Annotated in this window: 51 protein-coding genes and 1 riboswitch (1 of these 52 running past the window's edge); of the genes, 40 read left to right on the forward strand and 11 right to left on the reverse strand. The window is 54.7% G+C overall.

The window, feature by feature from the left end; all coding sequences use genetic code 11:
* Window positions 1–115: 115 nt before the first annotated feature.
* The 13 genes from ACTHO6_RS11310 (at window position 116) to ACTHO6_RS11370 (ending at window position 14,529) form a co-directional block, all read left to right on the forward strand.
* Window positions 116–397 carry a hypothetical protein gene (locus ACTHO6_RS11310; RefSeq protein WP_440241651.1) on the forward strand — a complete coding sequence of 94 codons (282 nt, stop codon included), beginning with the start codon at window positions 116–118 and terminating at the stop codon, window positions 395–397.
* 81 nt (window positions 398–478) lie between these two features.
* On the forward strand, window positions 479–871 hold the full coding sequence (panD, locus tag ACTHO6_RS11315; protein WP_440241652.1) for an aspartate 1-decarboxylase: 393 nt from the start codon (window positions 479–481) through the stop codon (window positions 869–871).
* A gap of 409 nt (window positions 872–1,280) precedes the next feature.
* Window positions 1,281–2,606, forward strand: a complete 1,326-nt coding sequence (gene brnQ, locus ACTHO6_RS11320; protein ID WP_440241653.1) for a branched-chain amino acid transport system II carrier protein — start codon at window positions 1,281–1,283, stop codon at window positions 2,604–2,606.
* Between the two features lie 166 nt (window positions 2,607–2,772).
* The gene (locus ACTHO6_RS11325; RefSeq protein ID WP_440241654.1) at window positions 2,773–4,026 is read left to right on the forward strand and encodes a helix-turn-helix domain-containing protein; all 1,254 of its coding nucleotides are present in this window, start codon (window positions 2,773–2,775) and stop codon (window positions 4,024–4,026) included.
* A gap of 435 nt (window positions 4,027–4,461) precedes the next feature.
* On the forward strand, window positions 4,462–6,024 hold the full coding sequence (locus ACTHO6_RS11330; protein ID WP_440241655.1) for a spore germination protein: 1,563 nt from the start codon (window positions 4,462–4,464) through the stop codon (window positions 6,022–6,024).
* Complete coding sequence (locus tag ACTHO6_RS11335; protein ID WP_440241656.1) at window positions 6,021–6,239, forward strand: hypothetical protein; 219 nt, start codon at window positions 6,021–6,023, stop codon at window positions 6,237–6,239. Before ACTHO6_RS11330 ends, ACTHO6_RS11335 begins: the two co-directional genes overlap by 4 nt.
* Window positions 6,240–6,245: 6 nt before the next feature.
* Window positions 6,246–7,403 (forward strand): GerAB/ArcD/ProY family transporter, encoded by a 1,158-nt coding sequence (locus ACTHO6_RS11340; protein ID WP_440241657.1) that lies wholly within the window; start codon window positions 6,246–6,248, stop codon window positions 7,401–7,403.
* 6 nt (window positions 7,404–7,409) lie between these two features.
* Window positions 7,410–8,516, forward strand: coding sequence for a GerAB/ArcD/ProY family transporter (locus ACTHO6_RS11345; protein ID WP_440241658.1), 1,107 nt, complete (start codon window positions 7,410–7,412; stop codon window positions 8,514–8,516).
* Entirely contained in the window at window positions 8,513–9,700 is a 1,188-nt protein-coding gene (locus tag ACTHO6_RS11350) for a Ger(x)C family spore germination protein (protein ID WP_440241659.1), read from the forward strand. The genes ACTHO6_RS11345 and ACTHO6_RS11350 overlap by 4 nt, the downstream gene beginning before the upstream one ends.
* A 68-nt stretch (window positions 9,701–9,768) precedes the next feature.
* A complete protein-coding gene (locus tag ACTHO6_RS11355; protein ID WP_440241660.1) occupies window positions 9,769–11,181 on the forward strand; it encodes an FMN-binding glutamate synthase family protein in 1,413 nt (470 codons plus the stop codon).
* Between the two features lie 67 nt (window positions 11,182–11,248).
* Window positions 11,249–12,013 carry a YqjF family protein gene (locus ACTHO6_RS11360; RefSeq protein WP_440241661.1) on the forward strand — a complete coding sequence of 255 codons (765 nt, stop codon included), beginning with the start codon at window positions 11,249–11,251 and terminating at the stop codon, window positions 12,011–12,013.
* Complete coding sequence (locus ACTHO6_RS11365; protein ID WP_440241662.1) at window positions 12,010–13,170, forward strand: Ger(x)C family spore germination protein; 1,161 nt, start codon at window positions 12,010–12,012, stop codon at window positions 13,168–13,170. Before ACTHO6_RS11360 ends, ACTHO6_RS11365 begins: the two co-directional genes overlap by 4 nt.
* A gap of 177 nt (window positions 13,171–13,347) precedes the next feature.
* Window positions 13,348–14,529, forward strand: coding sequence for an acyltransferase (locus ACTHO6_RS11370; protein WP_440241663.1), 1,182 nt, complete (start codon window positions 13,348–13,350; stop codon window positions 14,527–14,529).
* A 161-nt stretch (window positions 14,530–14,690) separates the two neighbouring features.
* Here ACTHO6_RS11370 and ACTHO6_RS11375 read toward each other — a convergent pair whose 3' ends face one another.
* Complete coding sequence (locus ACTHO6_RS11375) at window positions 14,691–15,998, reverse strand: aminotransferase class I/II-fold pyridoxal phosphate-dependent enzyme (RefSeq protein ID WP_440241664.1); 1,308 nt, start codon at window positions 15,996–15,998, stop codon at window positions 14,691–14,693.
* Window positions 15,999–16,174: 176 nt separating this feature from the next.
* On the opposite strand from ACTHO6_RS11375, the gene def reads away from it, so the two are divergent.
* The 3 genes from def to ACTHO6_RS11390 all read left to right on the forward strand — a co-directional run bounded on the left by def (window position 16,175) and on the right by ACTHO6_RS11390 (window position 18,036).
* Window positions 16,175–16,705 carry a peptide deformylase gene (gene def, locus ACTHO6_RS11380; RefSeq protein ID WP_440241665.1) on the forward strand — a complete coding sequence of 177 codons (531 nt, stop codon included), beginning with the start codon at window positions 16,175–16,177 and terminating at the stop codon, window positions 16,703–16,705.
* Between the two features lie 31 nt (window positions 16,706–16,736).
* Window positions 16,737–17,747 (forward strand): homoserine dehydrogenase, encoded by a 1,011-nt coding sequence (locus ACTHO6_RS11385; RefSeq protein WP_440241666.1) that lies wholly within the window; start codon window positions 16,737–16,739, stop codon window positions 17,745–17,747.
* 130 nt (window positions 17,748–17,877) lie between these two features.
* Entirely contained in the window at window positions 17,878–18,036 is a 159-nt protein-coding gene (locus ACTHO6_RS11390) for a hypothetical protein (RefSeq protein WP_440241667.1), read from the forward strand.
* Between the two features lie 65 nt (window positions 18,037–18,101).
* On the opposite strand, the gene ACTHO6_RS11395 is transcribed toward ACTHO6_RS11390, so the two are convergent.
* Complete coding sequence (locus tag ACTHO6_RS11395; protein WP_440241668.1) at window positions 18,102–18,836, reverse strand: CAP domain-containing protein; 735 nt, start codon at window positions 18,834–18,836, stop codon at window positions 18,102–18,104.
* A 7-nt stretch (window positions 18,837–18,843) separates the two neighbouring features.
* Window positions 18,844–18,996, reverse strand: a riboswitch (cyclic di-AMP (ydaO/yuaA leader).
* Window positions 18,997–19,071: 75 nt separating this feature from the next.
* Window positions 19,072–19,425 (reverse strand): rhodanese-like domain-containing protein, encoded by a 354-nt coding sequence (locus ACTHO6_RS11400; RefSeq protein WP_440241669.1) that lies wholly within the window; start codon window positions 19,423–19,425, stop codon window positions 19,072–19,074.
* Between the two features lie 418 nt (window positions 19,426–19,843).
* Between ACTHO6_RS11400 and ACTHO6_RS11405 the strand changes: the two genes are divergently transcribed.
* Complete coding sequence (locus ACTHO6_RS11405; protein WP_440241670.1) at window positions 19,844–20,047, forward strand: cold-shock protein; 204 nt, start codon at window positions 19,844–19,846, stop codon at window positions 20,045–20,047.
* Window positions 20,048–20,414: 367 nt separating this feature from the next.
* On the opposite strand, the gene ACTHO6_RS11410 is transcribed toward ACTHO6_RS11405, so the two are convergent.
* Complete coding sequence (locus ACTHO6_RS11410; protein WP_440241671.1) at window positions 20,415–20,861, reverse strand: hypothetical protein; 447 nt, start codon at window positions 20,859–20,861, stop codon at window positions 20,415–20,417.
* A gap of 365 nt (window positions 20,862–21,226) precedes the next feature.
* Between ACTHO6_RS11410 and ACTHO6_RS11415 the strand changes: the two genes are divergently transcribed.
* Window positions 21,227–21,685: a GreA/GreB family elongation factor gene (locus ACTHO6_RS11415; RefSeq protein ID WP_440241672.1), complete on the forward strand. Its 459-nt coding sequence runs from the start codon at window positions 21,227–21,229 to the stop codon at window positions 21,683–21,685.
* A 133-nt stretch (window positions 21,686–21,818) separates the two neighbouring features.
* On the opposite strand, the gene ACTHO6_RS11420 is transcribed toward ACTHO6_RS11415, so the two are convergent.
* Both ACTHO6_RS11420 and ACTHO6_RS11425 read right to left on the reverse strand, forming a co-directional pair.
* Entirely contained in the window at window positions 21,819–22,247 is a 429-nt protein-coding gene (locus ACTHO6_RS11420; RefSeq protein ID WP_440241673.1) for a VOC family protein, read from the reverse strand.
* Between the two features lie 112 nt (window positions 22,248–22,359).
* Window positions 22,360–23,088 carry an EAL domain-containing protein gene (locus ACTHO6_RS11425; protein ID WP_440241674.1) on the reverse strand — a complete coding sequence of 243 codons (729 nt, stop codon included), beginning with the start codon at window positions 23,086–23,088 and terminating at the stop codon, window positions 22,360–22,362.
* A 407-nt stretch (window positions 23,089–23,495) separates the two neighbouring features.
* On the opposite strand from ACTHO6_RS11425, the gene ACTHO6_RS11430 reads away from it, so the two are divergent.
* The 12 genes from ACTHO6_RS11430 (at window position 23,496) to ACTHO6_RS11485 (ending at window position 39,617) form a co-directional block, all read left to right on the forward strand.
* On the forward strand, window positions 23,496–24,518 hold the full coding sequence (locus ACTHO6_RS11430) for a hypothetical protein (RefSeq protein WP_440241675.1): 1,023 nt from the start codon (window positions 23,496–23,498) through the stop codon (window positions 24,516–24,518).
* Window positions 24,519–24,741: 223 nt separating this feature from the next.
* The gene (locus ACTHO6_RS11435) at window positions 24,742–25,668 is read left to right on the forward strand and encodes a CsxC family protein (RefSeq protein WP_440241676.1); all 927 of its coding nucleotides are present in this window, start codon (window positions 24,742–24,744) and stop codon (window positions 25,666–25,668) included.
* 645 nt (window positions 25,669–26,313) lie between these two features.
* Window positions 26,314–27,276, forward strand: coding sequence for a 2,3-diaminopropionate biosynthesis protein SbnA (sbnA, locus tag ACTHO6_RS11440; protein ID WP_440241677.1), 963 nt, complete (start codon window positions 26,314–26,316; stop codon window positions 27,274–27,276).
* Window positions 27,277–27,297: 21 nt separating this feature from the next.
* The gene (sbnB, locus tag ACTHO6_RS11445) at window positions 27,298–28,311 is read left to right on the forward strand and encodes a 2,3-diaminopropionate biosynthesis protein SbnB (protein ID WP_440241678.1); all 1,014 of its coding nucleotides are present in this window, start codon (window positions 27,298–27,300) and stop codon (window positions 28,309–28,311) included.
* 24 nt (window positions 28,312–28,335) lie between these two features.
* Window positions 28,336–30,210 carry an IucA/IucC family protein gene (locus ACTHO6_RS11450; RefSeq protein WP_440241679.1) on the forward strand — a complete coding sequence of 625 codons (1,875 nt, stop codon included), beginning with the start codon at window positions 28,336–28,338 and terminating at the stop codon, window positions 30,208–30,210.
* Window positions 30,211–30,241: 31 nt separating this feature from the next.
* Window positions 30,242–31,447, forward strand: coding sequence for an MFS transporter (locus tag ACTHO6_RS11455; RefSeq protein WP_440241680.1), 1,206 nt, complete (start codon window positions 30,242–30,244; stop codon window positions 31,445–31,447).
* Window positions 31,444–33,285 (forward strand): IucA/IucC family protein, encoded by a 1,842-nt coding sequence (locus ACTHO6_RS11460; RefSeq protein ID WP_440241681.1) that lies wholly within the window; start codon window positions 31,444–31,446, stop codon window positions 33,283–33,285. Before ACTHO6_RS11455 ends, ACTHO6_RS11460 begins: the two co-directional genes overlap by 4 nt.
* Window positions 33,282–35,120 carry an IucA/IucC family protein gene (locus tag ACTHO6_RS11465; protein ID WP_440241682.1) on the forward strand — a complete coding sequence of 613 codons (1,839 nt, stop codon included), beginning with the start codon at window positions 33,282–33,284 and terminating at the stop codon, window positions 35,118–35,120. Before ACTHO6_RS11460 ends, ACTHO6_RS11465 begins: the two co-directional genes overlap by 4 nt.
* A 28-nt stretch (window positions 35,121–35,148) precedes the next feature.
* Window positions 35,149–35,961 carry an HpcH/HpaI aldolase family protein gene (locus tag ACTHO6_RS11470; RefSeq protein WP_440241683.1) on the forward strand — a complete coding sequence of 271 codons (813 nt, stop codon included), beginning with the start codon at window positions 35,149–35,151 and terminating at the stop codon, window positions 35,959–35,961.
* On the forward strand, window positions 35,945–37,150 hold the full coding sequence (locus tag ACTHO6_RS11475; protein WP_440241684.1) for a type III PLP-dependent enzyme: 1,206 nt from the start codon (window positions 35,945–35,947) through the stop codon (window positions 37,148–37,150). Before ACTHO6_RS11470 ends, ACTHO6_RS11475 begins: the two co-directional genes overlap by 17 nt.
* Before the next feature lie 14 nt (window positions 37,151–37,164).
* Complete coding sequence (locus ACTHO6_RS11480; protein ID WP_440241685.1) at window positions 37,165–37,965, forward strand: ParB N-terminal domain-containing protein; 801 nt, start codon at window positions 37,165–37,167, stop codon at window positions 37,963–37,965.
* A gap of 182 nt (window positions 37,966–38,147) precedes the next feature.
* The gene (locus ACTHO6_RS11485) at window positions 38,148–39,617 is read left to right on the forward strand and encodes a protein adenylyltransferase SelO (protein ID WP_440241686.1); all 1,470 of its coding nucleotides are present in this window, start codon (window positions 38,148–38,150) and stop codon (window positions 39,615–39,617) included.
* Between the two features lie 119 nt (window positions 39,618–39,736).
* Here the strand turns inward: ACTHO6_RS11485 and ACTHO6_RS11490 are convergent, their stop codons facing one another.
* Both ACTHO6_RS11490 and ACTHO6_RS11495 read right to left on the reverse strand, forming a co-directional pair.
* Entirely contained in the window at window positions 39,737–40,780 is a 1,044-nt protein-coding gene (locus tag ACTHO6_RS11490) for a YkvI family membrane protein (RefSeq protein ID WP_440241687.1), read from the reverse strand.
* 126 nt (window positions 40,781–40,906) lie between these two features.
* Complete coding sequence (locus ACTHO6_RS11495) at window positions 40,907–42,304, reverse strand: hypothetical protein (RefSeq protein WP_440241688.1); 1,398 nt, start codon at window positions 42,302–42,304, stop codon at window positions 40,907–40,909.
* Between the two features lie 236 nt (window positions 42,305–42,540).
* On the opposite strand from ACTHO6_RS11495, the gene ACTHO6_RS11500 reads away from it, so the two are divergent.
* Together ACTHO6_RS11500 and ACTHO6_RS11505 are read left to right on the forward strand one after the other, a co-directional pair.
* A complete protein-coding gene (locus ACTHO6_RS11500; protein WP_440241728.1) occupies window positions 42,541–43,842 on the forward strand; it encodes an AAA family ATPase in 1,302 nt (433 codons plus the stop codon).
* A gap of 12 nt (window positions 43,843–43,854) precedes the next feature.
* A complete protein-coding gene (locus ACTHO6_RS11505) occupies window positions 43,855–45,618 on the forward strand; it encodes a VWA domain-containing protein (RefSeq protein ID WP_440241689.1) in 1,764 nt (587 codons plus the stop codon).
* A 100-nt stretch (window positions 45,619–45,718) separates the two neighbouring features.
* Here the strand turns inward: ACTHO6_RS11505 and ACTHO6_RS11510 are convergent, their stop codons facing one another.
* Window positions 45,719–46,597 carry a 5'-3' exonuclease gene (locus ACTHO6_RS11510; RefSeq protein ID WP_440241690.1) on the reverse strand — a complete coding sequence of 293 codons (879 nt, stop codon included), beginning with the start codon at window positions 46,595–46,597 and terminating at the stop codon, window positions 45,719–45,721.
* Window positions 46,598–46,847: 250 nt separating this feature from the next.
* Between ACTHO6_RS11510 and ACTHO6_RS11515 the strand changes: the two genes are divergently transcribed.
* The 8 genes from ACTHO6_RS11515 (at window position 46,848) to ACTHO6_RS11550 (ending at window position 53,453) form a co-directional block, all read left to right on the forward strand.
* On the forward strand, window positions 46,848–47,048 hold the full coding sequence (locus tag ACTHO6_RS11515; RefSeq protein ID WP_440241691.1) for a small, acid-soluble spore protein, alpha/beta type: 201 nt from the start codon (window positions 46,848–46,850) through the stop codon (window positions 47,046–47,048).
* A gap of 189 nt (window positions 47,049–47,237) precedes the next feature.
* Window positions 47,238–47,495 (forward strand): hypothetical protein, encoded by a 258-nt coding sequence (locus ACTHO6_RS11520; RefSeq protein ID WP_440241692.1) that lies wholly within the window; start codon window positions 47,238–47,240, stop codon window positions 47,493–47,495.
* Between the two features lie 455 nt (window positions 47,496–47,950).
* Complete coding sequence (locus ACTHO6_RS11525; protein WP_440241693.1) at window positions 47,951–48,766, forward strand: GTP pyrophosphokinase; 816 nt, start codon at window positions 47,951–47,953, stop codon at window positions 48,764–48,766.
* A gap of 74 nt (window positions 48,767–48,840) precedes the next feature.
* Complete coding sequence (locus ACTHO6_RS11530) at window positions 48,841–50,067, forward strand: D-alanyl-D-alanine carboxypeptidase family protein (RefSeq protein WP_440241694.1); 1,227 nt, start codon at window positions 48,841–48,843, stop codon at window positions 50,065–50,067.
* A gap of 171 nt (window positions 50,068–50,238) precedes the next feature.
* On the forward strand, window positions 50,239–51,129 hold the full coding sequence (locus ACTHO6_RS11535) for a glycosyltransferase family 2 protein (protein WP_440241695.1): 891 nt from the start codon (window positions 50,239–50,241) through the stop codon (window positions 51,127–51,129).
* Entirely contained in the window at window positions 51,050–51,850 is an 801-nt protein-coding gene (locus ACTHO6_RS11540) for a glycosyltransferase (RefSeq protein ID WP_440241696.1), read from the forward strand. The genes ACTHO6_RS11535 and ACTHO6_RS11540 overlap by 80 nt, the downstream gene beginning before the upstream one ends.
* A gap of 121 nt (window positions 51,851–51,971) precedes the next feature.
* A complete protein-coding gene (gene deoD, locus ACTHO6_RS11545) occupies window positions 51,972–52,679 on the forward strand; it encodes a purine-nucleoside phosphorylase (RefSeq protein ID WP_440241697.1) in 708 nt (235 codons plus the stop codon).
* An 81-nt stretch (window positions 52,680–52,760) separates the two neighbouring features.
* Window positions 52,761–53,453, forward strand: a complete 693-nt coding sequence (locus tag ACTHO6_RS11550; protein WP_440241698.1) for a DUF4241 domain-containing protein — start codon at window positions 52,761–52,763, stop codon at window positions 53,451–53,453.
* A gap of 1,530 nt (window positions 53,454–54,983) precedes the next feature.
* On the opposite strand, the gene ACTHO6_RS11555 is transcribed toward ACTHO6_RS11550, so the two are convergent.
* Window positions 54,984–56,189 (reverse strand): MFS transporter, encoded by a 1,206-nt coding sequence (locus ACTHO6_RS11555; RefSeq protein ID WP_440241699.1) that lies wholly within the window; start codon window positions 56,187–56,189, stop codon window positions 54,984–54,986.
* A gap of 356 nt (window positions 56,190–56,545) precedes the next feature.
* On the reverse strand, window positions 56,546–57,671 hold the final stretch of the coding sequence (locus ACTHO6_RS11560; protein WP_440241700.1) for an ATP-binding cassette domain-containing protein. It continues 1,139 nt past the right edge of the window; 1,126 of the gene's 2,265 nt are visible here — the last part of the coding sequence; its start codon lies off the right edge, out of view; its stop codon occupies window positions 56,546–56,548.

The raw sequence follows: 57,671 nt of genomic DNA on the forward strand, positions 1-57,671 counted from the left end.
GCCGCCAAAAGCGCAAGGGGGCTTCTTTTTTTCATCTGCCGCCGCGTCGAAAGGACGCCCGCCCGGCTCCCCGCTCCCGGGTCAATGCCTGTGACGGTCGCTGAGACGCCGACATATGTATATGCAGATCAGATCGATCGCAATCGGCATTCCATCCGGCAAAGAGCCGCCGTACTTGCTTGACATGGCAACGAGTGTCGAATCCATTCGCCAAATCAAGCGCGTCCCGACCGCTTCCGGTGTAGCGGAAATTTTGATTCCGGGAGAGCTCGAGCAGCGGAACATGACGGCCCGCAAGCAGGACGGCATTCCTTTGGGGCAAACGGCAGCGGAGGAGCTTGCCAAGCTGTGTTCCGCCTATGGAGTCGATCTGGCACAGGCAATCTGTACGTCGTGAGTCCGCCAGGTTGTCCGTGGTTTCCCGGACATTCTCCTGCACATAGACTGATGGCAGCGGTTGGAAAAGGAGGAAGATCCGATGCAACGCCACATGTGCAAAGGCAAAATTCACAGGGCGACGGTGACACAGGCGGAGCTGGACTACGTCGGAAGCATTACGATTGACATGGCCCTGATGAAAGCGGCCGATATCAAGCCCTACGAGATTGTGCAAATTACCAGCCTGCGTAATGCCACGCGCTGGAAAACATACGCCCTGCCGGCAGCAGAAGGCAGCGGGAAAATCTGCCTGAACGGCCCGCCTGCCCATTTGTTTTCGCCCGGCGACATGGTCATTATTTTAAGCATGGGGATGTACGAGGAGAACGAATGCGACCAGCTGGTGCCCAAGGTCGTGTTCGTGGATGAGCAAAATCGCATTACGAAAATCGAGGAGCATCATCTCATTACGAATGGAGAGACATTGCCATAAAAGCGCCAAACGTAGGAAAATGGGGCAAGCATCAGCACATGGTTCAGGATGAGCTGTTGCGGGAGCACCTGCCCAAAACCCGGTTGTTTTCTCCGGAGGGATTGTGGGAGTACGCGGAAAACTACAAACGCGTGATCAGCAGCTGCACGATCAGACTTTTTACAGACGCATTCTGTCCATGCGAAAACGATAGCGGATCATCGGGTGGGGGCAGGGCAGAGGGCGATAGATGGGGATGCCATCGTCGCCTGCTTGACCTGCTTGAGGGGGACAAGCAGCGAGGCCGGAGCGGGTACATCGCGAGCTGTCGCAATCCACTTGCTATTTCGAAAAAACAAGAAGCACTGGCGCATTCCATCAAAAGTTGATAGAATCCCTCTCATTATAGAGGGAGGTAGTGGGTTCGACCATGACAACAATGTCTAAGAAAGAATGGATGCTCGTTAGCTTTATGCTCTTCTCCATGTTTTTTGGAGCAGGCAATCTTATTTTTCCGCCTTATCTCGGCCAGGAGGCAGGCTCGCTCGTCTGGTTCTCGTTGCTCGGCTTTGTGTTATCGGCCGTCGGCTTGCCGATTCTCGGAGTGGTGGCGGTCGCAAAAGCTGGCAGCTTCCACAGCCTTGCGAGTCGGGTCCATCCCGTTTTTGCTCTTATTTTTCCCTTTTTGATTTACGTCTCTATCGGGCCGGCGCTCGCGATTCCGCGCGCGGGTAGCCTCGCGTTCGAGATGGGAGTGGCACCGTTTCTGCCGGAACAACTGGTTGCCTCCAAGTTCAGCCTGCTTGTGTACACGCTCGTCTTTTTCCTGATCGTCTTCTGGCTGAGCTTGTCTCCGTCCAAGCTGGTCGATCGCTTTGGAAAGCTGCTGACCCCTGTCTTGCTGGCGCTGATCGCCCTGATTTACGTGAAAAGCCTGGTGACGCCGCTTGGACCGATGGGAACTCCCACCGGGAAATACGGTACCAATCCGATTGTCCAAGGCTTTTTGGACGGGTATTTGACGATGGATGCGCTGGCTGCGCTCGTGTTTGGCATTGTCATCGCCAATACGCTGCGCGCCAAAGGAATGACGGACACGAAGATGCTGTCGGCGAGCATGATCCGTGCCGGGATCGGCGCCGGACTGTTGCTGACCGTCATCTACGTGATGCTGGGGATCATGGGAGCTTCCGCCGCTTCCCTGGGGAAAGCGGAAAATGGCGCGCAGCTGTTGGCGAGCATGATGAATCAGTTGTTCGGTGCGAGCGGAACGTTGATTCTCGGCGTCATTTTCACTGTCGCCTGCTTATGCGTATCCATTGGACTCGTCACCTCGTGCAGCCAATATTTTCACGGGCTGTTTGGCGGTTTGTCGTACAAAGGATGGGTGACGGTTCTCAGCGTGCTGAGCATGATCGTGGCGAACATGGGGCTGACCCAGATTTTGACCGTATCCGTACCCGTGCTGGGCGCGATTTATCCGGTTGCGATCATTCTGATTTTGCTGGCGCTGGTGGAGCGGTTCATTCCGGCTACGTCGCTGGTCTATAGCACGACGGTGGGGATCGTCTCCCTGTTCGGACTGGTCGATCTGGTCAATGTCTTGTTCCTCGCCCGCGCGTGGGATGGCGCATTGGCGGTCTTGCCGTTTTACAAGGAGGGCGCTGGCTGGGTGCTCCCTGCCGTGATCGCGGCCGCGGTCGGCATGGTGCTGGAAACGGGGAGAAGACAGGCAAGTCAGGTAAGAAACAGCTAGAAAAACCTCTTGAGGGAGTGGTGCATGGGCGGTTTTCGTCCTGGCCCACTCCCTCCTGTTTTTTTTATGTTGGAGAGGAACTGACCATCGTTTACAAAAACTCGGTTTGATGGTAAAATTCGAAAAAATGTAAACGCTTGCAAAATTCTGTTGAGGGGGGGCTATCGTGCGTACGAATGTCGGGGACTTCCTATATGAATGGCGGAACAAAAACGGCTTTTCGTTGGAAGAAGTAGCGAAGCTGTCGGGGGTCAATAAGCATGTTCTCGCGATGATTGAAGAGGGCGACACGAAAAGACCTACCTATGCGACCGTGAAGAAAATGGCGCAGGTGCCTGGTTTTCCTTACCCCTCACTCATTGGCTGCCTCCTGGAAACGGTGCAGAGCGGGGATACGTTACGGTTCATCCTGGAAGATGTGGTGAATAAAAACTACGAAAGTCTCGTAAGCAGAGTGGCGTATAAGTTTTTAGATTCCCCGCGGACGGACCCCTTTCTATCTGTAGACTACCTGTTGCAGTACACAAGAAGTGTCGAGAATGGCAGAATGAAGATGGTATTATTTGACACGATTATTTCCTTCACCCGAACCAGAGGAATTCCTTTTTACCTTGCCAAAGCGTTGTTGGAACGTTATCTGGCGGAGAGAGATGATTTTTCACGCTTGCGCGAAACCTACCAGAGAGGCAGTGAACTCCTGTTTTATAGCGAACATCTGAATGCCAGTGAATCCATCACGTTCTTTTACCGGATTGGTATCCATGCGTATGCGCTTAGGGAGTACGACAAGTGTATCTACCTGTGTAAAAAGGCATTGGAGAAAGACAGCTTCGATCACCCGCTAAGAGCCGAAGCGCTTTCTTCCATCGTGGCCTCGTACCTGAATATGGGGGATTCCATTTTAGCCGACTTCTACCTGCAGGAATACACCAGGAGCCGATATTCCGATTATAAAAAAGACCACGCAAGGGCGCTTCTTTTCCGTAACAATGGCGAGTACGATGCGGCTATCGAGATCTATAAAAGCCTGCTGGAGTCGTTGGATCGTGAACGAAGAATTACCATTCTCGTTGATCTGATAGAAGTGTATTTATCCGTGGGGAGAAGGGACGCGATTCGAGAGCTGATAGCGTCAGAGAATGACTATCTGCCTTCCGACAACGTGAACAACCCCAGAAGGATCGAAAAGCTGGCGAAGTATTATTATCTGAAAGGGGTATTCATGATTTCGGTAGATAGGCTGGAGGAAGGGGTAGACCATTATCTGCAAAGTGCGGCTTACTACGGAAAAATCGGGCAGAGTCACGAAACGATGCAGATCATCAGTGAAATATTGAAATCGTATCGGGATTCCGGGCAAAATATACCCTTGTATATACTGGAAAAAATGATAGAAATATGCAATAATAGTAAGAAGTAAAGGGAAAGGGTGGTGATTGGATTGAAAAAAGTCATGATCGCTCTTTATTGCTTGGCGTTTTTCGCAGGTGTCATTCATGTACCGAGTTCCGCTCCATCTTCCTATGTCGTGACGTCGATAGACCCCGAGTGGTAGGAACTATCCTTTTCATCATAATCCCGTTCGCAGCCAGACTTGCTAGGTTCATGCCTGGCGTCGAGGTGTAGTCGTCCATGCGCTTTGACGCAATCACGACGATGGCTGAACGGCTTGTGCTGTGTTGCATTCCCAAACGTCCGGTTGATCCGGGCGTTTTTTCTTTTTTCGCGAGCGGCTGACCAGTAGCCCGCGGTACAGGATAAAAGTGCCATGAATGGGGCACAATTTCCCTAACTCATTTCACAGCTTGCCTCAGCCGGGGTGAAGCGTGACGGCTTGGAATCAGGGGGTGGAGGTGTGAGCCGCAACGCGCGAAAGTGGTGGAGATCACACAAACAAAAGGTCCAGCAGCAGGCAGTCCCTTCCCATACGCCTTTATCCAAACAGCTGGCTCATAACGAACAGGAGTTGCGGAAGCTTTATGCCAATTGCTCCGATGTGATTTTTCGTCCGTTTCGCATCGGCGGATCGATCCGGGCACTTGCGATCTACCTGGAAGGTTTGACGAACCATGAGGAGCTGGAGCGCACCGTCTTGTCCGTGCTGATGCGGACGAAGCTGCCGAAGGATTCGGCGATCCCCAAGCTGCTGGACAATGTGGTGGCGGTCTCGAAATCCCATGAGCTTGCTACCTTTGAAGACTGCCTGGAATCGGTGGCAAACGGTTGCCCGATCCTGTTGATCGATCAGCAGGACCATGCGCTGTCTTTTGGCTTGGCGAGATGGGAAAAAAGGCAAATCGAAGAGCCGGTGGCCGAAGGAGTCGTTCGGGGGCCGCGCGAGGGATTCACAGAATCGCTTCAGGTCAACAAGGCGCTGCTTCGACGACTAATCAAGACACCGGCCTTGAAGATGGAGCAAATGCAGATCGGCGGGTACACGAAGACACCAGTCGCGATTGCCTATATAGACGGAATCGTGGACGGGGATCTGGTCACAGAAGTCAAAACGAGGCTGAACCGGATCGACATTGATGGCGTATTGGAGAGCGGATATATCGAGGAGCTGATCGAAGACCACCCCGCTTCGCCTTTTCCGCAAATTTTGACGACCGAGCGTCCGGATGTCACGTGCGGCAACTTGCTGGAAGGGCGAATCGCGATCCTTGTGGACGGCACGCCGTTTGTCATGAGTGCGCCGACGACGCTGTTCTCCCTGCTGCAATCCAGCGAGGACTATTACCAACGGTCCATGGCGAGTACCACGATTCGTTGGCTTCGCTATCTGTTCACGATTATTTCGTTTTTGTTGCCTTCGCTGTACGTTGCCCTAATTACGTATCACCACGAAATGGTGCCGACCTCTCTGTTAATCAGCATGGCGGCATCCCGCGAGCCTGTGCCTTTTCCGGCCCTGGTCGAAGCGCTCTTGATGGAGGTTACGTTTGAAGCGCTGCGGGAGGCTGGCGTCCGATTGCCCAAGCAGGTAGGCGCAGCAGTCAGCATCGTGGGCGCGCTGGTGATCGGGCAGGCCGCTGTACAGGCAGGGCTTGTTTCGGCGCCGATGGTCATTGTGGTCGCCATTACCGGGATTGCTTCGTTTATGATCCCGCACTACATCGCGGGTATCGCCATTCGCCTCCTGCGCTTTCCGATGATGTTTTTGGCAGGCTCGCTCGGGCTTTTGGGGATTATGCTCGGGATTATCGTAACGGTCATTCACTTGAGTACGATCCGGTCTCTGGGGGTTCCTTATTTGACGCCAGCCGCGCCGATGAAGTTCTCGGAATGGAAAGACACCTTGATTCGCGCGCCGTGGTGGATGATGGACACACGACCTCACTTGACTGGCGATTATCAAAAAAGAAGAGAGGGGCCTGACCAAAAGCCAGGCCCGGAAAAAGGGGGAGATCCTGCTTGAGATGGGCCCAGATTGTCGCAATGAGCGCATTCGCTTGTATGTTGTTCGCGATCGAATGGCCGCGACTGGCGCGCTTGCCGAGGCGGGACAAGGCGGCTTTCGTCATCCTGCTTGTTGTGGGCTGGGTCCTGTCCTTGATGGATTTGCGGAACCTGCCGGGACCCACCACTTTCATCAATGCGATTTTCAAGCCGCTGGGTCAATATTTGGAGTAAAAAAGGGTGGGGCGTTTGCTAGAACAGGGAAAAATCTCTTCCGATCAGATGGGTAAAATGGTTTTCTTGGCGATCGTTGCCTCGGCTGTGACCGCGGTTCCGAGCTATTCCGGCAAATACGCGCAAAACGACTTGTGGCTGTCGCCTCTCTGGGCTTCGCTGGTCGGATTTCTTACGGTGTACATCGCCTTTTCGCTGAACAGGCTGTATCCGAACAAGACGATTATTCAGTACAGCACGGACATCCTCGGCAAGGTTCCGGGAAAACTGTTCGGCCTGCTGCTCCTGTTTTTTTACCTTCACATCACCGGCCTGATCGCCCGAGGATATGCCGAGTTCATCATCGGGAACTTTTTGCCGCAAACGCCGATCAGCGTAGTGACGGTGACGATGATCGCCGTGTGCGCGTACGCCGTAAAGGCAGGGGTGGAGGTGATTGGCAGGACCGCGCAGTGCTTCTTCTTTCTCTTCCTGTTCCCGTTGGTCCTGATGCCGTTTTTGCTTCGGGACATGCATATCGAGTTTCTGTTCCCTATGTTTGAGCACGGCTTGCTGCCGTCGATGAAAGGGGCGCTGATTCCCCAAGGCTACTTCAGCGAAGCGTTCCTGATGGCGTTTTTGCTCCCGTATGTGACCGACCGGCACAAAGGTCTGCGCGCAGGTATGCTCCTCATCCTCGGGATCGCCCTGGTGCTGACTTGTATCAATTTTTTTATCCTGCTCGTCTTCGGGAAACAGGCTGCGGATTACCTGTACCCAGTCATGGTAGCCTTTCGTTACATCAGCATCGCGGAATTCTTTGAAAATCTGGACTCGGTGGTCATGACCGTCTGGATATTGGGGATGTTCGTCAAAATCAGCGTGTTTTACTACGCGATTGTGCTGGGAACGAGTCAGTGGCTGGAGCTGGCGGATTATCGCCCGTTGGTATTTCCGATCGGGATGCTCATTGTAGCACTCAGCTTCTGGTCACTGCCCAATCTATACGAGTCAGGCCGCTTCGACATTGTCGCGTTTCCGTTTTACGGACCGCTCATGCAGACGATTTGCCCGCTGCTATTATTAGCGATCGCTCTCGTGCGCCAAAAAGGCAAAAGGCAAAGCGAAGCTCCGACAGCGCAGGCGGCGTCCGGCAGTGTCCATTCCGAAAAGCAAGAAGGATGAGGAACCATGCTCGAAACGGGAAAAATATCAGCCTTGCAAATGGGGATGATGACGTATCCAGTCGTCGTGTCTACGGCGATGCTCGGCGGCCCAAGCATCATGGCACAGCGCGCGCAAAACGACTTGTGGCTCACTCCGCTCTGGGCTTCTCTCATCGGTTTTTTCAGCGTATGGATCGCGGTCCAGCTCAACAAGCGCTTCCCCGGCATGTCGATCATCGAGCATGCGCGCGAAATCACCGGAAAAGCTCCGGCTGCGGTCCTGGGCTTCCTGTATTTGTTCTTTTTGCTGCAAGTAAACGGCATCATTGTGCGGGAGTATGCGGATTTTATCGCCTATTTCTTGCAGGAAACCCCGCTGAGCCTGATCTCGTCTGCCCTGATCGTCGTCTGCTCGTTGGCGGTAAAAGGGGGGATCGAGGTGCTGGGACGGACAGCGCAAGTATTTTTCCCGGTGTTCATTTTCCCGCTGCTCATCATGATCGGCCTTGTTTTTCCCGCCTTGGACCCTGGCAACCTTTTTCCCGTCCTGGACAACGGGCTGCTGCCGTCCGTCAAAGGAGCGGTAACGCCGCTAGGCTGGTTCAGCGAAGTGTTTTTGATTTCCTACCTGCTGCCGTTTCTGTCTAACCGCAGCCAAGGCGCCAAGTCCGCCCTTTTGGTTGTGGCCGGAGCGATGCTGACGATGACGATTGTGAATGTGGTCACGTTGTTTTTAATGGGGGACGTGCTCGGCAACATCTTGTTTCCGATCATGGATACGGCCAGGTATGTGAACGTTGCCGGTTTTTTTGAGAATATGGAATCTGCCGTCATGGCGATTTGGGTCATTGGCGCCTTCGTCAAGGTCTCGGTGTTTTACTACGCCACGGTGCTCGGCACCGCCCAATGGCTGAGGCTGTCTTCGTACCAGCCGCTTATTTTGCCGATCGGGATTTTGATTGTGCTATTCAGCTTTTGGGGAATTCCGAGCTTCCCTCAGATGGGAGAAGTGACAGCGATCACGATTCCGGTCTTGCAGTCGCTGTTCTTTTGCTTCATTCCGGCAGGGCTGTTGGTCTGGGCCATCGTGCGCGGGAAGCGCAGCAAGACAGAGGAGGCAGAGTCAGGGTGAGGACGTGGGGAAGGTTGTTGATGGTTTGCGCTTGCTCCGTGCTGCTCGGTGGCTGCTGGGATCGGACGGAGATCAACGACCTGGCGATTATTACGGCGGCGGCTATCGACAAGGCGGAAGCGGGCGAGATTATGTTGAGCATCCAGGTATTTATCCCAAGAGCAGTCGGGGGAGGCGGGGTGGGTGGGCCGACAGGGAGCGCGGATCGCGATCTGACGACGGTTCTGAGTGGAAAAGGGGTCAATCTTGCCGACGCGATGTCCAAAGTCCAGGCCAAGCTTCCCCGTAAAGTGTTCTGGGGACATTGCAAAATTTACTTGTTTGGAGAAGAGGCAGCAAAGGAAGGGATTGCCGATCATATCGACTTTCTCGTCCGCCATCCCGAGCCGCGCAACCGCGCCTATCTGTACATATCCCGGGGAACAGCCGCACAGATTCTCGGAATCGAAAGCCTGCTGGAGCGCTCCACAGCGGAGACGCTGCGGGAATACGCGAGCCTGCACATCGGCATGGCCGTGACTTTGGTCGATTTTCGGAACATGCTCAATGGAGAAGCGCAGGCGGTCGCTCTTCCGTATATTCAACAAGGAAGCGAGCTGGAGGAGCAAAAGCAAATCCAGGAAAACTCGCTCTTGATGGGAACCGCCATCTTCCAAAGGGATAAAATGATCGGCACGCTGACGACAAAAGCAACAAGAGGCTTGCTCTGGTTGCGAAACGAGATGACGCGCGCCTCCGTCAGCGTCCGTATCGCGCAGGGACAAGGAATGGTATCTGTCGTACCGATTCGGGCTACAACGAAGCTGATTCCGACGATCGCGAACGGGAAGTGGTCCATCCTGGTCCGCATTGATACGGAGGGAGACATCGTCGAAAACGGCACACTGTTGAACATGATGGAACCAGAGAGCATCGCGCTTGTGGAGAAGGCGGTCGAAAACGAAATCCGGGCGCGGATCGAGTTGGCGTTGTTTTCGCTGCAAAAGGAGTTGCATGCGGATGTGAGCAACTTTGCCGCCGCTTTTCACCGGAAGTACCCGCAAAAGTGGGATGCCGTCAAGGCGAACTGGGACAGCCTCTACCCGCAGGTACAAGTGAGCACGAAGATTCACGTCGCTGTCCGCCGGCCCGGACTGATCTCGGAGTCGGCAGGACATCCGACAAGCCCCGATCCAAAGGAATAGCGTACGACAAGCTGCGGTAGCAAGCGCCCAAAAGGCGGCGAACCGCAAGCTCGCAGGAGGCGGATGAAATGAACGGGAGATGGATGGATTTTTTAATAGGCTCCTTTGTGGGAACGCTTGTTGCAGGCACGCTGTTTGCGCTGCTGGCGTTTTTCGCGTTTCGTCCCGCGGTACAGTGGCTGCTCGGGCGGTTTATGAAACGCTTGATGTCGGACCGCTATCCGGAAAATATTTTCGAGATGGTGTCGGCTTTAACCAAGGTCAGTCCGCGCTATGTGGTGGAAAACAGCTTGCGGGCAACGACCGGGCAAGCGATTGAACGGCCGTTTGGCAGCCCCCGCAAATTTCTCAACTTCGACGGTCTGATCTTTTCCCCCGCCCAGCTGGCCGTGCTGCCGACGAACGAGGATGCCGAGGTAGACATGAAGATCACGATTGGTCCGCAGGCAAAACGGCCGTTGCGTCTTGATATCCCCATTATGCCCGGGGCAATGGGCTTCGGGATTGGCATTAGCGAAAGTGTCAAGATCGCGATTGCAAAAGGATCGGCGGCTGCGGGCACCTTGAGCAATACCGGAGAAGGTCCGCTGTTGCCGGAGGAGCGAAAATACGCCAAGCATCTCATCATTCAATACAATTCCGGAACGTGGTCCAAGGAACCGGAGACGCTGCGCCAGGCAGATGCCATTGAAATTCATTTCGGACAGGGCGCCACGGCGGCAGCGGCCAGCTTTATCCCGGCTGAATACATTGCGGGCAAGGCCAGCAAGCTGATGGGGGTAGAGGGCGAGGAAATGGTCGTCATTCCTTCGCGTCAGCCCGAGGTCAACAGCCCGGAAGACTTGCGCAAGCTGGTCGACAAGCTTCGCACGATGACCGACGGGATTCCGATTGGCGTGAAAATCTGTGCCAGCGCCATATTGGAGCAGGATTTGGAAATCGCGATCCAGGCCGGCGTTGATTTCATCAGCATCGACGGGGGACAGGCAGGGACGAAGGGCGGACCGCCCATTTTGGAGGATGACTTCGGCTTGCCGACGATTTACGCCCTGTGCCGCGCCGTCCATTACTTGAGGGAGAGAGGGGTCAAGGACCGGATTACGCTTTTGTCCGGCGGCGGCTATACGACTCCCGGCGAGTGTCTGAAGGCACTTGCATTGGGAGCGGATGGCATTTTTATGGGGACGGCCATGCTGTGGGCAATGACCCACGATCAGGTGACAAAGTCCATTCCGTGGGAGCCTCCGACGGAACTGACGAATTACCCAGGGAAGCTGAAAGACAAATTCGACGGCGAGAAGGCTAGCAAGAACCTGACGAATTTTTTCCTCTCGTTTGTAGACGAAATGGAAATTGCCATTCTTGCCTTGGGAAAAACTTCTTTGCGCGAGGTGACAGCAGACGACCTCGTGGCGCTCGATGAGCTGACGAGCAAAGTGACGAAAGTACCGCTTGCGTTCCATGCTTCTGCGGAAAAGTGATCGGAACGTCCAGACGTTTTTCGCAAAAAAACATGACGATAGCTGGCGACGTTGGGGAGGGACTCGAATGAACCAGGGAATCATCCCGATCAGGGAAAAGCGACAACAGAAGGGCTGGAAGATGACACAGACCTGGGAGCATTTGCTGTTCGCCCACTGGGCCGTTTCGCCCGAGGCCGTACGCGGTCTGATTCCGGCAGGTCTGGAACTGGATACGTATGAGGGGCGTGCCTGGATCAGCGTCATTCCGTTTCTGCTCACCGGAGTCCGTCTCCGCCGCCTGTTTCCGGTCCCGTACGTCACGACCTTCCCCGAAATCAATGTGCGCACCTATGTGCGGGCAGGCTCTCAACCAGGCGTCTACTTTTTGTCGTTGGATACCTCCCATTTGCTTGTGACGAAAATAGCCGAGTCCTGGTACCGACTGCCCTATTATCATACGAGGATGGATTTTCGCGCCAACGCTGACCGCATTGATTTTCAGTCGGAGCGACGGTCGGCAGGGGCGGAGGCGGCTGCGTTTCGCGGCAGTTACCGGCCTGTGTCCGAACCTGCCCTCGCCCGCCAAGGGACCCTGGAACACTGGCTGACGGAGCGCTATACGTTTTTTTGCCAGTGCAAGCAAACTAGCGGACTGTATTCTGCCAACGTCTACCACGAGCCGTGGATGCTGCAAAGGGCGGAGGCGGATATCCGCGAAAACTCCATGCTGACACCGCTTTCGCTGTCCATAAGCGAGAAGCCTGATCTGCTGGTGTACGCTCGCGGGGTAGAGAGCTTCATCTGGCCGCTGGAGAGACTCTTGCTGTTCGAAGGGGAAAAAGGCCGATGAAGCGGCTCGCTTTTCTTCTAAGCCTGTGCGCGGGCTTGCTGGGCGGGTGCTGGGACCGTGTCGAGATCAACGATATCGCGCTCGTGACTGCTGCGGCGATCGACTGGTCATCGCCTGACGGTATCGAGCTGTCCATTCAAGTATTCATTCCGCGTTCGCTCAGCGAGGGGAACGAAACCAGGGAAGCGATGACGCTGATCCGCACGGCCAAAGGCGTCAATATTGCCGATGCGATGTCAAAAGTCCAGTTGAAAGTCCCCCGAAAAGTATTCTGGGGACATTGCAAGGTGTATATTTACGGGGAGGAGCTTGCCCGGCACGGCTTGAAAGAGTACGTCGACTATTACGCCCGCCAACCCGAGCCGCGCAACCGGGCCTATATGTATGTGAGCAAGGGGACGGCCCGCGAGATTCTGGAGATGATGCCGCCGCTCGAACGCTATTCCGCGGAAGTGGTCCGCAAGCTGTCAGACATGGATATCGGAATGGCAGTCACGGTGCTGGATTTGCAAAAAATGTTTGCCGCACACACAGATGCGGCTGCTTTGCCGATGATTGACAGGATGAAACCTCCGAAGAAACAACGTCCCCAACAGACGAACCCGTATGTGTCTGGCGCGGCCGTCTTTCGGGGGGGCAAGATGATTGCTACCTTGTCCGACCGGGCGACGAAAGGGGTTCTGTGGCTGCGGGATGACATCGCTAACCCGACGCTGACGATCAAGCTCAAGCAGGAGCAGGGATTCGTGTCGTTAAGCCCGATTCGGGAAAAGACCACACTGGTGCCTAAGATCGAAAACGGAAAATGGAAGATGCTCGTGAAAATCGACGCGGAGGGAGACATCGTCCAAAACGGCACCAGCCTCAATCTGAACCAGCCCCATCAGATCGCCATAGCGGAAGAAAGCATGCGCGAGGATATCGAAGCGAGGGTGCGGTTTGCGCTGAAAGAATTGCAAGAAGAGCTTCAGGTGGATATCGTGAATTTCGCCCGGCAGTTTCATCGCGCCTACCCGAAAGAATTTGCGGCTGTGCGAGCGAACTGGAACCAGGTATTTTCCGAAATCGAAGTGGAAATGAAAGTGAATGCTTCGATCAGACGGCCCGGCCTCATTGCTGTTCCTGCCGGACTTCCCCCCTCTGAGGTGAAGCCATGAGGAGAGGACATCCAACCGCTCATGGGGTAACCGACAGAAAAGAAACCAGGCTGATGCCGCAACTTGCCGGCATCAGCCTGGTTTTTTTTGGCAGGAGGGGTTGCCCGCAGCGGAGCGGATCGGTAAGATAAGAGAATGACATGTGGTCAAGGAAACAGAGAGGATCTGGTAGGTTCTATGGGACGAAAAGAACGAATAGCAGAACTCGATCTCATTCGCGCCTTTGCTTTTCTCGCAGTCGTCTATCAGCATGTGATCGGCGTCTTTATCAGAGAGAAAGGCTTGAGCGAGCAAGCTGCTATCGTATACGGAATGTTGTTTCATCTGCTAAAATTCGCCGTTCCGGCGTTCGTGTTTATTACCGGACTGGTCTTGTTTTACAACTATTACGAAAAAGTCAACTATCTTGCTTTCCTGCGCAAGCGGATCACGGAAATTGTGGTTCCGTACGCGATCTGGTCGGCGATCTACCTGACGGTGGTGCAGACGAAGCTGCCTGAAGCGGGCGGCGCGTTTTTCTGGCTGCTTTTCAAAAAGCTCGTGACGGGAACGGCGTCCTATCACTTGTGGTTTGTCGCGATGATCTTCCAGTTTTATTTGCTCTATCCGCTGTGGCAAAAGGTATTTCGATGGTTGCAACGCCTGGCGGCTGGTCGCCTCCGGTTTTTCGCGGTCGGTGCGGTTGTCGCTTGCGTGTATGCAAGCTTGATGTGGTTTTCCGCCCGCTATATTCCGGCGCACCCGGGCGACTTTGACGGAGGTTGGCTGGAGACGTTTTTTATCAAGTATCGCGATCGCAACAGCTTCTACTATTTTGGCTACTTTTTGCTCGGCGGCGTGGCTGCCGTGGCCCTTCCGGCTTTCCGGGACAGTCTCCGCAAGCGCTGGCCGCTGATCCTGGGAGCATGCTGTCTGCTGTACGTCTGGATTGGCTACGAGCTGTTTCGCGACTCCGGCAGCGGCACCATCAATCTGAATGTAGCGACGTCCTTGAAGCCGTCCATGTTTTGGTACACGGTCGCTTCGCTCTTGATCGTCTACGGCCTGGCGCTCTGGATCGGGAAAAAGCAAGCGGCTTGGGTGCACTGGCTGGGGCTTGTCGGGAAATATTCGTACGGCGCGTATTTGATGCACGCCCTGATCCTGACCTACGTAATGAAGGGGCTGCGCGGCATCGGGCTGTTTCACACCGGGATCATCGGCAGCCTTGTCGTTTTTGCCGTTTGCGCCATCGGCTCGTTTTTGCTGTCGTACGGGTTGGGCAAACTGCCTTTTGGCGCCCTTTTCGTGGGGGCGGCCGAGAAAAAGCAAAAGCGGGCGAGCGAGCCTGTACCCCAAAAGCTGCAAAACGCCGGGTAGCGCGACAACGCAAGCGTTTTGGCCGTCCACAGGCAGGAAGCTGGTGGGTGAAAAGACAGCCCCGAGTCGCGTCGGAAAAATGGGCGCTTTGCAAAAAGCGACGCATCAAAAAAGCGTTTTGGCACTGTAGCCAAAACGCTTTTTGCTATCCAAGGAGATTGTTATTGGGTCAAGGCTTTCTCCAAATCTTTGACACCGCTGTAGATCAAATCGAACAAGTCGTCGATGTTGTCTTCCTCGATGCACGAAAAAGCGATGCGCAGATCGGTTTGGCCGAGAGCAATCGTACCTACGCCGTATTGCTCCAAGAGGTGCTGGCGGAGTGTCTCCGCATCGACCGTTTTCAGCTTCAGGCACATGAAGTAGCCGGAGTTGAATGGATAGTAGCTCCACGCGTCGTCGTATTTTCCGCTGTCGAGCAGTTGTTTGACACGGTTGGCGCGCCCTTTCATGATGGCGTATTTCTCCTGCTTCTGGGCCTTGAACTCCGGAGAGGTAAGGGCGTGCAGGACGAAGGTTTGCGACGGGTGCGCTCCGCTGGAGATGGTCGCGCGGATGATGCCCAACGTTTTTTGCTCCAATGCGCTCAAAAGGTCGCTGGAAGGAGCGGCATACGTGATGAAACCTACGCGGAAGCCCCAGACGTACTCTTCCTTGGTCGCCCCGTCTACCTTCACGGGGAGAATGCGCGGATGCACGTTGCAGAGGCTGGGGAACAGCGACTCGTGCATGGAGTCCTCGAAGAACAACCCGAAGTACGCGTCGTCTGTCACCGCTACGATGTTGATGCCGGCTTCTGCGCCTTCCTTGAGAGCGGCGACGATTTGACGGCCTTCTTCAGCGCCCGGTGTATAGCCTGTCGGGTTGTTCGGGAAGTTCAGGACGACGATCGCTTTCCCTTTATCTTTTTGCGCCAGGATTGCATCGCGCAATCCGGTGGCATTAAATTTCATCTCATCATTATACAATGGATAGTAGACCATTTCGGCGCCACGGCGAATGGAGAAGGTCAGCTCGTAGTTTTCCCAGTTTTTATCCGGGATCACCACGCTGTCGCCGTTGTCCGCGAACAGGTCGGCCACGATGCTGAGCCCGTGCGTCAAAGCGTTGGTGACGATCGGGTTGCTGAAGGAACAGTTTGCCAGAGCAGGTTGTTCCTCGATCATTTTTTGCCGCCACGCCGCGCGCAGCTCAGGCTTTCCGGCAGGAGGAGCGTACTCATACAAATCCTTTGGCTGGTAGGCTGACAGATGATCCTGAATCACCTTCAAATGCATGGGTTGTCCGTTTTCCAGCGCGATGCCGATGGTGGCATTGTATTTTTTCGCTTTGGCTTTCGCTTCAGCGGATTGGCTCAGGATGCCCTCTTTTGGAAAGTAAATCAGCTTGCCGATCTGGGACAGCATGTCAAAAACGTGTGGATTTTCCCGCTGAATCGTGTCATTCAGCTGTGATGCCAGTGAATGCATGGTAGCCTCCTTCTTCCTTTGGAACATCTGGTACTCATCATCAATAAAGATAGCGCATCTGCATGCATTTGTCATCTAGCAGGCGGGGATTTTTCAGATTTTTGCACAGATTCCTTTGACAAACAAGGAAAACCTTTGCTACGGTGATAGCACATAGAGGAGCAGGAGGGATGACGATGGCAGAACGGACGATCGTACGGCTGGGTGATCCGATGTTGCGCGAAAAGTCAAGGCGAATTTCATTCATGACTCCTCATACGGAAACGATTGCGGAAGACATGCGGCATACGCTTTACGCGAAGAAGGGACGGGCCGGATTGTCGGCCATACAGATCGGCATCCCGCTGCAATTGATTGTCCTGGACGGCGGCAAAGGTCTGATTGAGCTGATGAACCCCGAAATCGTGGAGACGAGCGGCGTGCAGGTGGGCCCGGAGGCTTGCCTGTCCATTCCCGGCGTAGTAGGGATTGTCAGCCGCTCGCGCTATGTAAAAGTGAAGGCGTACAATCGCAAGGGCCAGCCGTTCGAGCTGGAAGCGGAAGATTTTCTCGCACGCTGCGTGCAGCATGAAATGGACCACCTCGAAGGCATTCTGTTCATCGACCATGTCGAAGCGCTGTACTCTGCCAAAACAGGAAAGCCGCTCAAGCCCAAACAAGCCAATGCCATTCTGGCATACAGAAGAGACACGTACCGCCAAGCATAGAGCGTCCGACAGCCATAAGGAGAATGACGACATGAAGCGTTGGAACATCGTACTGACAGGATTCGGAACCGTAGGCAGGGAGATTGCGCGGCTCCTCGAACAACGCCGGGACAGATACCGTCAACTGTACCAGGCAGACGTCCGGCTGGTCGGGGCCGCCCGATCGACCTGTGCGCTCTACGATCCTGAGGGTCTGCCAAGAGAGCAGTTGGAAGCGTTTGCCCAGCGCAGACAGCCAGATCGTCCGGGGTGGGACGCAACGGAGTGGCTGTCGACCGTGGAAGCGGATGTACTGATGGAGGCGGGGCCGTCTGATGTTCAGACAGGAGGGCCGGGGTTACGCTATCTCCGTCAGGCGCTTGCCAGTGGCATGCATGCGATTGCCGTGTCGAAAGGCGCGCTCGTCGTCGACTACGCAGGCTTGTCAGCCCTGGCCAAAGCAAAGGGCGTACAGTTGAAGATCAGCGGAGCAACAGCGGCCGCCTTGCCGACGATCGACCTGTTCGCCTACAATCTGGCGGGCTGTGAAATCAAGCAGGTCGAAGGCATATTTACGGGAACGGCCAACTTTGTGTTGACCAGCGTCATGGAGGAAGGAATAACGAGCGAGGAAGCGATTCGCCGGGCGCAGCAAATGGGCATCGCCGAACCGGATCCCGCCTACGACATCGATGGCTGGGACACGGCAGCGAAAATCGCCATTTTGGCCAACGCCGTGTTCGGCGCAAAGATCAAGCTATCCGATATCCCGCGGGCAAGCATCCGCGACTTGTCCCCGGCACAAATGGCGGAGTGGAAACGCGCTGGTCGGATGCCAAAGCTGATCGGCACGATCAGACGGACACGAGCCGGGGTAGAGGCAGCCGTCGAGCTTGTTGCCGTCGAAGCGACACACCCTTTTGCTGGTGTCAGCAAAACGACAAAAGCCATCCGCGTGGAGACAGACGTCATGGGCGAGTTGATGGTGGTAGGAGGGAAGTCGGATCCGGTAGCAGCGGCTGCGGCAGCGCTGAAAGATCTCGAACATTTGCTAAGCGGATAAGCTTTTCCCCCAGGCGTTGGAGGGGCGCTGTCATGCGCGGCTTCCAGCGTTCGGCAGGAATGAATCGGCACTCTTTTCGCACATACTAGGTAGGCACCACGAATCAAATAGCAGCGAGGGGGCCATACGGATGAATCAATCGTCTGATATCAATGCCGAACTGCAGCAAGTTTCTGCCTATCCAACCAAGCAGAAGATGAACCAGAAAGAAGTCGCTCTGTTTGACGAGCAGAAAGGTTGCGGCTGCACCCCCGAAGCGAAAAACGCGGCAACGACGGAGCAAGGATAGCTCCACACGAAAAAAGCCGGGCCTCTTTGTCCAAAGAGAACCCGGCTTTCGTGTAAAAAAGTCGATTATCCCGTAAATTCCTGAACCCAGTAACCGTTGGCGTAGCCGACGCCAATTTTGGTGAAGGCTGGATTCAAGATGTTTTTGCGGTGGCCTTCGCTGTTCATCCACTGGGTCATCACTTCTTGCGGACTGCGCTGCCCCATGGCGATGTTTTCGCCGGCTGTCATGTAGGTAATGCCGAATTGCTTCATCATGTCAAACGGAGAACCGTACGTCGGGCTGGTGTGGTCAAAATAGTTGTTGCTCGACATGTCCACGGCTTTCGCCAGAGCGACGTTGGACAGGGCGGCATCCATCGTGACAGGGGCAAGTCCTGCTTTGGCGCGTTCCTGATTCACCAGATCAGCGACCTGCTTGGCGAAGGCGACAGCCTGTGCTTGATCGGCCTGCTTCGCCGGAGCGGTCGGCTTGGCAACGTTCTGAGCAGGCTTTGCCGGTGCTTGCGGCGCTGGTTGCGCAGGCTTTTGCGTCGGCTGTTTCTGCACAGGTTGCGCAGGCTTTTGTATTGGCTGTTCTTGCACAGGTGCAGGATACACAGGAACAATGGGTTGTGGTTGCAGAACGTTTGGCGCAAAAGGAAGCTGAACCACAGAAGGGATCCATTGAACATACATTTTGTATGGTGTTCCGGTCGGTACCGGGCAATTTGCCGAGGCAGAAGCGGATGGGGCAAAACCGGTCAAAGCCAAGCCCAATCCGAGAGTCATCGCGATGGTAGGAACTCCAAAACGTTTCATGCTCACATCGTCTCCTTTTTTTGGCCTACGAGGTTAGTTGTCGGATTCGGATTGAGGAAACAACCCTACGCTCCTGCGAGCGATTCACCCCTGAGCGGATGCTGGATCCACAAAAAAATCCCCCGCACTTCCAACAAGGAAGTTTCGGCTTATTGGTTTGGCATGACCTAGAATAGCAGACCCTTTCCCCGAAAAGAAAGGGGCAATATCTGCCAAACCGCGAAAAACGCCGGGGTTATCGGGCTGAATCGTTCTCTTCTTCCGGCTGGTTCCATGCCGTCAATCCCCCGCGCAGCGCCTTTGCTTCATATCCATGCGCACGCAGCAGAGCAGCCGCTTTTTTCGCTTTGTTGCCCGTTGTACAAATCGTGATAATCTGGGCCTTTCGTGCGATGGATTCGATTTCTTCCGGAACGGGCTTGTCTTGTTCGCGCATACGTACATACGGAACGTTTTTGATTGCAGCGAATTCGCTTGTGAGAGTGCCCGCCTGGAATTTTGCCTCGTCGCGGACGTCAAGAATGAGTACAGGAGTGCGTTTTTTCCACAGCTCGATGACCTCCTGTTTCGTCCATGTGTCTGTTTGCATTCGCAATCCCTCCCGCGTTTATTGTAACAGATGCCTTCTTACGCAGGGTAGGAAAGAATGGTTGATTTTTACGAGTGGGTTATGGTAAAATGAAAATGCTACTTGAATACTGGAGCCTAATTCTTCGAGGTGCATGCTGATGGATAATGTTTTTGAATTCCCGATTCACACTGGCGCGGTCATCGGAGCCGCAAGGATGGAAGAGAGGAAGGGCTTTCGTCGTTTTCGGTTTTCAAAAGGCTTTAACATGGCAGTTCCGTCCTGTAACACTTTCATGTTATCGAAGTAGATCGAATTCACGTATCATGAAGGCGTATCGCAAGTCTCGCTGTGGGGTATTTCTTCATGATATGTGAGCTTTATTTGCTTCGGTAAATATGACTAGCATATTCAAAAATTAACTTTTGGAGGTTTTCTCATGCAAGCAAACGGAACGGTAAAATGGTTTAACGCAGAAAAAGGGTACGGCTTCATTCAAGTAGAAGGCGGAGACGATGTATTCGTACATTACAGCGCTATCCAAGGTGACGGCTTCAAAACTTTGGAAGAAGGCCAACGCGTTGGGTTCAACATCGTGACAGGCAACCGCGGCCCTCAAGCGGAGAACGTAGAAAAAGTGTAAGTCTCCTTGACCTGAAGAAAAAACTGTCCGTCAGCGGGCAGTTTTTTTTTCGCCACTCCATACACGGATTGTTCTCTTGCGGCGCTTTGGCCCGCCTGGGACCGGATGACATCCTGTATGCTGGTCTGTATCTCGGTTCGGATGAAGCAAGCGTTGTGTGCGTATGGAACGGTTGTTGACGACGGCATGGGCCGCTCGGCGACACGCGGTAGACGTCGGAAATGTTTTCTTTCCGGCGTCTTTTTTTTTGCCCGTTTTTGAAACGATTCAGCTGTTTCGGGTCCCACATCGTGTCAGGCATGAATCAAGCCAAGAAAAAAGAACTATGGGAGAAAGCCATAGTTCTTTTTACACGGGAGAGCGCGAATTACAGGCAGCCATCGACTTCTACCGTGAGCAGTTGGCTAGGCAGCACAGACAGACCGTTGACTTGACCGCCACCGATCGAAGTACGGCCATACGTGGTCAAAAGTACGTTTTCACGGTTGCCGTTGCGGCCTACAGTCAGGCGCACTTCGTAGTGGTTGGTGGCAGCGACAGTCGCATTCAGCGCAACCCGTGTGTTTGCTGCCAGGGTTTGTGTGACGTCGAGCAGCGAACCTACCGGATTGGTTTGCGTGACCGCTGTGCCCCAGTCCAGAACCTGCACGCGCACCTCGACTGGCTCGTTGTTGAGGTTGACCAAATCGATGTGGGCGGTAAGCGCTGTGTTCAGGTTGTTTTGCAGAATGCCAGTTGTTTGTGCGAGTGTTCGTCTTGGTCTTGGTCTTCCACCCCCTCGGTCGCTGGTGCTTTCAAACTCCATTTCAGACATCCCTCATCACTCCATTTCTTGTTGTTTTAACTAGTGGGACAATACTACAATATGAGGTCTTGTCTCCTGATGGAACGGCGAACGTAAGGGGACGAGTAACCATTTCTGATAGAAAGCGATGGAGGGAGAAGGGAAGCTTCCAGATGAAAACAACGAGACGATGCGGTGCGGCAGGCTCGCAAACGTCATCTCCCTGTCGTTGCCAGCGACAGCCACATGCTACCTGGAATGGAATCATTTTGTCATTCCTGCTACAATAGAGAGAGTCCCTTCGGGGGCTATTTTTCTAAGGAGGTTTTGTTCGATGAAACGATGGGCCTGCATCAAACTCGTCTATGAAAAGCAACTGGGGGGTGACATCTATTATGAACCCTAGTATTTTGCAAGGCACGAGAAAGCATCTGATTCACCAGCTTGTCTTTTTCGATGAGCAATATTCGCTTTTTTTCGATCAGTATGTCCGGGATTACGGCAGAGAGAAACAAATGGTTGACGATTGCATCCAGCGCTACAAACAGACGCTGGAACAACTGCTCGCCAAAGACGACAGCGCGCTGTATGAATCGCTGAAGGCAGTGGCTTTGCTTGGCAGCAGCGTGAGGGTGTTATTTGAAGAGGATGGCTTTGAGGAATCATTCACGGTGGTGTTTCCTACCGATAGTGATCCGGATCACAACAGAATTTCATTCTTGTCGCCCATCGGCAGACAGCTGTTGCTGACCGCTCCGCACAATCGTATTGTTCTGGAGAGTCCGGTTGGCAGGCAGCAGGTGCTGGTGCGGGAGATAAGCTTTACATATATGGGCGGTTTTTCAGTCCAGTAGACAAAGCGGAAGAGAAAGGCGCTAACGGTTCGGTTAGCGCCTTTTCTTTTTCCGGCTGGCTGGATGCGGAAGACGCGAGCGAAAACGCCAAAAAGAAAGACAGAGGATGATCCGATCCTCTGTCTACAGCTGTCTACAGCGAAGCTTGCCCGTCTTCGTAATTGAACTGCCACTCAATGCCGAACTTGTCGACGATGCTGCCGTAGGCTTTGCTCCAGAACGTCTCTTGCAGCTCCATGCGAACCGTTCCGCCGTCTTTTAATTTCTCGAAGCTGCTTCTCAGCACGTCGAGATTGTTGGTGACGACCGCCAAGCTGAAATTCGTTCCCGCCGCATACGGCATCCCTGGGAACGAGTCGGAAAACATCACAGGGCTGCCACAGATGAGAAGCCGCGTGTGCATGACGAGCTGTTTGGCTTCTTCCGGCAGCGGATAATTCGGGTCTTGCGGGGCATCGCCATAGGTCATGATTTGCGGTGCTTCCGTTTGGAAGACCTGGGCGTAAAATTGGACGGCTTCCCGACAATTTCCGTCGAAGGTGAGGTAGGCGTGGACAGGCATCTGTTTTCCTCCTTGTAGGTGTGCTTTCCCATTCCATTCTAGGATGGAAGCATTTTCAAGCAAATATACATGAGGCGTTCCCCCGGAACAGCCCACGTCCAACTCCTCATGCTCACCGCGAATAAACCGCCTGGTTCAGCGAGCTTGGCCGACCGAGCAAAAATCCTTGGCCGATGGGAACGCCCAATGCGGTCGCGACCGCCAGATCGTCGGGTTCCTCCAATCCTTCCAGTACCAGATGGGAGTGGCCCAGGCAGAAATCGACGAACAGGGAGACGATCTTCTGCTTGCTCGGACTGAGCGCCAACTGATTGCCAAAGTAGCGGTCCAGCTTCACAATGTCCGGCTCGTAATCTACGATCTTTCGCAAAGACGCCGCACCCGAGCCGACATCATCGAGCGCGATCAAATAGCCGTACGCACGAAGGTCGCGAATTTTTTGCCCGAGAAGCCGAATATCCCACATCTTCTCTTCCTCTGTCGCCTCGTTGATTTCCAACACGATTCGCTGGTAGCAGGCGGGATGCGCGTCCGCCATATCCGCCAGGAACGCGCAGAAGCCCGGGTGCAGCAAGGTAGAAGGAAACACGTTGAGAAACAAATAGGGCGTGTGCTGCGTTTTAGACGCATCGGCAAAATAGGAGGAAACAGCTCCGCGCATCGCGATCGTGTCCAAATCGTACAGGTAGCCGCTTTGGCGGGCCGTCTGAAAAAGCCGCTCAGGCGAAGCACCCGAAGAGCAGCGTAGCAGAGCTTCGTATCCGAAGCATTTTCCGTTCGTCAGCTCGACGAGTGGTTGAAAAACGGAATAATGCGCCGTTGGCTGGATGGAGTCGGTCATGAAAAGGGATTCCCTCCTGATTAGGAGTATGCAAACAGGCCCCCTCGTCAAAAGGAGCTACGAAAAAATGATTTTTCTCCAAAGAAGATTGTTTCGTTCATGAAAGGTTGAGTTGAGCTAATTCTACAACACGATAAAGAATTTGGCAATTAAGTTTACCAGAGAAAAAATTTTTGCCTATATACAAGTTTTCTTGATCGTCGCCCGGAGTAGGGGGAACCAGCAGCGTTTTCCGGCGAAAGCGTTGCATGGCCGCCATGACGGATGCCTGCGAAGAACGAAAGCCAGGCTCCCCCATCGAGAGCTGCCAAACAAGGACAGACGACTATACCCAAAGGGCACGGTAGGGCGTATGAATATAGAGCGAAGAGGTGACGTTGGCAACAACGAAAGAGAGGAGGTTGCAAATGGCTGTCCCCCATCCGAAACGAGCATCGACGAATAAGCTGCCTTTTTTAAACCACCTGCAATTGCAGCGTGCCCCCAAAAGCCCCCAGCCCAAAATTTTGCGCGTAAAGCAAGTGGCGAAGAAGGAGCGAACGGCTGACAAGCATCCGCCGCTGCGACCGAGAGGAAGCAGGATGGCAAAGGGCAAAGGCCCTCTCGTCCGTGACCAGGCCAGGCAAGAGCGAAGGGGAGGGAAGACGGTTGTCAAAAAGCTGCCCGGGAACAAGTCGCTCTGGAGCCAATCGTCATGGTCGAAGCCGAAACGCCTGCGGACGCCTGCTTTCCCCTCTGCAACGACAAACGAGCAAAGCGAATGGAGCGACCTGACCGAGCATGAATCTGCCGCGATCAAGGTTGACTCTGGCTTGGCTTCCTTGGCTGCGAATCCCCCTGCCGCTGAATCTGCGCAAAAGCAGCCAGCGCTCAGGCAGCAGACGAACGCCGGAAACAACCAGGTGGTGTTTGCCGATGTTGCGTACACAGAACAGACAGATCGTTCCTATGTGCAAGTATCGGTGCTGGAAGAGGTGTGGGAAGTGAACTGGGTACACGCGATCCAGGCATGCTGGAAGCAGGAGTGGCTGGAGATTCACCCGCAAATCGCGATGGATGTACAGGAGGCGCGGCATGAGAACAACGGACGCGTAGTCTGGGTCCGTGGCGAATTTGAGTTGACCGGCTACGGAACGACGGGAGAGGGGGGGAAAGTCGCGCATGAGACGCTGCGCCTTCCTTTTACCTCTACTGTCTTGCGCCCCCCTGTTGCCGATGAAAACACGAATGCGAGCAGGCATTTCGACAGCGCCTTGTCCTTGCAGGAAAAATGGATCGAGACCGGAGACTGGAAAGTGAGCCTGATGTCCGAGCCGTTCAGGCAGCACGGTGTGAGCGCACAGGATTACAGCGGAGTGGTGATCGTAAGCGGGCGAATCTGGTGGTTTCGCAAGCAGCTGGTTCCGTTGCGCGGCTTGGGCGATGGGTGAGGGATTCGTTTGGCAATGGCATGCCCGTCCATGCAACGATACGATGGAGTCGGATGCACAGTTGGCCTGTCCAAGGCGGGTATCCAGCCGCGCTAGATAGTTACTTAGGTAAATATAAGCAAAAAATGGGTAAATCACACTCGACAACAGCCAAGTCCTTTGCGAAGGCCAGGCCATACAATGAATGGTAAGATGACGCACGGAAAAGGAGGCGATCAACAGCATGGGAAAACACAACGATCCCAAAGAAAGCAAGTTCAAAGTCGAATATGTTTGCGATGACGACAAGCACGAGCACAAAGACAAAGATAAGGACAAGGACAAAGACAAGCATAAGCACCCACATAAGCCCAAAGACAAACACGAGCATGAACACAAGCATAAGCATGAATGCAAATGCGAGCATGAACACAAGCACAAGCCTGACAAGGAGCACGGCCACGGCAAGCCTGTCTCCTCATCCTGCGGCGTGGAACATGTACGCGTGTTCGGCTCCAGCACGGAAGCCACCGTCTTTCCGAAGACGATCAAGGTGCCCGTGACGCTGGCGGAAATTTCTGTCGTAGTTTGTGTGGAAGCAGATATCCAACTGGAAAAGCCGGCGCTGGAAATCATTCGTACGTGGAAAAGTGTCATTCTAGAACAGTGCGAGCTCGTTCCGACATTCAATCCGTACGTGGCAAAACTGTTCGGGAGCGGCTTCATCCGCAAAAATATCGAGTACGCTACGGCCGATCATGTTTCCGGAAGCGCGGTTTGCGGAGACATTCGCCACATCTCTGCGCTGGTGCCCTTCGATTTTTGCGCAGACATTACCTTTCCGGCCAGCGGACCGTCCCTGCAGCTTACCCCTGATTTCTCTTCGTCCGGCGAACTCGCCAACAAAGCGGGAACAGGTGCGCAGCTGAACATGGGGCTGTTCGGCAATCGGCAGGTGTACAACGAAAAGCCGCACTGTGAGCTGGTGTACTCGGAATTTACCGAGCTGGACATCGGGCAAGAGAAGGGAAAAGGGCATTGCGCCGAGCATTCCTTTTCACATGTGCGCGAGAAAATCGTCCTGAAGCTGGGGCTGAAAGTCTTGCAAGATCAGCAAGTGCCGCTGCCAGGGACGACACCTCCGCCAAAACCGCCTTATTCGTGCAAGTAACGGTAGCCAGGAAAATCACAAAAAGGAAGAGGCGATTGCGAGATTGCCTCTTTCTTTTTGTGGTGGCAAGGTTCGAAACAAAAAACAAGAGGAATGCAAGGGCCACCCTTTACATACAAAAAGGAGTGGGCATCGAGAGGACCACACCGAAGAGCTTCCGCCTACACCCGCGGCTTTTCTGGAGAGCGGCGTTTTTCGCTTGGCTGGGGGAGGTGCTTTCATCCAGGCCAAAGCTAGCAGAGGGTGACGGTAGTCCAGTAGAAGTGAATTTATTTTACGAATCAAATAAATCGGTGACGATCCTCATACATTTTTTTCAAGGGGGCCTAGCGCTTCGGGCAACTTTTTTCCTCATTTTCCAACATGTAACTGGGTCTTTGGAAGGAGATGAATCAGGGGGGGTGTCCTGAAAACAGGCGAAACAAAGGATTTTTCGAACAGTCCCGGCAAGGATCTTCTGGAAGAAATGTGTGTCGAATGGTTGAAGAAAAAATTACCACTTTCCTAATTGACAATAAGAATCATTATCAAATATTATGTATTTGCAACATTCATATAGTGAAAATGATGATTGCGTGACGACATCAAAAGGAGAAGGTGCTTGTAATGATTCCATCGAACCTGGAAGGAACTGGGGGAAGAAGCATGGCTTCTGATTCTATCGTTTCGTGCGTGGGGAACACCCCCCTGGTTAAGCTGAGCCGTCTGTTCGCGCAGCACGAGGTTGAAGTTTTTGCCAAGCTGGAGCTGATGAATCCCGGCGGAAGCATGAAGGATCGCCCGGCTCGCTACATTATCGAGCAAGGATTGCGAGACGGCACGATTCATAAAGGCACACATTTAATTGAGAGCACTTCCGGAAATCTCGGAATTGCCATCTCGATGATCGCGCGGGTTTACGGACTTGCGTTCACATGCGTCGTCGACCCGAAAATCACAAAGACGAACCTGACGATCATCAAGCAGCTCGGCGCCAACATTGAGATGGTGCAGGAGCCTGACGATCAGGGCGGTTATTTAAAAACGCGGATCAAACGTGTCAAAGAACTGGTGGCAACGATACCGAATGCCTACTGGATTAACCAATATGCGAATGAAAACAACTGGAAGGCGTACTACCACGGTACCGCAAGCGAAATCGTGGAACAGACCAACGGCAAGGTCGACTATCTGGTCATGGCCGTGAGTACGACGGGAAGCATCCTCGGAACTGCGCGCAGACTGCGGGAAGCGAATCCTCATTTGAAGGTAATCGCCGTGGATGCCGTCGGTTCGGTCATTTTCGGAGCGCCTCCAGCGCCGCGCGAACTGCCCGGCATCGGTTCCAGCCGCGTACCCGAGCTGTTCAAGCGGGAAGAAATCGACGACGTCATTTTTGTCGATGACCGAGAATCCGTGCGAGGTTGCCAGGAGCTGCTCGCCGCTGAAGGAATTTTTGCGGGAGGCTCGTCCGGTTCCGTCATCACGGCGATTCAAAAAATCATCTCCACGCTTCCGGCCGGTTCGCGCGTCGTGACGATTTTGCCAGATAGAGGCGAACGTTATCTCGACAGTGTGTATGACGAAACGTGGGTAGAAACACTCAAAAAACCAGCTGTAACGGTATAAAAAAAGGAGCGAACACATACGATGTCCAGCCAACCATCCATCCTGTATTTGTCCAAGTCCGATATTGCAAAATTGGGAGGAGATTCCTCCGATCTGTACGTGACCGCCGTAGCACGAGCGTTGGAACTGCATGCGAAGGGCGATTTTGTCCAGCCCCTGAAGCCGTACTTGCGTGTCAATGAAGCCAACGGTCATATTGCAGACCGGATTATCGCCATGCCGGCGTATGTCGGTGGCGAAGCGCCTGTCTCCGGACTCAAATGGATCGGCAGCAAGCACGACAACCCGAGCAAACGGGGACTGGAACGGGCCAGCGGATTAATCATCCTGAATGACCCGGTCAGCAACTATCCGATTGCCGTTATGGAAACAAGCCTGATTAGCGCAATGCGTACTGCTGCCGTGACGGTGATCGGAACGCGCTATCTCGCCAAAAAAGATTTCCAAACCGTGGCGTGCATGGGATGCGGCGTCATTGCCAGCACACAGCTTCGCTCCATGCTGGAGCAATTCCCGCAAATTTCGACGATCTATCTGTTTGACCTGAACAGCGACTCGGCTCGCCGATTGGCTGGCCAATTGCGCGAGAAAGCTCCATCCGTGGAAGTCGTGATTGCGACAAGCGCCGAGCAGGCGGTGCGCGCAGGGGAAGTCATCATCACGTGCACGGTGGTCGACAAGCCGTACATCCCATTTGAATGGCTGCAAAAAGGAGCGTTTGTCAGCAACATCTCGATCATGGATGTACATAAAGAGGTCTTCCTCCAGGCAGATAAAGTCGTAGTCGATGACTGGGATCAGTCAAACCGGGAGAAAAAAGTGATTAACCAGCTCGTTCTGGAAGGATCGTTTTCCCGCGAACAGCTGCATGCCGAGCTGGGAGAAATTGTGCTTGGGAAAAAACCGGGCCGTGAATCCGACGAGGAGATTATTCTCTTGAATCCAATGGGGATGGCTGTCGAGGATATCGCAAGCGCCTATGAAATCTACCAAAAAGCGGTTGCAGAAAACGTAGGTACCCGACTGCCTCTGTAAGGAGCGAGAGGAGAGAAGCTAGCGATGCAAACGGATTTGCAGGAAAAAGAGCAGCTGCTTTTGCAAAAAGCCGAGCAACTCGTTTTTTGCGACCTGATCAATGCGCTGTTGCAGGAAAATCTGGCCGGTTTGCTCGATCGGGCACGAATCGAGCGAACCTGGCCGGGTCCGTCCGCGCATGAATGCAGCGCGCTTACGGAAAACGAACAATATTTGCGTCTGCCGCTCGACCCACAGCGCAGTCTGGTCGTTCGCGTCAAAGCCGCATCGTTTATCCAGCCGTACAAAATAAGCAGGCTGCCTGTCGTATTGGTCGATCAACGGGAAAATCGCGTACAGGAGCTGGACCCGATCTCGTTCATGCAGCTGTTCGCCGATTCGCTTCCCGCGGCTGAGCGTGCGGCAAGCTTGCCCAATTTGCAAGACTTTCAAAATGAATTGAGAGATTCCATCCGGCATACGGCGCTGTCTATGGCCAGTCTGGAACACCGCGATTCCAGCCACGGCGACTCGGCTCTCTTGCAAGCGGAGCGCTTCTCCGCCATGCGGGATCGGCCCTTCCATCCGACGTCGCGGGCGAAAAGAGGCTGGAGCGACGAGGATTACCAAACATACAGCGCGGAGTACGGGAAGGTGTTCGGGCTGGATTGGCTCGCGGTTCGCCGCGACTACATCCAGGCAAGTACAGACCGAGCGATTGCAGACTTTGTGTTGGACGACAGAGAAAAAGCGAGCTTGCACCAGGCGGCACGAGAAGCCGGAATCGACGAACAGCGCTATGTGCTGATGCCGGTTCACCCTTGGCAAATGGACCACGTCCTGCCCGCTTTTTACCGCGAAGAACTGGAACAGCGCATCTGCGTGCCGGTCGTTCGGGGATTGGGCGCGTTTCGCCCGACCTCTTCCGTGCGGGCGATGATCCCTGCCGGCCGCGAACGCTATCACGTCAAGGTGCCGATCGGCATCTATTCCCTGGGGGCGCTGCGCCTGTTGCCTCCGCGCTATTTGTACAACGGAGCCAAGGGGCAGCAATTGCTGGAAAGCGTCATGGAAAAAGACGCCGAGCTGAAAAAACGGCTACGTCTGTGCGACGAAACGAACTGGTGGGGGTACTCGGACGCGGCGGCCGATCCGTTTGCGGATAAGCCCGGACATTTGGCGTGCCTGATTCGGGAATACCCTACAGAGCTGCTTCATGACGATGCCGTGCAGTTGATCCCGATGTCTGCCCTGGCTGTCGTCGATCCGCAGGGGAAAAACCCGGTGTTTGCCGCATGGCTGCGGGCGCGCTTCGGCGAAAATGCGGGAGTGGCAGAGGTTCTGCAACTGTTCCGAGAAATTGGCCACATGCTGATCGACACGTCGCTGCGCTTGTTCCGCTACGGAATCATGCCGGAAATTCACGGGCAAAACGTCATCCTGATCGTGCGCGATCAGCGGACATCAGGTCTTTTGCTGCGCGACCATGACACGATCCGGCTGCATCTGCCGTGGCTTGCGGCAGAAGGCTTGCAGGAGCCTGCGTACCGGATCAAGCCGGGAACGCCGAACAGTCTGATGAATGAGACGCCGGAACAACTGCTCTCCTATTTCCAAACACTCGGGGTGCAGGTCAACCTGTATGCCATTGTCGATGCGCTGATGACCACATATGGCATCGAGGAAGCCGACTTCTGGCGCGTAATCCGCGCAGTCGTGCGCGAATCGCTGCAAGAAGCAGGCTTGCCAGAGCCAGTGAAAGGCGTCTGGAGAGCACAAATGCTGGAGGCCGAAACGTGGCCGATCCGTCTTCTGTTGACGCCGCTTTTGAAGCGAACCGATTCTGGCGGAGGGAGCATGCCTGCCGGAGTAGGCAGCACAAGCAATCCGTTGAGGCAGCTCGAAGCAGACGATGAGTAGCGCGGTTTCCTTTGCCCGGAGCTTTCGTATCTTGTGGGCCGGACAATTTTTCTCGACGTGCAGCTTGACAATTATTGTCCCCTTGCTCCCCTTTTACATGGCGGAGCTGGGGGCAACCCTTCCCGAAGAAAACCGGATCTGGACGGGAGTGGCGCTCGCCGCTCCCGCGGTGACGATGTGCCTGTTTTCCCCGCTCTGGGGCCGATATGGCGATCAGGTAGGAAAAAAGTGGATGGTTGTGCGCGCATTAGTGGGTATTTCGATCAGTTTACTGTGGATGGGTCTGGCTAGTTCGCCGCTCGTGTTTGTGCTGGCGCGGCTCTTGCAAGGTGCTTTCGGCGGTGTCGTCGATGCAGCGGCTGCTTTTGCCGGGGCACAGGCGAGCGAAGGAACGAAAGGTCGCGCTTTGGGCAATCTGCAAAGCGCGACTGCCGCCGGGTCCCTTGCCGGGCCGCTCATCGGCGGACTGCTCTCCGACTGGTTCGGAATGGCGACGATTATCATGTGGAGCGCTCTTTTTACTGCGCTGTGCAGCATCGCGGCGGCATTGATCCTGCAAGAGCCGTCCCGTCATACGAATCAGGCGCGTCGCGAAAGTTTGCCGATTGCCCGTGCGTCCCTGGAAATCCTGCGTCATGCCCGGATCCGAAATATGCTCGTAGCCGGAATACTCGCCCAGTTTGGCGTGTACGGCCTGGTTGCGATTTTTGCTCCCCATGTGGAGGGAATCGTGGGAAGCGCGTATGCGGCTTCCTGGGTGGGAGTGCTGCAGGCCGTGACCTGGAGTGCGACCTTTTTGGCTGCCCCGTGGTGGGGACGGCTCAATGACAGGAGACGCATCGAGAAAAATGTGTGCCTGGCCTTGTTCGGCTGCGGCATCAGCATTGTTTTGCAAACATGGCCGACGGACGTTCTCTGGCTTTTGCCGCTTCGTGCGCTGCAAGGCTTTTGCTTCGCCGCGCTCATCCAGTCGATCTTTCTTGTGGTCACGCTGGAAACGGACGAGAACCACCGCGGCGTCTTTATCGGACTGGCCAACTCGACGCTGACCGTCGGCCAAATCATCGGTTCTTTGCTGGGGGCTGGATTCGGTGCCCTGCTCTCGCTGGAATGGGCGTTTGTGGCGATGGGGATAGCGTTTTTGAGTGCGGCTGGCTGGCTTGTGCTCGCCGGTTCCCGTTACCGGCTGGCCCATACCGCTCTACCTTATCATGCCAAAGAGGTGAAGAATGAGTGACACTAGACACCGTGACAAACAGACGTAATCACGCCGAGACGGCAGCCATCGAGCGTCTTTTCAATGCTTATCTGCGCGAATCGGGCGTATTTGACCCGACCGTGCGCAGAGAGGACGGTTCGCTCGCCGACTTGCCGCAGGAGATCGTCTCGCAACTGGAGGCGGAAGGACTGCCGATGCGCGTGAAGCTGCCTGCGACGGCAGTGGAAATTGTGGGCTCGCTCACCTATTTCTCGGCTTTTGGTCATCATCGGTACGGCCATTCGCTATGGCTGTTGCAAGAGGGAGGAGAGAAGATCACCTCCGTTGCTTCCGCGAGCGAGCTGGCGCAGGCATTGCTGAATGAGCTGGCAGAAGCCGCGACGATCCCTCTGCCGAAAAGCGAACTGGTCGAAACGCTGCTCTCGCAGGTGGAAAACTCCGTGCAAAAGACGAACACGTATGTGGCGTACAGCTTGCGGGAAGGGCGCTCTCTGATGCAGGTGCAGGGAATCGAACGGTTTTTTGCAGCGGAGCAGGCGATGGTGTACGGGCATCCGTTTCATCCCACACCGAAAAGCTCGCAAGGCTTTACGGCCGAGGACATGACTCAATACGCGCCGGAGCTGGGCGCTTCCTTTGCCCTGCACTATTTCGCTGGCGCTCCGGAGATTGTCCGGGAAGTCAGCTTGACGGACCAGTCGTCTGGCCAAGACTGGATTCCGGCGGCGGTGTGCGAAGCGGCCAAGAGCAAGCTGACGGCTGCGCAGCAACACTACCGCCTGCTGCCGTGCCACCCTTGGCAGGCAGCGCATGTAAAAACCTGGCCGATCGTGCAGAGTCTTTTGGAAAGCGGCTTGCTGGTCGATCTGGGACCACTCGGAGACAAGGTGTACCCGACTTCATCCGTGCGAACCGTATGGGACCCGAACCATTCCTATTTCTTCAAGCTGCCGTTGAACGTCCGGATTACGAATTTCATTCGGGTTAATCCGCTCGATCAACTGGAGCGAACCATGGATGCCAGCCGCGTCATTCAGAAACTCGCTCCCGTCGTGCAAGATGCGTCGTTTACGATCTTGCAGGAAGCAGGATACCGCACGATTGCTCCGCAAGCTGTGACGCCAGAAGAACGGGAGAAGCTGATCGAGAGCTTCGGGGCGATCTTCCGGGAAAATCCCGTCGTGCTTCCGCTGGATAAAGACGTGCCGATTGTCGTCGCCTCTGCGCTGGAAGAACCGCCTCATGCCGCATGCGCGCCGATCATGGACGCGGTGCGGGAGTCGGCGAAAAAACAGCCGCAGCTCTCGCTGGCAGAGTGGCTGGACAAGTGGCTCAGGCAATATCTCGACATTTCGCTTCTGCCGCTTTTGCGTCTGTTCGTGCGATACGGGGTCAGCATGGAGGCGCATGTGCAAAACTCGATGGTCGCTTTCCGCGATGGCTGGCCGGTTCATTTTTACGTGCGCGATCTGGAAGGCGTCAGCATCAGCAAAGAGCGTGCCCAAGCGCAAGACATGTTCGGCCAATGCCTGGATGAAAACAGTCCGGTTCTTTACCCGGAGGAGGAAGCGTGGAGCCGCTTCCACTATTACGTCATGGTCAATCACGTTGGACATCTGATTTCCACGTTGGCGCACGGCAGCTCCGTTCCTGAGGAGAAGCTGTGGGCAATCGTCGGCGACGTGATCCGCTCCGCCGACTTTTTCCAGGAGGCAAAAGCCATGCTTGAAGAGTTGCTGGAGACGGAAACGCTGCCAGCAAAAGCGAACTTTATCAGCAGCTTCCAGCGTCGCGGGGAAAGACCTCTCTATGTCCCTGTTCCCAATCCGCTGGCGCAATCGAGGAGGAAAGTATGAAGCAGATACAGGCACCACATGATTTTGCCAAGCAGGCGGCTATTGTCGATGCCGCGATTCAATCCGAGCAATACCTCCGGGTGCAGCGAAGAATGTTCCGTCAACTGCTCGAAGCGTTGATCTACGAGGGCGTGGTTCCGGCAGAAAGCGCGGAGGAAGGTCGCGAAACCGTATTCCGGATCGCGGGCCAGACAGAGGACGGTGAACCTGTCACCTACCTTTGCCGCGGTCAGCGCCGCTTGACCTTCGGGCGCATTCGCCTCTTTGATGCCCCGATCATGCGCGTGGTCGGCGAAGCGAGCGAAGAGGCCCAGTCGCTTGCCCAATTCTTGTTGGAAGTGCGGCACGCGATGGGGGCAGACGAAGCGCGTTTGACGGCGTTTATCAACGAGCTGGAGCACACGCAGCTCAAGGATACCCTGGCCCAGTACCAGCGCGAGTGGAAAGGCGAGTCTTTTTCTCTCCGCGATTACGACGCACTGGAAGGCGAGATCATGGATGGTCACCCGTACCATCCCAGCTATAAGTCGCGTATCGGGTTTGACTACGACGACAACTACCAGTATGGTCCCGAGTTCAAGCAGGAGCTGACCTTGCTTTGGCTCGCTGTAGAGAAACAGCACGCCCGCTTCGCGATCTCTGAGCAGCTGGAGTATCAGCGTCTGCTCCGGGAAGAGCTGGGAGAGCAGCAGGTTGCCGCGTTTTCCCAGGTCATTCGGGACAGAGGGCTTGAACCGCACCACTATTGGTTTGTCCCGGTTCATCCATGGCAGTGGAAGAACATCGTAACGACCGCCCAATTGGAGGATTTGCGCCACAACCGCCTGATTTTGCTTGGTCCGGGGCAGGACGCTTATCGGCCGCAGCAATCTATCCGTACGCTGGCTAATGTCAGTGCGCCGCGCAAAGCGTATGTGAAGCTCGCCATGAGCCTGATTAACACGTCTACGGGGCGGATTCTCGCTCCGCACACCGTCGCGAATGCGCCGGTTATCTCCGACTGGCTGCACCAGATCGTTCAGTCCGATGCATTTTTGCGGGAGGAAGCCCGTGTCGTGCTGCTGCGCGAAGTGATGGGGATTTCGTATGACGCCCCGCCGCATTCCGCGCTCGTGCAGGCGAAATCGTACGGCGTGCTCGGTTGCATCTGGCGGGAGAGCTTGCATCCCCATCTGGAACAAGGCGAGCAAGCGCTGCCTTTCAACGGACTTTGCTCGCTTGACCGCGACGGCCGTCCGCTGATCGCGCCATGGATCGAAAAATACGGAGCAGAGGCATGGCTGACCCGGCTGTTTGAAGCAAGCGTGCTGCCGATTGTACACATGCTCTACGCACACGGAATCGCCCTGGAATCGCACGCCCAAAACATGGTGCTGCTCCATCGGGAAGGCATGCCTGTGCGGGTCGCGCTCAAAGACTTTCACGACGGCATCCGTTTTTCCAAACAACATCTTTCGGCACCGGAACGCTGCCCGGATTTGCTGGGAACACCCGAGTACCATGCCCGCGTGAATCGCAACTCGTTTATTGAAACCGATGATCTCGCTGCGGTTCGCGACTTTATGCACGATGCCTTTTTCTTCATTAATATCGGAGAACTGGCTTTATTGATGGCAGATGCTTTCGGTTTTTCCGAAGAACGCTTCTGGGAGCTTGTGCGCCACGTGCTGAAAGCCTACCAAGCGCGTCATTCGCATCTGGCGGAGCGCTTCTCGCTTTTCGACTTGTTCGTGCCTGCAATCGAGGTCGAGCAATTGGCAAAACGCAGACTGTTCCCGGACACGGAGCTGCGCGTGCACCAGGTACCGAATCCTTTGGCCGACAGCAGGCCGTAGCGCTCACACGAAAAGGAGAAGAGAGGAATTGCTGAAGGAAAATTCACTCAAGCGCAAGTTGCGCGAAGGCAAAGCCGTGTACGGGCTGTTTTGCTCGATACCGGCTCCCGTCGTCGTCGAGATGATCGGCTGCGCCGAATACGATTTCGTCATTATTGACACCGAGCATGTCCTCGTCAATCCAGAAACGCTGGAAAATATGATCCGGGCCGCGGAAGCCGCGCAAATGACCCCTTTGGTGCGCGTGGCGGACGCCATGCCCGGCACCATCCTGCGGGCACTGGACAGCGGCGCGCAAGGAATCGTGGTGCCGCATGTCGAGAGCAGAGAGCAGGCCGAGCAGATCGTCCGCAACAGCCGCTACTATCCGCTTGGTACACGGAGTTTGAACAGCGGGCGGCCTGGCGCTTTTGGCAAGAACGACCTGGTCGCTTACATGAAAAGGGCAAATGAGGAGATCATGGTCGTCCCGATGATCGAGAGCAGAGCAGGTGTCGAGCGCATCGCGGAAATTGTGGAAGTGCCGGGCATTGACATGGTCCTGGAAGGAGCGGCGGACCTGTCCCAGTCGTACGGCAGACCGTGGGACACGCGCGGCGAGCTTGTCAAAACAGCCCTGCAATCCGTGCAGGCTGCCGCTCACAGCCGCGGCATCCCGTACTGCGCGATTCCGCGGGTGGCAGAGGACATGGATCGGTGGTACGAACAAGGCGTTCGCGCTTACGTGTTGGGCGATGAGCGGGGCATTGCGTTTCGCGCGCTGCGCCATCAGCTGGGCACGCTTCGCGACAGAGAGCAGGAACAGATGAAAAGGGAGAGAGGCAATGAGTCAGGTCATTGATTACATCAAACGGACAAAAAACGTGAGCGCCAAGCCTTTTTGCGCCTATCTCTACGATTTGGATCACTTGAGAAGCCATGTCGCGTCAAAGGTAGAGTCGTTGCCAGAGCCATTCCAGCTGTTCTACGCGATCAAGGCCAACTCCGAGCCAGAGATTTTGCGTGCGCTTTTGCCATACGTACGCGGATTCGAAGTCGCGTCGATCGGCGAGGTTTGCAAAGTACGGGCGGTTTCACCGGATGTTCCGATTTTGTTCGGCGGTCCGGGAAAGACAAACGAAGAGCTGGAAGGTGCCATTCAGCACCGCGTCAGCCTGATTCACGTCGAGAGTCTCAACGAACTGCGGCGCCTGGATTTCCTGGCGCGCAAACACGGCGTGGTGGTCCCGATTTTGCTTCGGGTCAACTTGCGCGGGCCGTTTCCTTCCGCGACGCTTGCCATGGCGGGGCGTCCGACACAGTTCGGGATTGACGAGTCGCTGGTACCGGAAGCCATCCGTCTGGCGCTGTCGCTGGATGGCGTGAAGCTGCAAGGGTTCCATTTTCACTCGTTGTCCAACAATCTGGACGCAAGCAAGCACATCGAGCTTGTCGCGTACTATTTGCAGATTGTGGCCAAGTGGCGCGACAGGTTTGATCTGGATATTTCGTACCTGAACGCTGGGGGCGGAATCGGGGTCAACTACGCGGACTTGGAGCAGCAGTTTGACTGGCCGTTATTTGTTCAGGGGCTGTCTTCCCTGTTGGACGGCACGACGCTTCCGGTCCGGCATGTCTTGTTCGAATGCGGCCGATACCTAACCGCCGCTTCCGGCTACTATGCGGCGGAAGTGCTGGATATCAAGGAGAATCACGGGAAGACCTATGCCATCATCCGCGGCGGGACCCATCAGTTCCGGCTCCCGTCCTCGTGGCAGCACAGCCATCCGTTTACCGTTATTCCCATAGAGAAATGGGAGTACCCGTACGAACGGGCCGGGCATGAAAATGGCCCGATTACTGTAGTCGGCCAGCTTTGCACGCCAAAAGATGTACTGGCAAGCGATGTGTTTGTACCCTCGTTGCGGGTAGGCGACATCATCTGCTTCCAGTACGCAGGGGCGTACGGGTGGGCGATTTCACACCACGATTTTCTCAGTCATCCGCACCCTGACCATATTTATGTGGAGCAAGCCGGCATTCTAGCTTGAGGAGGAAAAGAAGAGTGAACCATGTTTTGTCTTCCATCCAGGTCGTTGACAGCGATCGGGTCTGCCTGCACGAAAATCATGAGCCAAACCGATTGGATGAAACGTGCAAGTCGATCTCGCAACAAGGGATGCTGCTCCATCCGCCAGTAGCCAGGCGCATGCAGGACGGCAGATACCTGATTTTGGACGGTGCACACCGGACGGCAGCTTTGCAAAAAATCGGCTGCCGCCGGATTCCTGTGCAAGTCGTAACCGATGCCGATTACCAGTTGGAGGCATGGGCACATCTGGTTCCGCTCGGGCCATGGCTGAATGGGCTGAACCAGAACGATTCCTTTCTGTGGAAAGATGAGCATCAGGGGGAGCAGGAGACTGTCGCCACCGTTATCTATGCAGACGGCAAAGAAAGATATGTGACCGCCAGCCGCAAGGGGATCGGCAGCATGCCTATGCTGAAGCTCTGGCATCAGATTGTCCAATCGTACAGCAGCGCTTATCCCGTCAGACGAATTCCCCAAGGAATGAAGGTGCTGCCTGAAGAGGGAACGGTTTGTCTGCGTTATCGCCCCTACTCTATGGAAGAAATCGAAGAGGTCGTGAGACAAGGACATGTCATGCCAGCGGGCGTCACCCGCTTTTTAATCAGCGGAAGGCTGCTGAACTTGAAAATTCCGCTTTCGTTGCTGCTTCACGCAACCTTTGACGAGCAGGAGTGGAATGAATACGTGAAGCATTGGGCGGGTTCGCTGCGCTTGTATGCCGAGACGGTTTATTTGAACGAAAAAGAGTTTATGAAAGTGCCGCAGCAAATCTAGGCGCATCTGGGGAAAAATCCCCGAAGAGCCGTCTCTGTCAGCAGGCTTGCTCTCGCAAAAAGACACCAGTTTATCAAGGCTGGTGTCTTTTTCGTGCAAATCCCGTGCATGTTTTTCCCTGCTCTTTTGGTAAAATGAACAGAAGGCGACAAATCCGACCAAAAAAGGAGCAATGGGAAACGATGACCCACGCACATAGAGAGGCAGGCTGGCATTTTGACAACAGCTACGCCAATCTGCCTGATACGTTTTTCACCAGACTGAATCCTACCCCTGTCCGTTCACCGAAACTCGTCGTGTTCAACCGTCCGCTGGCTGCTTCCCTTGGCTTGCAAGCCGATGCGCTCGATGGCGAAGAAGGAGCGGAGATATTCGCAGGCAACCGGATTCCCCCTGGCGCCAAGCCGATTGCCCAGGCCTATGCCGGGCACCAGTTCGGGCAGTTCACCATGCTGGGGGACGGCCGGGCGCTGTTGATGGGCGAACACATTACCCCGCAAGGCGAGCGGTTTGATCTGCAATGGAAAGGCTCGGGCCGCACGCCGTACTCCCGTCGAGGCGACGGCCGGGCAGCGCTCGGGCCGATGCTGCGCGAGTACATCATCAGCGAAGCCATGCATGGGCTTGGCATTCCGACAACTCGCAGCCTGGCGGTGGTGACGACCGGAGAGACCGTGATCCGCGAAGACGATCTGCCCGGAGCGGTTCTCATGCGTGTCGCCTCCAGCCATTTGCGCGTGGGCACCTTCCAGTACGCAGCCCAATGGGGAAGCGACGAGGACCTGCGCTCACTCGCCGACTATACCTTGCAGAGACATTTTCCGCAAGCTGCCGACCAGGAGAACCGCTATGTGGCGCTGTTGCAGGAAGTAATCCGCCGACAGGCAGAGCTGGTCGCCAAATGGCAGCTCGTCGGGTTCATCCACGGGGTGATGAATACCGACAACATGTCCATTTGCGGCGAAACGATTGACTATGGCCCGTGCGCCTTTATGGATGTGTACGATCCGGCTACCGTCTTTTCTTCCATTGATTATCAGGGGCGCTACGCTTACGGCAACCAGCCGCAGATCGCCGTCTGGAACCTGGCGCGTTTGGCGGAAGCCTTGCTGCCGCTCGTGCATGACAACCAGGCCCAGGCGATTCAGCTGGCCCAGGAGGAGCTCTCCCGGTTTGGCGAGCTGTACTACCGGAATTGGCTGGCTGGCATGCGGGCCAAGCTCGGGCTGTTCGGCGAGGAAGCGGACGACGTGGCGCTGATGGAAGAACTGCTCGACTTGATGCAAAAGCATCGGGCGGACTATACGAACACCTTCCTCGCCTTGACGTTCGATCAGCAAAAGGACGAAGCGTTGTTTGCCGCGCCGGAGTTCGCCGTCTGGCAGGAAAAGTGGCAAGCCAGACAAAAGCGCCACGCTCCCTCCGACGATGCCGTCCGGGAACGGATGAAAGCGAGCAACCCGGCTCTGATCCCGCGCAATCACCGGGTGGAAGAGGCTTTGGAGGCAGCCGTGCGCAAGGGCGATTACAGCGTGCTGGAACGGTTGGTTGCCGCGCTTGCGAATCCGTATGCGCATTCGCCAGAGCAGGCCGAGTACGCCGCCCCGCCGCCAGACTCGTGCGGCCCGTACCGGACGTACTGCGGGACGTAATGCAGTCGCTTCATCCAGCCGCTTCGCTGCGAGTTTTCCGCTGTAGTCTATCGCCAGCCGCGGCGTTTTTCGCCTGCTTCCCCCACGAAAGCCGAGCGGATTGCTCTGCGGCGTTTCTGTTACCTGTGGGAAACGTTTCCACCGGGCAACAGAAACGCCGGAACGGAAATCCGGCACAGCGTAGACAGGCCCAGGTACCCAAACAGCGGGTACAAAAACATCAATAGCTGGCTGTAGCCAATCAGGCAGAGGAGAAAGGCCGCCGCAAACAGGCACAGATAGAGTCGGGATTCCGGCTGTTCGACCAGTTCGCGCAGCTGCTGGCCGATTCCGAACACGTTGGAGATGAGCGTGGTAAAAATTTCCGAGTAGAGGACGAATACGAAAAACAGTTGCAGCCATTCATTCCAGCGGTCGGTGATAAACAAGATCGGGATGTCCATGAAGCGCACGTCGTCCCAATTCGCCAGCATCGCCGTGTGGACGACGAGCAGCATAAAGCCGAGCACCACGCCCCCGATGACCGCTGCACGAAACAAGACGACTTTTTCGCGAATGGCATAGCCGATCGGAATCAGGACAGACTGGGCCATCGCCAGATTGAAGGAGACGTACAGGATCGTTTTCCAGACAAAGGTGTAGTCGGAAGGCTTGGCAAGCGGCAGTGGCGATTCGGCGCTGCCGTCCAGCAAAATGAGCAAGGCGAACAACAGCATCGACGGGACGACGAGCGCATTGACCAGCAAGAGCTGCTCCAGCCCTTTTCGCAAAAGGAGCAGCGCGAGCAAAACGGTGCAGGCCGTTCCCAGCAAATACGGGATGTGGAATTGCTCCTCCAGCACCGATCCGGCTCCCGCAAGCATCACGGTCGTGACGCCGAACAAGGTCAAAAAGACGAGCACGTTCATGATGCGGCCAAGCATCGGCCCGAACAGCTGTTGATTGAACGATTCGTAAGAGGGCGTGCGCAGCCGATGGGCCAGCAGCATCATCTTGTAGCCGAGCCAGACGAACAACGCCGTGGCCAGCAAAATGCCGACCGTGCCTGCATGACCATAAGAGGTGAAAAACGCGAGTATTTCCTGGCCGCTCGCAAAGCCTGCCCCGACCACTGTTCCGATGTAGGTTGCCGCGACCTGGATACTTTTTCCCCACAGCTTCATACGGTCTGTTCCTTTCCAAATGGGATGCTAGTACAAGTGTATGAGGCTTGGGCCAAAACAGACGAAAAAAAGGCGAGCGGTGTACAGAACCATTCGCCTTTTTTCTCGTAACGCCATTCTGAACGCTTACAGAAGGAACATGGCAACGATGGTCGTAACCAAAAGACCGATGGCGACGGGATACAGGTTGCGCCGCGCCAGCTCGAACGGATCGACGCCGCAGATCGCGGCTGCCGGAATCAGCGCCCACGGTATAATCGTTCCGCCGCCGACCCAGATGGCGGCAAGTTGACCGAGCGCCGTCAAGGTAGCGGCTCCGGCGCCCAGGGCAGTAGCGAACAGTTGCGCGAGCGAACCGGCCAGCGTAATGCCGGAGAAGCCCGAGCCGTCCAGCCCGGTGATGACGCCGACAGCCGCGACGGTCAGGGCGGCTACTTCTTTGCTGATCGGGATCGTGTGGGCCAGCGCCACGCCCAAGTCGTTGACGATCCCGTGCGAGCCAGAGGGAAGCACTTCGCCGAATACGTGGACAAAGCCGCTGTCGCCCATGTAGAAGAAGGCGGCAATCGGAATGACGGGGCCAAACACTTTAAACCCAAACTGAAAGCCGGAAATGAGATGGTTCGTCACTTGCTCCAGCCCTTTTTGCTTGTGGGCCAGCATCGTGGCGATCATCAGAATCAGAAGGGCGGTGCCGCCGACCAGCGCTGTTGCCTCTCCGCCGCGCAAATCAAAAGCAATCATCCCCGCGACGTCAAGCGCGAACAGGACGGGGACGAGAGCAGCCAAGAAACGGCGAACGCCCGCAGACAAAGGAACGCGCACCGCCGCAAAGCCGGAATCGCCAGCAGGCGAGCCGTTGGCGGACGGCGGGATATTTCCCAGCTTCATGTCTTTTTTCAAATACCAGAACGCGATCACGGTCGTGACCAGCCCCATGACGACGACGAGCGGAACACTGGCGGAGATCACTTCCTCTACGGGAAGGCCCGCCGCTTTGGCTGTCAACGTCGGCGCTCCTTGAATGACGAAGTCGCCGGAGAGCGCGATTCCGTGTCCGAACAGGTTCATCGCAATCGCCACGCCCATGGCCGGCAAGCCTGCCCGCAAAGCGACAGGCAGCATGACCGCGCCGATGAGCGCAACCGCGGGCGACGGCCAGAAAAACCAGGAAATGACCATCATCACAAGGCCGATCACCCAGTAGGCGAATGTGGCGTTGCGGATCAGATGCGTCATCGGCCGGATCATCGTCTCGTTGACGCCGGTATCGGTCAGTACATGACTCATCGCCACGATAATACAGATAACCAAAATCGTCGGCAACAGCTCGGTGATCGCGTACAGAAAGCTGCCGAAAATCCCGCCGATTGCCGTCGTCACAGACCCGGTCGCAACCAGTCCAAGCAGGGCGATTCCGACAATGCTAATCAGGCTGGTGTCCCTGCGCAACACCATCAAAAGAATGATGCCAACGACGAACAATACATACACGCCATGCAACCAGGCCAACTCCATGCCCATACGGTACCTCCTCTCGTTTTTTTCGTTTGCCACACCATATGCGAGAGCAAATCCATGGGTGAAGGCACAGATGGCGCGGAACCGGCTGGCGAAACTGGCATTTTGCTCCACAATATGCCACTATTAAATGAAAGCAGGAGGCAAGACAAAAAATCAGGGTCCTGATGACTTGGGTACCAGGCAAGAGAGGGGGAACGGCGCCCTTCGTTTCCGCGGGAGACGGGCGCCAGACGATGATGAATACGACTGCACCAATCCAGCGAAAAATGGACCAGGCGATCGAATTGTTGGAGCGCCGCTTTTTGGAACGGAGCGAATTGATCCGCCTGTTGATGCTCGGGATGATGAGCGGGGAAAATGCCCTGTTGATCGGTCCGCCGGGAACGGCCAAATCGCAGCTTGCCCGCTCGGTCGCGCAGCTGTTCGGCGTCGAACATTGGTTTGAATATTTGCTGACCCGGTTTACGACGCCGGATGAAATCTTTGGTCCCGTGTCGCTTCAACAGCTGAAGCTCGACAACTACGTGCGGAAAACAGCAGGCTATTTGCCGCAAGCGCAATTTGCCTTCCTCGACGAAATTTTCAAGGCGAACAGCGCGATTCTGAATGCCTTGCTTTCGATTTTGAACGAGCGGCTTTATTTTAACGGCAAAGAAAAAGAAACAGTCCCGCTGCAATTTTTGATCGCGGCGTCCAACGAGCTGCCGGAGGACGACGAGCAGCTGACGGCCTTATACGACCGCTTTTTGTTCCGCTATGAAGTCCAGTACTTGCAACAGGCGGCTAGCTACGAACGAATGTTCTCGCTACCGACGAATCCGCTTCCGGTCGTCTTCTCCCTGTACGATATCCAGGACATCCAGGCGGCGGCGAAGCAAGTGACGATTCCGGAGGCGTTAATTTACTTCCTGTACCGGATCAAGCAAGACATGGAGGAAAAGGAATACGTGCTGTCCGACCGCCGCTGGAGCAAGATCGCCAGCGTATGGCGAACGTCTGCCGCCCTGCATGGACGCGAGCAGGTCACGATCTGGGATACGGTTTTTACCCCGCACATGCTCTGGGATGTACCGGAAGACTTGACAGTCATGCGCGAGCTGTTCGAGCGCCAGTTTACGGAGATGCTCAAGGTTGAGCTGGAAAACGAACTACCTCTCCGGCGGATGCAGCAAATGGCAGAGAAATGGAAGGAAAAAGAAGCGGAGCTGCATGCTTTCCAATTCAAAAAGGAAGTCGGGGCCAAGCTGGGAAAAGAAGCGATCGAACGAAGCGGACAATTGCTGGAAGCTTGCCGCACGGAGCTGGAAGAGACGGCGCGGGATTTGCGCAATCGCCTGGTGCAGTGGGAAAAGCGCGAGCATGACCTGGGCGCGTACGTGCTGGAAAAAAATCGTTTGATTCACAACGTCGAGAAGTACACCGTCAAATATGCGTATTTGCGGATCGAGGGCGAGCGGATTTTGCAGCAATTGCAAAAAACGTACCGAACCATTTTCGACAAAGAGATCGCCGGGGCAGACTACGACTTTACGTTATAGGAGGAAGCGACGATGATGATTCGTGCCAGCGGGGTCGAGCGCTACCTGTTTGAAACGTATCTCGCTTCTTCGCGCACGGCCCAGGAATGGGTGCAGGAGGCAGCGTCCCGGGCCGAGTGGTTCACTCACGAGCTGCTCGTCGACTTTTTTCTTGTCTTTTATGTGGAAAAGCCGGAGATCGACATGACGCAGGAAGCCACTCCGTTTCATCACTGGATGATTCGCACGCTGATGAAGCAGCACTTCACGCGGATGATTCACCCCCGGACAGTCGGCCAGGAGAGCGCGGCCTTCAAGACGGCGATCAAGGCGCTTCTGTGGCTTACGGCGACATTCGCGGAGGAAGTGAAAAAGCGGCAAAGGGATCGCCGTCTCTCGCCGCTTCTTGCGGGCCTGCGGGAACAGTACGGGCAAGAAGGGACGAAAGAGGCTCAACTGGCCGAGTTGCTCACCGAAAAGCAAAAAGCGAAGCTGGAGCTGGTCGGCTATACGCTGCAGCAAGGCAAGCGGGTGGTGGAGGACAAGCAGGAGGCGCTCGACACGAAGCCGCTTGTGCGTGCGGAAATCGCCATGCTGCAAACGAAGATCCGGCAGCTGCGCGACGAAATGAGCGTGCAGTTTACGAAGCGGACGAAACTATTGCAAAAGATCAAGAAGCTCGAAGAAGAGCTGGCCCAGCGGGAAAAGCAGCTCGATCGTTTGCAAAAGCAGGAAAAAGAAGCGATAGACGCGTGGGAAAAAGAGCAGGGGCAATGGCTGGAGCAGTCGTTGAAGGGGACGCTTTCCGCCGAAGAGGTCGATACATTGTTCGTAGAGCAAGTGTTGACCGCAAGCCAGCGCTTTGCCAACCGCAGTTGGGGACACGACTTGGGCAAGCTGCGTCGGCAAAGCTTCGAGCAGTATGTGAAATGGGTGGAAAAATTGAAGCGCCACCCCGATCTGGTAGCGTTTCTGGACGAGGTTGGCCGTCAGGTGCATCGCTTTCGCGTGCGGCGCAAAGAGATTCGCTCCCGCCAGTTGCCGGAGGAATACTACGATTTGCGGCAGTCGGGCGATATCGCGCACATGCTGCCGGGCGAGGCCGCGCTGCTCGCCGATCCGGATTACGAGCCTTTCTTCATGCGCAAATGGCTGGAGCAAAAGCTGATGACGTACGATACGTCCGGCTGGGTGGAAGAACCGCCCAAAGGACCGGTCATTTGCATGCTCGACACTTCGCATTCCATGCGCGGGGCGAAGCTTACGCTGGCGCAAATTTTTCTCATGACGTTCGCGGCGCTGGCGATGCTCGAAAAGCGCGATTTCGTGCTGATTCTGTTCGGAGCAAAAGGAGAGTTGAGAGAACAGCCGCTGTACCATCGAAAGCCGGACTGGAGCGCGTTTTACAGTTTGGCGCAAATGGCGTTTGGCGGCGGAACGCATTTTGATGCGCCGATGAAGCGGGCGATGGAGCTGGTCGAGACGCAAAAAACGTGGCAAGCTGCCGATCTGGTCATGGTGACGGACGGCGTGGGCGGCATTTCCCCGTACGTACAGGACAAGCTGGCAGCCCTCGGCCAAAAGAAACAAGTCCGCCTGCACAGTCTGATCGTCGGCTCGGCCCGGCAGCATCTCGTGCAAACGTACGACTTGCTTGGCGTCTCCCACCGCGTGCGCTTTGCGACAAGCTGGGAAACGGAAGGGACGGAAAACACGGGGCTTTTGCTCGACGTCTTTGGCGCCCGGGCCGCGCACCAGTCACCAACGAAAAAGCGTGCCACGCGCGCCTTGCGTTGACTGGGTTCCCAACAGCAAAAGAAAGAGGCTATCCCGAGGGAGGGATAGCCTTCTGTTGTTTCTCCGCTATGCTGAGCGGAATGGGACCTGGCACGATGCGTCAGCCCACTCTTGTCGCCAGACTGCGACCAAATTCGAGCTCTTCAAATTTGTTCAAAACCGTGTCCGGATCGTACGACCACACGGCTTCCTCCAAGGAAAACGCCACCGGCACATCGCGAATAATAGTCGCCAGCTTTTGGCTCAAATACACCTGGTCTCGGTGCTCTTCCAGCTTGCTGCGCAGCCTGGGCGTACAGTGCGGCAAATTGTCGTACAGGTTGTCCAGATTGCCGTGCTCGGTAATCAGCTTGACCGCCGTTTTTTCCCCGATGCCCGGGCAGCCTGGGATACAGTCTGACGTGTCTCCCATGAGCGCTTTGACGTCTACGACCTGTTCCGGAGCGATGCCGCGCAAAGCGCGCAGGCTCAGCGGGTCGTAATGCTCGTGCTTGCCGCCGTTTTTCAAGATTTTGACGCTGACGTTTTCATCGACCAGCTGCAAGCTGTCGTAGTCGCCCGTCGCGATGACGATCTCGTGTCCTTCCGCCGCCAGCCGCGTGGAGATCGTCCCCAAAACGTCGTCGCCTTCGTACCCCGGGCAGCCGAGATTCGGCACGGAAAAGGCCGCGGTGATTTCCTTGACTAGATCGAACTGCGGAATCAGCTCGTCCGGCGGCGCCGTACGGTTGGATTTGTAGCCGTCAAACCACTGGCTGCGCACAAGCGACTCGCGCGATGCGACGTCCCAGCCGACCATCAGATGGGTCGGGCGGACCAGCTCGGCGTAATCCAGCATCATTTTCGTAAACCCGTAGACGGCATTCGTGTAGATGCCTGTGGACGTTTGCCGATAAGCGCCGCCCCAGGCAGACCCGTAAAAGGCGCGGAATAAAAAGCTCATGCCGTCGATGAGCAGTACTTTTCCTGTTTGATTCACCAGTCGTGACCTCTTTTCGCTCCAAACTATACGCCTCATTATAGCATAAAGCGGGGGGAGAGCTTTGTCATATTTTACATCCGGCGGACGTGTATGGTCTTTTGATCTCGTGGGATGATAGTAGCACAAGAGGTTGAACAACCGCCTCTTGGACCTCACCATCACCTTCCGGTCTCAGCCGGTGAGAGGCGAGCAAGCCGACGGTTCAACTCCGTCCCGGGAGAAAAAAACGCGTCAGGAGGAATCAATCATGGCTTACAACAACGGAAGCAGCAACAACCTGGTAGTTCCTCAAGCGAACCAAGCTCTGGATCAACTGAAGTATGAGATTGCATCTGAATTCGGTGTGAATCTCGGACCAGACACAACTTCCCGCCAAAACGGATCGGTTGGTGGCGAAATCACGAAGCGTCTGGTAAGCTTCGCTGAGCAACAAATGGCTGGCCGCTAAGCAAAAGCTGTAGACAAGTAAATAGCTGGATGAAGAAAGGTCCCTCCCAAGGGGCCTTTCTTGTTTTGGCTGGCCGCCCTTTCTTTTCGACAGGGTGCAAACACACAAGCACATTCGCGGACTAGTCATATGGTGTAACGAACAGCTCTCGATTCTTGTTGTACACGCGAAAGGAGTGACATTTCGACGATGAAGAAAAAAGAAGTGAAAAGGCTTCTCAAGGAACATCCCGAATTCGAAGCGTGGGTCGTGGAAGACTCCATGCGCGTCCGGGCCGTCCGGAGCAATCCCGCCATGGCGGAAGAATTGTTCAAGCGTTGGAATGACCGCAAAAGAGGGCGCCTCGATTTTGACAACATCTCGCAAAAAACAAAACGAGCCAGCGAAATGCTGACCGGTGTGCAGTCGATCATGGACATGATGGCCGATTACACGAAAAAGCTGTAGGTATCGCGTGGATTGGAGAAGGCTAGTCGGATAGCCTTCTTTTTCTTTTTCCTTTCATAGCCTGTTTTGTTATACTAGAAAATGGGAGGGAACATGTCTATGTTTCCATCGATGGTCAGTTTGATAACGGTCGTTGCCTTGACGCTCGCGTCGGGAACGGCTGCCTATCGTCATGTACGGGAAGGCGTTTTCGCATGTGTAGAGAAACAGTAACCATCGATTCGCGTGACGTCAGCAAAGGATCTATCCCCGTGATGATCGTTTCGTGCACAGCAAACAGCCTCAAACGGTCACGCTCTTCTCGCGATCGTACCGTTTGCAGCCCTCTTCTAAGGAGTATGCCCGATTGATCCCGATTCCATTTGACGTGAAGCCGGGCGATCACAACGTGCCATCAGCGGGCAACCACGGCAAGGTCGTATGGGCCGACCTCTGGAGCAATGGGAGGTGTCTTTATGAGAGTGACCAACGTGCCAAGCAAGGTTTTGAACAATATGGTTCATTTCTTGGCACCGTATGAACAGGCAGTAGAGGAATTGAAGCTCAAACTGAAAGGAATCAAGTACGGCTTTCTGAAAAGCGGCCGCTATTCTCCGATTGAATTCGTGGTGGGACGGGTCAAAAAAGTGGACAGTCTCGTCAAGAAAGCCCACGAGAAGGGCATCGATTTTCAGCAAGCCAACTGGCAGGACGAGGTGGCGAAGGAAGTCCAGGATATTGCGGGCTTGCGCATCGTCTGCCGCTACGTCGATGACGTCCGAGAGGTTCAGCAGCTGCTCCAGGAGCGGGAGGACATCGTCATCCATGACATCAAAGACTATATCTCCGCACCAAAAGATTCAGGCTACCGCAGCATCCATATGATCGTCTCGTACACCGTCTATCACGGAAGCGAAAAGCGCACCTTGTTTTGCGAAATCCAAATTCGCACGCTCGGCATGAACTTCTGGGCAACGAACGAGCATGAGCTGCGCTACAAATACGCCGGAAACATTCCAAGCGACGTGAGGCAGCAGCTGCATGAGGCTTCGGTGATTACCCATCAGCTGGACGTGTTGATGAACAACCTGCGCCAGGAGATTCTCACGCCGGCTGAAGTGGATTCGTCTTTGGAAGAAAAGCTGGAGGAAATTTTTTCGTTGTACGTCAAACAAGATGTGGAGTCCGCAGCAGCCCTGTACCGCGAGCACGTCAGCGGCTTTGAAGAGGCATTTGCGGACAATCCCAAGTTTAAAATGATTCACGATTTGCTTGGAAAGCGTTTGAAATAACAGACTCACGAAGCTTCACCGAGTCAAAAGCCATACGTGAACGCCCGACAAGTAAGGAAAGGATATAGGCTACCATGCGTCTTCTACTCACATACCTTCTCGTTGTGGTTACGGTTTTGTTCAACCTTGACGTGCCTGTGGCTTTTGCCGAGGGGTCGTCAGCGATTTCGCCAGACGAGCTGTATGGCGAATCGGCTATCCTGATTGATGCGACAACGGGACAAGTCCTGTTTGAAAAGAACCCTCATGCGAAGCTGTACCCTGCCAGCATTACGAAAATTGCTACGGGCATTTACGCCATTGAAAAAGGCAATCCGGACGACATCGTCACCGTCTCCAAAAAAGCGAGATACGAAGAAGGGACCCGGGTCTATTTGGGCGAAGGAGAGCAGGTCACGCTGCGCAAGCTGGAATACGGCCTGCTCATGCACTCCGGCAACGATGCGGCGACAGCGATTGCGGAGCATATGAGCGGGTCCACCGAGAAGTTTGCCCGGGATTTGAACGCGTACTTGTCCGAAAAGGTCGGCGTGACCGAGACTCATTTTGCCAATGCCCACGGCTTGCACGACCCGAACCACTATACGACGGCTGCCGATATGGCCAAAATCGCGCAATATGCGATGAAAAATCCGACTTTCCGCGAGATCGTCGGGACGAACCGCCTGCCATGGGACGGGAAAGAATGGAAGTCGGAGCTAATCAATCATAACAAGCTGTTGCGGGATTACCCCGGCGCGACCGGGATTAAAAACGGCTTTACCGATCAGGCCTTGCATACGCTCGTTGGCTCGGCCAAGCGCGGCGATACGGAAATGATTGCGGTCACGATGAAAGCGGGTTCGAGCAACTACGCCTACAAAGACGTGATGAAGCTGTTGGATTACGGGTTGAACGGCTACGAGACGAAGCGGATCGCAGCAAAAGGCGAGCGGTATACGCCCGTTGCCGCACCAGGCGACACCGCCCAGGTAAGCTATACGGCCCGGGAAGACTTGTATGCGACGGTTCCGGCAGGGAGCGAGCCGCTCGTCCAGCTGACCGCCGATGGACAGCTGTCGGTGACTGCCGGAGAGCTGGCGATTACCTATCCGCTGGAGCGTCACGACCCACCGGAGCAGCGTGCACAGCCAATTACGGCAGCGGAGGCAGCTCTGGACAGCGATCATTCCTTCGCGCACTACGGTCTGTTGATCGTCTGGCTGGGAATGAATCTGTATTTGCTCGGCTATACGTTTTCCCGCTCGCGCAGAATGCGGCGAGTCAGGCAGGGCGGTTGGCAACAACGACGCGTGAATTAGTCCCGCAGAGCTATCACAGAGCTAACAGGACGGAGAGCATCAAGCTGCCGTCCTGTTTTTTTGCATGCGGATTTGGATGAGCGACGCGGGGATAGCAGCCGTGTCCAAATCGTGGTGCAGAACGTACACTACGGGTATAGCGTGACTTTTTCTGGCGAGGGGGAAGGGGAAGTGGACTCTCAAAATGATGCGCAAAGCCTCGTGTCCGTCATTATCCCCACCCACGACGGGGCCAGGAATGTAGAACGGCTGGTTCGTATGGCCAAACAGGTAGCTCCAGTGACCGAAGTCATTCTCGTCTGCGCGGGGTTGCGTCGTCACGCGGCAGACGCAGACAGTGGATACATGTGGGGGGCCAAAGTGGTTGCGGCGAGCAAGCAGGCCAGCGCCAGCGAGTGTCGGGCGATCGGAGCGCAACACGCCGCCGGAGACGTGCTGTTGTTTCTGGACGGAGGAGTCAATTACCCGGTTGACGCGCTAAAAACGTACATCGCTCCCTTGCTGCAAGGCTACGACCTCGTCCTCTCGGCAGGCGGCCGTCTGTTGACAAAAGGCAGGCTGTCGCAAGAGCGCTGCGCCTATGCGTTGCTGAACCATTTGCTTGGACGAAAGCAGCTAGGGTGCGCTTCCTTGGAAAAGGCCCCTTTTGCCCTGAACCGCAAAGCGCTGGAAGCCATCGGACAGCACCATTTGCATGTTCCGGCGATCGCGCTCGTACACGCTGTGCAGAAAGGGCTTGTCATTGCGGAAGTGCCATTCGGATGGACGACGGCTCGAAAAAGTTCGGCGGCCAATCAGCCGTTAGCCAAGAAGACAACCATGATATTCCAGGAACATGCCAAAGCCATTCAGCTGCTCCTGCAAAATAACAACGTACGTGGCGCCTTGCCGGATGGAGAGCGGCAGCGGATCTTGGTGCAAGCGCCCGGACTACTGCATCTGCGTTCCGTATTCTTTCAGGAATCCCGCGAAAAGGAGGAGGATGGATGGGGTGCCAAACGGAAAGAAAGGGCCAAAAGAATCCGCAAAAGGGCGCAAAGCCGCAAAAAACGTTCGCATTAGCGATGTGGATAAAGTAGAGAATCAGGACAGACTAAGTATCATCATCGGTGTCCGGCAGGATGAAAAAACAGTCGCCCGCGTGCTCAAGCAGGCGGAAAAGCTCTATCCGCGGGAAATCGTCGTCGTGGTGCACGGCAGTCGCGACCGTTCACTGGAGCAGGTGCTGGCGTACTCGGCTACACACGCCCTGCGCGTCTACGCCTACCCGTATGCGCTGGGGGAAGACGTCTGGCGGGCAATCGGGGCGCGGGAAGCGGCCGGAGATGTGTGGCTGTTTCTTGAGGCGGAGCAAATCGTCGCCGCGCAACAGCTTCAGCCTTTTGTCCGATCGTGCTATCGCGGGACGGATATCGCGTTGCGGCAAGAGCGTGCTTTTCTGGAGAACCAAAAAATCGGCCAAGACCCTGTGCGACTGGCGAAATGCTTTCTCAACTGCTTGCTCGAACGAAGCGAGCTGGGCAGTTCGTCGATGGACGATCTTCCGTTTGCCATGACCCGCAAGGCCGCCGCATCCATCGGTACCGATCATCTGTTCGTCCCCGCTGTGGCCCAGGCCATCGCTCTGCAAAAAGAACTGCGGGTAACATCGGTTCGCACCGTGCGGGAGCGCGTTACGGCCAGAGAGCCAAAGGCAGCGCAAGCCCGAGACGGCACAAGCGCTCTGACGGACCTGGGAGACCATCTGGAGGCGCTCTCCCTCTGGCAAGCCAAGGACAAGTAAAGAAGTTGGAAACAGGCGATGCTGCGACGAGTATCGCTCTCTATTTTTCATTTGCAGCGGTCCGTTTTTGTAGTACGATAAGCAGGTAGGAAATTTTTTGAAAGCGAAGGAGCAAGCGATTATGAGCATACATATCGGAGCCAAACCAGGCCAAATTGCCGAAACGATTTTGCTGCCGGGCGATCCGCTGCGGGCCAAATACATTGCCGAGACCTTCCTGGAAGGCGCCGAATGCTACAATGAAGTGCGCGGCATGCTCGGATTTACCGGTACATACAAAGGAAAGCGCGTATCCGTACAAGGAACGGGCATGGGTGTGCCTTCGATCTCGATCTACGTCAACGAGCTGATGGAGTCGTACGGCGTGCAAAACCTGATTCGCGTCGGCACATGCGGAGCGATCCAGGAAGACATCAAGGTACGCGACGTCATCATTGCGATGAGCGCTTCCTCGGATTCGCAAGTCAATCGTCTGTTGTTCAACCAGATTGACTTTGCCCCGACCGCAAGCTTCGAGCTGCTGCACAAAGCGTACCAGGTCGCTTCCGAGCGCAATCTGTCCGTGAAGGTCGGCAACATTTTCACAAGCGACAGCTTCTACCGCGAGAATTTCGATCTGTACAAAAAGCTGGCGACCTACCAGGTGCTTGCCGTGGAGATGGAGTCATCCGCGCTGTATACGCTCGCGGCCAAGTACAAGCGCAACGCCTTGTCCATCCTGACCGTAAGCGACCATATCCTCACCGGAGAAGAAACGACGGCCGAGGAGCGCCAGACGACGTTCAACGAAATGATCGAAGTGGCGCTGGACGCAGCCGTAACCCAATAATGTTTACAAAGACTGACAACCCGCTGGCAACCTGTGACAGTGGGTTGCTTTCTTCTAGCGCGTACCAGGGAGGAATGAAGTGTGAGAGCGCATGAGCCGGAATTTTTCGAAACAGCCTTTGCGGAAGGCTACCGCATCGAGCAGCACAACTACGAGTACCGCCTGTTTTGTCAGGAGATTGGCTATTTGCAGGTGCCAACGGGGAAAATCGTCGCCAACGATCCGTTCGTCCTGTTTGAAACCGAACCGTTTACCGAGACATTCCCGACAGGCTCGTTCCCGGTGCAACTGGCGATCGCCCAGGTTACGCCTTTGGAGGCTACGGGAGAGACGGAAGCTGAAAGGGAGCCGGATGAGCGTGTCGCGCTGGCCCGAATCGTTTTTGCCGACAAGCCGGTTGCCAGCTGGAAGATGGCCGTCTGGGAAAACTCTGATGTGACACAGCTCGCCGCCGATGAGTTTTTCGGCTACGGCGTGGATGCCGGGACGGGAGCTTTTATGGACGAAATGGCATGCAAGCGTCTGGAGAGCCGTATGGAGCAGGATGAGACTTTTGCCGAGGCGCTGATGGAGGAAATGGATCAGACGTACAAGCATACGCGAAGCTGGCTCGTGAAAGAGATGGGGAATGGGTGCAACGTTGCCATGTTTTCGAGCGGGTGGGGAGATGGCAGCTACGCGAGCTATATCGGCTATGATGCAGATGGGCAGATCGTTCGGCTGTTGACAGATTTTTATCTGGTGGATTGGATGAAAGGACAACAAAGGGAGTAAGGCGCCCGTTGCGAAAAAGCGGCAAACTGGGAGAGGCGGAAGCGGACCAGCGAGGGTGGGAGGTGGTGGAGCGACGAAGCAATCCGTATGCGTATAGACGCCAAAACAGAGTGCCGCTAGCGGGGCACTCTTTTCTGTTTATTTTTTCTTGGTTTCTTTTTGCAGGTAGTGGGCCAGGTTGTTCAAGGTGTCTTCGTAGGAGCGTTTGGAAGAGCGGGGGGTGGTTGTCGTCGATTTTGTTTTTTCGTTTGTCATGTCCGGACCTCCAGGTGGGGGATTTGTTTTTTTAGGTATAGTGATCTTGATTATACTATAAGTTAAATTCCAATAATTGTAAATCTGTTTTTTGAGAATATTGAAAAAATATTGCCGAATGGATAGCTGCTATTACGCTAGTATCAGGCGCGATAAGATGCGGATGTCCGCTCGCTGTTTCTGATTGTTTAGCTTGTTTAGCCGGGTTATTGGCAATCTTTGATGGCGTTTGGGGCTTTAGGCTGTTCGAATCTGTGAAATCTGTGATGTGAATGGAAGTTTCGGTTGCATGTGCAAACCTGTCATGTGGACGCTTGCACGTTGGTAAATCCGCGTGATGGTGGCGTCCAACTCAACTCATGGAATCATGAAAAAGAACATCCCGAATAACCAACCGATTTATTGGAGGTTTATTGGAGGGTTGGTCCGATCTGCGTTGGATGGGCTCTTGGTTATTTGACAGGCGAGTGTTCTTCCGTGTTGTTTTCCCATTTTGCTTTGAGTCCGATAATATATATTATGTAAACTTATAAAGCGATTTGAAAATGCTTGGGTGTCAGTATCAGTAGATGTTAATTGTCTGTTGACGTAAACATTACTCCATTTTTGACTTTAACAGAAACATTGCTCCAATCGTTTTTATGATGACCGTTGACATAAACATTACTTCATTAGCGGAGCTGATTAGTAGATGATGTCTGCTATTCCACTTGGTTTTGTTGCGTGAATGAAGCAATTTGTATTGTCAGAGTAATATCTGTTATCCAGATAAGACAATAGTCCCCACACAATATGACTTATTAGACAGTCCGGAACAGGGTTATAAACAATGTATGTACTGGTTTTGACATCAGTTCATGAAATGCTATTTTCATGAACTGATGTCATGAACTGATGTACAGATTGTTCTTTCTTGTCCAAGCGCTAATCCAATCGGCGGATTATGGACAGAATTTTCATCACATTTTGTTAGAATATTTTTTTGTATTTTGAACTACGTTAACGCAACGCTTGAGGTATTTTTCAAAGGTTTCTTTTAATACCGAATAACGAACGTATACTCCTACTCTCTCAATACCCGGTACAAGCAGCCACAACTCCTCCTCCATCTTGACGTTTGGCCAGCTCATTCAAGGATATGGAACCAATTCTTGAGTAGCGAGTTCTCTGCCTCTGAAAGCCAATAACACTTCTGAGCTTGAAAAGAAAACAAAGACTACCAACTTGATAGCCTTTGTTCCTTTTTGGGGCTTGGAGATATTACTAATTGTAATACTATGCTTCCGCCTTCACCTCGTGCTCCTTTACCTTGCTCGATAGAGCTAAGATCGAAGAGATCAAATACAAAATCCCAGCTAGGATGTATACCATACGAACCCCCAGTAAATCCGTGATCGCTCCCATTAAGAAAACAGAAAAACTAAATACGGCATAGTACAATGAACTTTGCGCAGAGAAGACTTTCGGCTGCAATTCATTTTGAGTATGCTTCTGAAAATACGTTCTCTGCGCGATATCTCTTACTTGATAGAAAGGCCCCATTAATAAAACGAACAACAGAGAGAGCAACGGAATAGCAATCAGGGAATAGGCAAAAATCAGGATACATACACTGAACGAACCGATTATCATGCTGGTGGTTAAGCGATTTTGAACCTTCTTCGATATTGACATCATTACGAGACCACCTATAATCGAGCCGACATAATAGCTGGCGTTAATATAACCCCACCATTCTTCACCACGGTGTAATACTTCTTTTACAAATACAAGCGTAATCGCCCCGATCCAAATCCCTCCAGCGATCCCCTCAATAATGTCCATAATCGTAACCAATCGAAGTTTGGGATTTCGATAGATAGCCACCCAACCTTCTTTTACCGAATCCCAACGTAGAGGCTGCTTCCCAACTTTCTTAGAGTCATCCTTAATGAAGATTATGGAAAGCGTCGACAAAAAGAAGAGACCGACGGTTAGCCACAGCACATTTTCTTCACCAAAATAAACGACCATCCCCCCGCCTAATGTCCAGCCCAACAGCCCTAAGGACTGGTCAGAGGTTGACAATAAGCTGTTAGCCTTCACCAACTTGTTCTCTTGTACCAGACGTGGAACCAATGCATTTCGTGACGGGACCGCCCAACCGTCAAAATATCCAGCCATGAAGACGAGAACGTAGATAACTACCAAGGTGCCTGAATTGTTGTGAAATATAACCAACAAAGTAAGTACGATTACAATCATCATTTGCGCAGCCTGAGAAAAAAGCAGAATTCTTTGTAATGGATAGCGGTCAAAAATCAAAGGTACCAAAAAGCTACTCAAAAATTTAGCGATTACTCTAACCAGGGATATACTTGCGGCAAATGTCGCTGAACCCGTGATATGATACACCAGAGTAATCAGCGCAATCGTGTAAAAGGAACCAGCAACATTTTCCAGAGATTGCCCTGCCCAGAGAGAATAAAAAGAGAGACTCATAACCGCGCTCCTATCCTATTTGATCTCATAGACACATCGGAATCTTGTATCTTCCTATCCAGTGTGATCTTTTGACGAATCAAACAAAACAGCAAGGCGCAGGATCACCACCTATGCCTTGCTGTTTGTCTCGCAGCAAAAAATCAACCAAGCTTCATTCCCAACTGTGCCCCCGCTCGCACATTCCGCCGCCTGAGGTAGTCGCGACGAGGAACTCCGCTCAGCTAGACAGCCGCGCAGTCCATTTGCTCGGTCTGCTGATAGCCATTGGTTGCCCCCTGATCGGCCTGATCGACAACGAAATCCTCACGAAACGGACAACGAGCCACGGTAGTTGCTTTGGTCTCGCGGCTGCCTTACCGCAAATATTTCCCCGTAATCGACTGCTCCGCATGAATGATCTGCGACGGTGTGCCTTCGAATACCACTTGGCCGCCTTTGCTCCCTCCGTCCGGACCCATGTCGATAATCCAATCTGCCTGGCTGATGACATCCAGGTTGTGCTCGATGACGATTACGGTATTGCCCGCATCTACGAGGCGGTTCATGATCGCCAAAAGGTGGCCGATATCTGACATATGCAGGCCGGTTGTCGGCTCGTCCATCACGTAGATACTGCCCTTCTTGTGCAGCTCGCTCGCCAGCTTGATGCGCTGGCATTCCCCGCCCGAGAGCGTGCTGAGCGGCTGGCCGAGTGTCATGTAGGTCAGCCCTACGTCGCTCAACGCCTGGAGCTTGCGCACAACCTCTTTGAGCTGGGACAGCTGGAAAAATTCCAACGCCTGCTCCACCGTCATCTCCAGCACGTCTGCAATAGACTTGCCGTTCAGCTTGTATGCGAGTACCTCTTCCTTGAACCGCTTACCGCCGCATACTTCACACGGCAGCTCCACGCTCTCCAGAAAGGCGAGGTCGGTATATACGACACCCAGCCCTTGACAGTTCTCGCAGGCCCCTTTGGAGTTGAAGCTGAACAAGCTCTGGTTGACCTTGTTCGCGGAAGCAAACGCCTTGCGCACATCGTCCATCATCCCTGTGTAGGTCGCGGGATTGGAGCGAGTCGACACGCCGACCGCCGATTGGTCGATGACGATGGCATCCGGATGCTGGCGAAGGAATACTTCGTTGATGAGCGTGCTTTTGCCCGAGCCGGCGACACCCGTTACAACGGTCAGTACGCCAGTGGGAATGTCTACGCTGACGTTTTGCAGATTGTGCAGAGTGGCATTCTTGATGGACAGCTTGCCGGACGGCTGCCTGCATGTCTGCTTGAGCTGGAGCGGCCGCTTCATATGAGTGCCTGTCAGCGTGCCGGATTCGAGCAGTCCCTGGAAGCTTCCTTCGTAGACGATGGTTCCGCCGCGGCTGCCCGCATGCGGGCCGACATCGACGATATGATCGGCCACCTTGATGACATCGGGGTCGTGTTCGACGACAATCACCGTATTGCCCTTGTCGCGCAGCTTTTGCAATAAGCCGTTC

This window comes from Brevibacillus sp. SAFN-007a (assembly GCF_051967035.1).
Classification (GTDB): Bacteria; Bacillota; Bacilli; order Brevibacillales; family Brevibacillaceae; genus Brevibacillus.

Bases quoted from the DNA above. Each gene is read 5' to 3' on its own strand.
- ACTHO6_RS11525 (WP_440241693.1), top strand. From the start codon at position 47,951: ATGAGAGTGACCAACGTGCCAAGCAAGGTTTTGAACAATATGGTTCAT.
- ACTHO6_RS11395 (WP_440241668.1), bottom strand. From the start codon at position 18,836: ATGAAACGTTTTGGAGTTCCTACCATCGCGATGACTCTCGGATTGGGC.
- ACTHO6_RS11495 (WP_440241688.1), bottom strand. From the start codon at position 42,304: ATGGGCATGGAGTTGGCCTGGTTGCATGGCGTGTATGTATTGTTCGTC.
- ACTHO6_RS11500 (WP_440241728.1), top strand. From the start codon at position 42,541: ATGAATACGACTGCACCAATCCAGCGAAAAATGGACCAGGCGATCGAA.
- ACTHO6_RS11360 (WP_440241661.1), top strand. From the start codon at position 11,249: ATGAACCAGGGAATCATCCCGATCAGGGAAAAGCGACAACAGAAGGGC.
- ACTHO6_RS11505 (WP_440241689.1), top strand. From the start codon at position 43,855: ATGATGATTCGTGCCAGCGGGGTCGAGCGCTACCTGTTTGAAACGTAT.
- ACTHO6_RS11435 (WP_440241676.1), top strand. From the start codon at position 24,742: ATGGGAAAACACAACGATCCCAAAGAAAGCAAGTTCAAAGTCGAATAT.
- ACTHO6_RS11475 (WP_440241684.1), top strand. From the start codon at position 35,945: ATGAGTCAGGTCATTGATTACATCAAACGGACAAAAAACGTGAGCGCC.
- ACTHO6_RS11485 (WP_440241686.1), top strand. From the start codon at position 38,148: ATGACCCACGCACATAGAGAGGCAGGCTGGCATTTTGACAACAGCTAC.
- sbnA (WP_440241677.1), top strand. From the start codon at position 26,314: ATGGCTTCTGATTCTATCGTTTCGTGCGTGGGGAACACCCCCCTGGTT.
- ACTHO6_RS11365 (WP_440241662.1), top strand. From the start codon at position 12,010: ATGAAGCGGCTCGCTTTTCTTCTAAGCCTGTGCGCGGGCTTGCTGGGC.
- ACTHO6_RS11400 (WP_440241669.1), bottom strand. From the start codon at position 19,425: ATGCAAACAGACACATGGACGAAACAGGAGGTCATCGAGCTGTGGAAA.
- ACTHO6_RS11355 (WP_440241660.1), top strand. From the start codon at position 9,769: ATGAACGGGAGATGGATGGATTTTTTAATAGGCTCCTTTGTGGGAACG.
- ACTHO6_RS11425 (WP_440241674.1), bottom strand. From the start codon at position 23,088: ATGACCGACTCCATCCAGCCAACGGCGCATTATTCCGTTTTTCAACCA.
- ACTHO6_RS11465 (WP_440241682.1), top strand. From the start codon at position 33,282: ATGAAGCAGATACAGGCACCACATGATTTTGCCAAGCAGGCGGCTATT.
- deoD (WP_440241697.1), top strand. From the start codon at position 51,972: ATGAGCATACATATCGGAGCCAAACCAGGCCAAATTGCCGAAACGATT.
- ACTHO6_RS11420 (WP_440241673.1), bottom strand. From the start codon at position 22,247: ATGCCTGTCCACGCCTACCTCACCTTCGACGGAAATTGTCGGGAAGCC.
- ACTHO6_RS11430 (WP_440241675.1), top strand. From the start codon at position 23,496: ATGGCTGTCCCCCATCCGAAACGAGCATCGACGAATAAGCTGCCTTTT.
- ACTHO6_RS11415 (WP_440241672.1), top strand. From the start codon at position 21,227: ATGAACCCTAGTATTTTGCAAGGCACGAGAAAGCATCTGATTCACCAG.
- panD (WP_440241652.1), top strand. From the start codon at position 479: ATGCAACGCCACATGTGCAAAGGCAAAATTCACAGGGCGACGGTGACA.
- ACTHO6_RS11310 (WP_440241651.1), top strand. From the start codon at position 116: ATGTATATGCAGATCAGATCGATCGCAATCGGCATTCCATCCGGCAAA.
- ACTHO6_RS11515 (WP_440241691.1), top strand. From the start codon at position 46,848: ATGGCTTACAACAACGGAAGCAGCAACAACCTGGTAGTTCCTCAAGCG.
- ACTHO6_RS11540 (WP_440241696.1), top strand. From the start codon at position 51,050: ATGGATGGGGTGCCAAACGGAAAGAAAGGGCCAAAAGAATCCGCAAAA.
- sbnB (WP_440241678.1), top strand. From the start codon at position 27,298: ATGTCCAGCCAACCATCCATCCTGTATTTGTCCAAGTCCGATATTGCA.
- ACTHO6_RS11520 (WP_440241692.1), top strand. From the start codon at position 47,238: ATGAAGAAAAAAGAAGTGAAAAGGCTTCTCAAGGAACATCCCGAATTC.
- ACTHO6_RS11450 (WP_440241679.1), top strand. From the start codon at position 28,336: ATGCAAACGGATTTGCAGGAAAAAGAGCAGCTGCTTTTGCAAAAAGCC.
- ACTHO6_RS11390 (WP_440241667.1), top strand. From the start codon at position 17,878: ATGAATCAATCGTCTGATATCAATGCCGAACTGCAGCAAGTTTCTGCC.
- ACTHO6_RS11375 (WP_440241664.1), bottom strand. From the start codon at position 15,998: ATGCATTCACTGGCATCACAGCTGAATGACACGATTCAGCGGGAAAAT.
- def (WP_440241665.1), top strand. From the start codon at position 16,175: ATGGCAGAACGGACGATCGTACGGCTGGGTGATCCGATGTTGCGCGAA.
- ACTHO6_RS11555 (WP_440241699.1), bottom strand. From the start codon at position 56,189: ATGAGTCTCTCTTTTTATTCTCTCTGGGCAGGGCAATCTCTGGAAAAT.
- ACTHO6_RS11345 (WP_440241658.1), top strand. From the start codon at position 7,410: ATGCTCGAAACGGGAAAAATATCAGCCTTGCAAATGGGGATGATGACG.
- brnQ (WP_440241653.1), top strand. From the start codon at position 1,281: ATGACAACAATGTCTAAGAAAGAATGGATGCTCGTTAGCTTTATGCTC.
- ACTHO6_RS11385 (WP_440241666.1), top strand. From the start codon at position 16,737: ATGAAGCGTTGGAACATCGTACTGACAGGATTCGGAACCGTAGGCAGG.
- ACTHO6_RS11370 (WP_440241663.1), top strand. From the start codon at position 13,348: ATGGGACGAAAAGAACGAATAGCAGAACTCGATCTCATTCGCGCCTTT.
- ACTHO6_RS11490 (WP_440241687.1), bottom strand. From the start codon at position 40,780: ATGAAGCTGTGGGGAAAAAGTATCCAGGTCGCGGCAACCTACATCGGA.
- ACTHO6_RS11410 (WP_440241671.1), bottom strand. From the start codon at position 20,861: ATGTCTGAAATGGAGTTTGAAAGCACCAGCGACCGAGGGGGTGGAAGA.
- ACTHO6_RS11405 (WP_440241670.1), top strand. From the start codon at position 19,844: ATGCAAGCAAACGGAACGGTAAAATGGTTTAACGCAGAAAAAGGGTAC.
- ACTHO6_RS11530 (WP_440241694.1), top strand. From the start codon at position 48,841: ATGCGTCTTCTACTCACATACCTTCTCGTTGTGGTTACGGTTTTGTTC.